This is a genomic window from Rathayibacter sp. PhB186 (genome assembly GCF_003751825.1).
GTDB lineage: Bacteria > Actinomycetota > Actinomycetes > Actinomycetales > Microbacteriaceae > Rathayibacter > Rathayibacter festucae.
Genome location: NZ_RJKO01000004.1, coordinates 57,672 through 115,342, shown reverse-complemented (window position 1 = coordinate 115,342; position 57,671 = coordinate 57,672). Strand labels below are relative to the sequence as shown.

Here is a 57,671-nt window from a genome sequence, read left to right as displayed (position 1 = left end):
GCGCTTAGCCCGCCATCCGAGGAGGCGCTCCGCCTTCGCCGAGCTGAACGCGGGACTCGTACCCACGAGGGGCGCGGCGAGGTCCGACGCGCCGTCGAGATAGCGAGGTACGAGCTGGTCGAGCGATTCCCGGGCGAAGGCGTCGGCTGCCCCGACGAAGAACACCGACCCGTTCGGAGCGTGTTCGGCGCGCTCGATCCATGTGAGCACGAAGTCCGCGGCATCGCGGGCGTCGACGTAGTTGAACAGAGAGACCGCGGCGTACTCCGGCTGGTCCAGGCGCTCGTGCAAGGTGTGTCCTTGCTGCGTCGGCGCACCGTGCCATTCCTCCGGAGCGATCACGAAGCACGGGCGGAAGGCACCGAAACGCACGGCATCCCCCTCTCGGGCGACCGCCATGGCGATCACCTCCTCGATCACCAGTTTCGAGAGCGCGTAGGCGTTCCAGGGAGCGCGCGGGTGCTCCTCGTCGATCGGCAGATACTCGGGGAGCCAGCCCTGCGGCGAGCCGTACCCGATCACGGTGGGCGAGGATGCGGCCAGGACTCGCGAGGCGCCCGCGGCGACGGCACCGTCGACGACGTTCCAGGTCAGGGCCGTGTTGGTACGGAGGATCACATCCTCGGGCGCGCTGAATGGAACGGCGATCGCGGCGAGGTGCACCACGGCATCCGGTTGCGCGGCGACCAAGGCGTCGCGAGTGGCGGCCGTGTCCGTGAGGTCGAGCACCCGTTGCTCGGCCGGCAGTCCGTCGATGCTCTCGCGATCGATCGAGATCACCTCGTGCCCCGCCTGCGCGAGACCGATCACCACGCTGCGGCCGAGTCTCCCTGAGCCGCCAGTGACGATGATGCGGCTCACTCTGCGCCTCCCGAGGGGGGCGCAGTGCCGACCAGGTCGGTACCGAGGTCGAGATCGCGGACGAGCACGGCCTGCCCGGTATCGAGGGAACGATTTCCCGCAATTCCCACGGCAACGGAGCGCACCCCGTCGAGATATCCGGCCGGACGCTTGAGCTCGTCGTCGTCCGGGCCGAGGAAGACGTCGCGGAGCAGGATGACGTCGCCGCCGCCGTGCGCCGAATCGCCGTCGCCCTCGATGATGACCTCGCGCGCCGTCTCCCAGTGCCGCTGCACGATGAGGCGTTCGCTCGGCGGGCGGATGCTCGCCGCCTGGCCGTTCTCAGGAGAGGCGCTCGGATCGATCGTGTCGTGCGCGAGCACGGAGCCCCGCTCGACGACGGTCAGCTCGGCTCGCCCCAGCGTGCCGTTGACGACGACCGTGTAGCCCTCCCACGGGGCGTGGGCGTTCAGCGAGTACGACATCGTCGGGCCGCCGGAGTAGTCGACGACGAGCGCGAGATTGTCCTCGATCGTGATACCCGCGTCGAAGACGTCCTTGTCGCGGCGGTAGCCGTCGAGGTGCTCGTTCTCGAGATAGAGCGCCGCCAGCGTCTCGTCGCTTCGCAGATCGAGCAGGAACGGATCCCGCTCGAAGCCGTCCACCGTACCGCGCTCGGGTCGTTCGCCGAGGCCGCGGGCGACGGCGTTGTCGCGCCCGTAGAAGCGCAGGCCCCCGGACGCGAACACTCGCGACGGCACATCGTCGATCCACCAGTTGACGAGGTCGAAATGGTGGGACGCCTTGTGAATCAGAAGTCCCCCGGAGCTGGCCTTGTCGCGGTGCCAGCGGCGGAAGTAGTCGGCACCGTGGTTCGTGTCGAGCACCCATTCGAAGTGCACGGAGGTGACGGTGCCGATCTCGCCGGAGTGGATCAGCTTCTTCAGCGCAGTGTTGCGCGGCGAGTACCGGTAGTTGAAGGTGACGACGACCGACTTGCCCGTCCCTTCGCTGGAGGCGATGATCGCCCGGGTGCCCTCGGCGTCGATCGTGAGCGGCTTCTCGACCACGACGTCCGCGCCCGCGGCCTGCGCGCGGACAACCATCTCCGCGTGCGTGTAGTCGGGTGAGGCGATGATGACGCGGTCGATGCGCGACTCGCGGATCATTTCTGCAACCGCGTCCGGATGATAGAACGCGGGGCGCGGCGCACCCGCCGCCACGACGGCATCCGCGTGGAACGCCATGCGGCCGTCGTTCACGTCGCACAGCGCGACGAGTTCGGCGACATCGGAGTGCTCTCCCGTGATGGCGCCCACGTACATGCGGGAGCGCATCCCGGCGCCGATGATGCCGTAACGAGTCTTCGTCATTGAGTCCCTCCGAGAAGTCCGTCCGCCGCGCCGGCCCCCGACGGCGTCATCCGTCGGGCCGGCCGCGCCCCGCGGACCTGAAGGACCTGCAGGCTGAGAAATCGATTCCCGACACAGCGTGAAGCCATTAGACCAGGAATAGGAGGGCCCGTCAAACAAGTCCGAAGCGCCTTTCGGGCAATGCGGCGCCGCGTGGACCGGGTCGCGGTAGCCTCCTGTGAAAGGGTTTCCCGATGGCGGGTCGCCCTCCCGGAATCCCAGGAGTCGCACCATGGCCCGCGCAGCACGCACCAAGTCCGCCACCATCAATGCGGTAGCGAAGCACGCGGGCGTCTCCCCCTCGACCGTGTCGCGCGTGATGAACGGCAACGTCACGGTGGATAGGGACATCGCGACCAGGGTGAAAGCCTCCGCACGGGAACTCGATTATTCGCCCAGCCCGCTGGCGCGGTCGCTGGTGCTCGGGCGGACGATGACCGTCGCGGTGCTGGTCCCCGATCTGGCGAACCCGACCTTTCAGAGCATCATGCGCGGCGTCAGCTGGGCCGCAGCGAAGGACGGCTACCGGGTGCTGGTCGCCGACTCGATCGAGACCGCGAGCGAGGAGTCCATCCTCGCGGTGGAAGTGCGGCGGCGGTGCGACGCCCTCGTGCTGTGCGCCCCGCGCATGCCGGAGGCGCAACTCATCGCACTGACCGAGGAGTTGGCCCCCGTGGTGCTGATCAACCGCGACAGTCCGGCCGTCGTGGTGCCCATCGTCACCGCCGACTACGAGGCCGGGATCCGGCCGCTCGCCGAGCACCTCTACGGCCTCGGCCATCGGCGCATCGCCTATCTCGAAGGCAACCCCGAGTCGGCCTCCAATCGATCGCGCGCCGATGGCCTCGCAGCGTTCGCGGCGCTGCGAACGGATGCCGAGATCGTGACCATCCCCTGCGGAGTGACCTTCGAGCACGGCCATTCGAAAGCCGACGCCGTCCTCGCGTCGGAGGCGACCGGTGTGCTCGGATTCAATGACCTCGTCGCGATGGGCCTGCTCTCGGGCCTGCATGAACGCGGGATCGCCGTGCCGCAACAGGTCTCTGTGACGGGCTTCGACGACATCCCGTTCGCGCGGTACACGACTCCGCCGCTGACGACGGCCTCCGTCCCGGTGGTCGAGCTCGGCGAACTCGCTTGGAAACGCCTGCATGCGTTATTGGAAGGCGAGACGCCCGATCACAACATCAACTTCCGGCCGCGGCTGGAGATCCGTGGGAGCACCGGTCCGGTTCCACAGTGACCCGCCCGAACACGGCGCCCGTGAGCGCGGGCGTGCCCGCAGTCGCGCACGCGAACAGTCCGAGCTCGGCTCCGACCCAGTGCCCGGCCGTCACCTCGAACCCCTCGAGTGCGCTCACCCACTCGCCTCCCCCGCGACGGTAGTCCAGTCCGGCGACGGCTTCCGAGCAGAATCGGTCCGCGACCGTCGTGCGGATACGCAGCTCGACGGTCTCCTCCGGCTCTGTGGGGCCGAGATCGACGGTGCGTTCGTCGACGGAACCGGAACCCGTCGAAGGATCCGCCGCGGTGCCGACGCGCAGCGTCGTCCCGCTGAAGGTTCGAACGAGGCCGATCCAGGCATAGCTGCGTCCGAGCAGCACCAGGCCGGCCCGCACCGCACCGTCGGCTGCGGCGCCGTCGAGCCGCACCGACGTGCTGAACACCGACGAGACCCCGGGCAGCTGCTGGCCGAGCACACTCGGAACGGCGCGCAGCGACCCGAGATCGCTTGTCGTCACCTGCATCCGCAGGAAGCCGTCGCCGCGCAACTCCGCCGCGTCCTCCGGTCGGTTCGCCTGCCAGCGCCACTGCAGGCCGAGCGCGGTGCCGCTCCAGTCGTCGGAGCGCGCCGGGGAGGAGGGCACCGCACCGACCGCACCGGCGGGCAACGGATGCTCCAGCACCGGCTCGCCGTCGATGCCCATGACCGGCCAACCCGCGTCGTTCCACCGCATCGGCTGCAAATGCAGCACACGGCCGAAGACGCCGCGATCCTGGAAGTGCAGGAACCAGTCCTCCCCCTCCGGCGTCGTCACCCAGGCACCCTGATGCGGCCCGTTGACCGCGGTGTCGCCCTGCTGCAGCACGATGCGGCCCTCGTACGGCCCCAGGATCGAGCGCGAGCGGAACACGGACTGCCACCCGTCCGTCACTCCGCCCGCCGGCGCGAAGATCCAGAACCAGCCGTCGCGCCAGTAGAGCTTGGGGCCCTCGAGCGTCGAGTACCCCGGAAGTCGATCGGCGTCGATGACCGTCACGGGAGCGCTGAGCACGCGCCGCGCATCCGGACTGATCTCGACGACGCTCAGGCGATTCGCCACACCGCTCCGGCTGCGCGCCCAGCCGAACACCATCCACGCCCGCCCGTCATCGGTCCAGAGCGGGCAGGGGTCGATGACACCGAGACCGGGAAGCAGGGTGTGCGGTGCCGACCACGGCCCCGCCGGGTCCGTGGCGGTGGTGACGAGGATGCCGCGGTCGGGATCCGGTACGAAGAGGAAGAAGACTCCGTCACGGTGGCGAATCGCCGGCGCCCAGACCCCCGCGCCGTGCCGCGGCAGCGCGAAGTGCTCGGCGGGCTCGATTGTCGGCAGCGCGCGAGCGAGCAGGCGCCAGTTCACGAGGTCGCGCGAGTGCAGGACGGGCAGCCCGGGGGCGGTGGAGAAACTCGACGTCACCAGGTAGTAATCCGCTCCTACTCGGATCCCGTCCGGGTCTGGCCAGTCCTCGTTCAACAGCGGATTCGTATAGGTCCCCCGTGCGGCTTCGGCTGCTCCGCCGCCGCCCTCGAACTGCTCGGTCATCGTCGTCCTCCCGGAGTGGTACGCGTCGGCGCCGTTGACGGTGGCTGGCGCGCACGGGTATCGTATCTGAGAAAACGTTTCCTCGTTGGGTACGATCTGCACCCGGTCGGCTGCGAGGGATGAGGGAGACCACGATGACCATGACCGCGCCGATCACCCCGCCCCTTGCCCTACCGCCGACGGCGCCCCCGAGAGAATCCGCCGCACTGCGTTCGCGAGCAGGGGCCGAACATGCCGCGAAACTCGTGGCCGTGCGGCGCATCCTGGCCGATCGTGAGGCCGAGGCCATCGCTCTGACCAGCCCCGGGGCGGTGGGCTGGCTTCTCGCCGGCGCGCGCGTCCAGGTCTCCCTCGCCGGAGATCCGGTGGTTGCAGTGGTCGTCACGGCCGATGAGGAGACCGTGTTCGTCTTCGCGAACGAGGTCGACCGGCTGCAGCAGGAGGAACTGCCTCCCGGCGTCGAGACGGCACTCGTCCGGTGGGACCACTCGCTCCTGCCGCCGCACCGCCGGGCAGGCGCGGCAGGAGTCCTGCACGAGCAGGACATCCTCGCCGCGCTGCGTGCCGCCCGCGCCGCGCTGGTGCCGGACGAGATCGAGCGCTACAGCCGCCTCTGCCGAGACTCCGCCGCTCTCATGACCAAGGTTCTCGCCGACGTGCGCCCGGAGCACAGCGAGCGATCGGTCACCGCACGCCTCGCCCACGCCGTCCAGGACGTCGGCGCCGACGTCCTGGTCGCGCTCGGTGCCGGCAGATCCCGCTTGGGATTCCGGCACCCGCTGCCCACCTCCGCCCCCGTCGGCGACCTCGCGATGTTCGTGCTCTGCGCACGCCGAGACGGCTTGATCGCGAACCTCACCCGCTGGGTGCGGTTCGGGCCCGCGTCCGTCTCCGAGCTCGACGCGCAGAAGCGCATCCTGAGCGTCGAAGCCGACTACTTCGCTGCCACCCGGGCAGGCTCCGTGCTGGCCGACGTGTTCGCGGCCGGTTGCGCCGCCTACTCCCGGCACGGGTTCGCCGCCGACGAGTGGACCCGGCACCATCAGGGCGGCCCTTGCGGCTACAACGGCCGCGATCCGCGAGCGAGCGCCGACGTGCCGGATCTCATCGTCCTCGATCAGGCTTTCGCCTGGAATCCGAGTGCACCCGGCGTGAAGGTCGAGGACACGGTCCTCCTGACCGAAAACGGGATCCGCGTGCTGACGGCTGATCCCGGATGGCCGACGGTCACCGTCGGCGGCATCGCCCGGCCGACGGTATGGGAGCTCTGAGCGCCGTGGTCGGCCTGAAGATCCGCTCTCGAGCGACGATCTCGGAACTCCGGGTCACACCGATCGCCTTCGCGGATCCGCCACTGCTCAACTCCGACGGCGTGCACGAGCCGCACGTCCTGAGAGCCGTGCTGGAGCTCGTCGTCGACGACGGACGCGGTGGCGAGGTCATCGGTCTCGGTGAGTGCACCGGGCATTCCTTCCAGCTCGATTGGCTGAACCTGGTGGGCGCATATCTCGTGGGCCGCAGTGTCTTCGACACCGCCGGTCTGCGCGCATTGGTCGACCGCCTCCTCCTCGGCGAGGACGAGTCCGTCGATGCGAGCCCGAACGCATCCTGGCGCCGCTGGGCCGATCGACCGCGAGCCGAAGGGTCGCCGAGTGCCGAATCACGGGGCGCAGCGCCCCTCCCCGCCGCCCTCTTCGACCGGCGTCGGGTGTACTCCGCTCTGGAGGTCGCGTGTCTCGATGCGCAGGGGCGCCTCCTCGGCGTCCCGGTCGTCGATCTCCTGGGCGGGCGCGTGCGAACCGCCGTTCCCTACAGCGGCTACCTCTTCTACAAATGGGCCGAGCATCCAGCAACCGGTTCCGCCGCCGCGATCGCAGACGAATGGGGAGCCGCTCTCGATCCTGCGGGGATCGTGCGCCAAGCCGAACGGATGATCTCCCTCTACGGATTCGGATCGCTCAAGCTGAAGGGAGGTGTCTTCCCTCCGGACGAGGAGGTCGCCGCCATCCGCGCGCTGAACACCGCCTTCCCCGGTGTGCCGTTGCGTATCGACCCGAACACGGCATGGACTCTGAAGACGTCGCTGCGCGTCGCCCGAGAATTGGAGGGCGTTCTTGAGTATCTAGAGGATCCGGTGCGCGGCTTCGAAGCGATGGGGGTCGTCGCGCGGTCCACCTCCATACCTCTCGCGACCAACATGGTCGTCGTATCGCTGGAGACGATCCGTCCGGCGATCGAGCACGGCTCCGTCCAGATCGTGCTCGCCGACCACCACTACTGGGGCGGTCTGCGCGGAACGACCACCCTGGGCGATGTCTGCATCGCCGCGGGATTCGGGCTCTCGATGCACTCGAACTCGCACCTCGGGATCAGCCTCGCCGCGATGACGCACGCCGCGGCGGCCACCCCCAACCTCGCGTACGCGTGCGACACCCATTACCCGTGGAACGCGGCGAGCGACATCGTGCTGCCCGGCGCGCTGCGCTTCGTCGACGGCGCCGTTCCGGTGCCGGACGAGCCGGGCCTGGGCGTCGAGATCGACGGAGCGCGACTGGCCGAACGGCACGCCGACTACCTCGCGCTCGGCCGCGAGCACCGTAACGACACCGCCTACCTCCGCCGGGTGCAGCCCGGACTGGACCTCGCGCTGCCTCGCTGGTGACGGGTGCGGCCAGCGGCCGCCCGTCGCTGAACTGCGCGTCGATGCGCGAACGGCACAGCGCGTCGGCCCGGATGACCGCCTCGGAGAGGCGACCCTCCGGGCCGACGCGCTGTCGCCGGACGCTACTGCAGCGAAGCCGTGGTCTCGTCGATCAGGCCCTTCGCCGCGTCCGTCGTCGACATCCTGCCGAAAAGCACCTCGGATGTGTAGCGGCGCATGTTCTCCTGGAATGACGCCGAGCCGGGGGGCGAGAGCGGCGTCGACACAACATCGGGGGCGAGTGTGCTGATGAAGGTGACCACCTGCGCGTCGCCTTCGCTCAGCAGCGGGACGACCGCATCACGGACCTCGCTGTTGACGGGCGAACCGCGGCCGACGAGCAGGAGCTTGCCCGCCTCCTCCGAGTTCGTGAGGTAGTCGATGAGCATCTGCGCCTCGGCCGGGTGCTCGGTCCGCGATGCGGCGGACCAGTACTGCGAGGCACCGAACGCCAGTTCCGCCTTCTTGACGTCTCCGGCGACGCTCGGGAAGCGGAGCAGCTTCAGCCCCGACTTCGACACGACCTCCAACGAGGTCAGCTGGTTGGACGCCCAGAATCCCATCGCATAGCGGTTCAGAGCGGTACCGGTCTGCTCCAGGCCGAGACCCGTCTGCTCGGTCGCCTCGTCGGCTCCGGGGGCCGCCCCCTCGTCGACCATCCGCTTGGTGAGGTCGTAGAAGGAGGCGATGGTCTTCGTGCTGACGCCGAACTCGCCGTCCTCGGTGAAGAGCTGTTCGCCGTTCTGGCGGGCCCAGATACCGAGTTGATTGGAATCGGTACCCAGCGCCTGCGAGCCGTAGGTGCCTTCCGGGCTGTTCGCCGAGATCTTCTCGGCGATCTCCTCGTAGTCCTTCCACGTCCATGTGCTGTCGTCGGGCATCTCCACACCGGCTGCGGCGAACAGAGTCGGGTTCGCGACGATCGCGATCGAAGCGATGCCGGTCGGCACGCCCAGCTGCTCGCCATCGATGTTGGTGACCTCGGTCGTCGCCTTGTCGACGTTCGTCACGTCGACATCGGCCAGGTCCAGGAGGGCTCCACGCGAGCCGTATTCGATCACGAAGTCGCTGGTGAGCTGCTGCACATCCGGAGCGTCGTTCGCCGCGACCTGGGTGGAGAGCTTGTCGAAGTAGCCGTCGAACGGCAACGACTCGGTCTCGACGGTGATGTTCGGGTGTTCGGCTTCGAAGGCGTCGACCGCGGCGTTCGTCACGGCGGCTCGATCATCGGAGCCCCACCACACCAACCGGAGGGTGACGGGCTCCGTGCCTTGCGGGTTGGCTCCGGCGTCGTCACCGGAGCCGGAGCAGCCGGCCAGGAGCAGAGCGCTCGCGGCGAGGCCGACGAGGAGGACTCTCGAGCGGCTGATGAAGGAACGGGACACTGCGGATCTCCTTTGATCGTGATCGGCGCGGAGAGCGCCGTCGTCATCCACCGATGCTGGGTCGGCGGGCCTCCCATTCGCGGACGAACTAGAAAGCGATTTCTGCACCGTACAGAAATCGCTTTCTGGTGTCAAGGACGCGGGCCAGGCGGAGATGACGCGGGATGGGACGATGCGCCGTGCCGTCAGTTCGACCCGTCTTTACACCCCTCTTGTTACCAAAGGGCGCCGGCGGGCCTGCGCCGTGTTGACGGCCCAGGGGAATGCTGGTCTAATGGCCGCTGTTCAGGAAACGATTCCCGAGGCAGATTCAAGCCCATGCGGTCTCCGGAACACCCGAGACGAGGAGGTCCCGCCTGTGGCGACCACGATCAATGAGCCGGCGGCCATCTCTACGCCGGCCTCCGAGCGGAGTGCGGCGACATGAGCGCGCTGGGCGAGCTCGGCAAGCTGAGCAAGAAGAAGGGTGGCGCGCCTGCCGCCAGCGAGGGCCGCCACGAGAACAGAGCCGCGTACCTGTTCCTGGCGCCCTGGCTCATCGGGCTCGTCGTCATCACGATCGGTCCGATGCTCGCATCGCTCTACCTGTCGTTCACGGACTACAACCTCATCCAAGCTCCGAAGTTCGTCGGCTTCGACAACATCGTCGAGATGTTCAACGACAAGCGGCTCGCGAACTCGCTCCGGGTGACCTTCACCTACGTGATCGTGTCGGTCCCGTTGCAGCTGATCTTCGCGCTCGCCGTAGCGATGCTGCTGGATCGGGGAATGAAGGGACTGGCCTTCTACCGGTCGATCTTCTACCTGCCATCGCTGCTCGGATCGTCCGTCGCGATCGCGATCCTGTGGCGGAACATCTTCGGCAGCTCGGGCCTGGTCAACGAGATCCTCGCTTGGTTCGGAATCCAGGGACCGGGATGGATATCCAATCCCGATACGGCGCTCTCGACGATCATCATCCTGCACGTCTGGACCTTCGGCGCCCCGATGCTGATCTTCCTGGCCGGCCTGCGGCAGATCCCGACGATGTACTACGAAGCCTCGTCGATGGACGGAGCGACGGCCTGGCAGAGGTTCCGGCTCATCACCCTTCCGCTGCTGAGCCCCATCATCTTCTTCAACCTGGTGCTGCAGATCATCGGCTCCTTCCAGTCCTTCACCCAGGCGTTCATCGTCTCGGGAGGAAGCGGCGGACCCGCCGACTCCACCATGTTCTACACGATGTACCTCTACCAGAAGGGCTTCGCGCAGCTCGATATGGGCTACGCCTCCGCGATCGCGTGGGGCCTCGTCGTCATCATCGGCGCATTCACTGCGGTGAACTTCATCGCCTCGAAGTATTGGGTTTTCTATGACGATTGAGACCGACCGTCTGGAGCAGACGGCAGCAGACGCCCGCCCCGTCCGACCGCGGAACGAAGTCGGGAAGGCCCCTCAGCGGCGTCGGCGCTCCGCCGAGCAGCGCACTCCCCTCTCTTCGATCATCCGGCACGCCGTGATGATCGCAGCCGGCCTCGTGATGATCTACCCGCTGCTCTGGATGATCGCCTCGTCGCTGCGACCCAACGACGAGATCTTCGCCCAGCCGGGAATCCTGCTGCAGGACTTCGAGACGAAGAACTACACCGATGGCTGGAACGCGCTGACGCATCCGTTCGGCCAGTATCTGCTGAACTCGGCGATCCTCGTCCTCGGATCGATCGTCGGCAACCTCGTCTCGTGCGCGGTGACCGCCTACGCGTTCGCGCGGATCAACTTCCGCTTCAAGAAGCCGCTGTTCGCGATCATGCTCATCACGATCATGATCCCCGTGCACGTGGTGATCGTTCCGCAGTACATCATCTTCAGCCAGCTCGGCTGGGTGAACACGTTCATCCCGCTGCTGCTGCCGAAGTTCCTGGCGACGGATGCGTTCTTCATCTTCCTGATGGTGCAGTTCATCCGCGGGATCCCGCGCGACCTCGACGAAGCGGCACGGATCGATGGGCTCGGCCACGTCGGCATCTTCTTCCGGATCATCCTGCCGCTGATGGTGCCCGCGCTGGCCGCGACGGCAGTGTTCACGTTCATCAACAGCTGGAACGACTTCTTCGGCGCGCTGATCTACCTGACTTCGCCGGAGATGTTCACCGTGCCCGTGGCACTGCGCTCCTTCCTCGATTCGACGGGCAGCTCGAACTACGGCGGGATGTTCGCGATGTCCATCGTGTCGCTGCTGCCGGTGTTCCTCGCCTTCCTCTTCGGTCAGAAGTACCTCGTGAAGGGCATCGCGACCACCGGCCTCAAATAAGCGAGTCCGCTGATGCGTCAGCTCGGTGCCGGGACGGTGCTGGCTCGTACGACGAGCTCCGTGGCGATGGTGCGATCCGCCACCGCCACGGAGCTCGCCTCGTCCCGGCCTCCAGCTCGTTCGAGGTGCATCTCCACGGCGGCCTCCCCTGCCCGCATCCGCGGCACCGACACCGTCGTCAGGGCGGGCGTCGCGACCGCGGAGACGAGGATGTCGTCGAAACCGACGACGCTCACGTCCTCCGGTACCCGCACTCCGCGCGCGGCGAAGCGGCTGAGCAGCCCGACGGCGACGAGGTCGTTGAAGGCGATCACGGCGCTCACACCGCTCGCCAGCACGGCATCGGCGCCGGCGAGTCCTCCGCCGAAGTCGGGCGACACGGGGCCCAGTTCGCGCAGTTCGATGCCGAGGTCTTGCGCCGCCGAACGCATCCCCCTCCCCCGTTCCCGTCCGGACCACGACGCGGTCGGCCCGCCGAGATACGCGATGCGGCTGTGCCCCAGCGCGTGCAGGTGCGTGATCGCCTGCCGCATCCCGTCGGCGATGTCCGCCACGACGCTCGCGAATCCTTCCGCCCGCCGGTGCAGCAGGACGGCGCGGTCGGCGATGCCGAGTGCCTGCAGCCCCTCGTCGCTCATCCGCGGGGAGCAGATGAGGAGGCCGTCCACCTGCGGGGACAGGTCGTCGATGGCGGTGCGCTCCAACGACGGGCTCTCGTCGGCATCGCTGACGAACACTGCGAATCCGCGCTCTCGGGCCCGCGTCTGCACGCCCTTGGCGACGTCCGCGAAGAACGGATTCCGCAAGTCCGGCACGATCAGCCCCAGGTTGCGGGTGCGTCCGGTGATCAGGCCCTGCGCGGAGCGGTTGACGCGGTAGCCGAGTCGCTCGGCGGCCTCCGCGACGCGCGCCTTGGTGGCCCTCCCGATCGAGCGGTCGTCGGCGAGGGCCCGCGACACGGTCGACGCGGCGACCCCGCACTCGCGAGCGATGTCGCGGATGGTCACCGCCACGCGATCAACTCCTCGGGGCTCGGCGTTCGATCGCCGCCCGTCCGGCGCTCACGCGAGTCTGACCATAGTCCAGGATCCGCTCGGGAGGTCGATGCTCATCAGGCCGGCCTCGCACTGCGCGGAGTCGTTCGGGCGGGGCACGACCCGGTCCGGTGCCGCCGCGGAATTGCGAGCGTACGGATCGTCATCGTGCAGTGTCAGCGCCTCGACGACCGCGGTGAGCCGGAGGGCCCCCAGGGGGATCTCGACGGTCTGGGCCTGCGTGGTCGAGCGGTTGACGAGGAACACCGCAGCTGTACCGCCCTCCTGGTCCCAGGTCACGACCGCATCGACCATGTCGACGTCGCCGTACTTCGCCGTCGTGACGAGCGGTGTCGAGACGCGGGCGTCGAGGACTGTGCCCCCCGCATAGCGAGCGGTCAGGGCGAAGGGATGGAAGATCGTCTGCGTCCAGGTCCCTCCGCCGCGTTCCGTCATGATCGGCGCGATCACATTGACGAGCTGGGCTTGGCAGGCGACCGTCACTCTGTCGTTGTTGCGCAGCAGGGTCATCAGCATGCTGCCGACCACCACCGCGTCGGTGACCGTGTAGTTGTCCTCCAGGATGGGCGGCGCCACGGGGTAGCCGGGGACCTTCTCCGACGCTGCGCCGCCCAAGTACCAGACGTTCCACTCGTCGTACGAGAGCATGATCTTCTTCGTGCTCTTCCGCTTCGCTCCCGCGGCATCGGCGATGGCGACGACGTCGCGGATGAACTTCTGCATGTCGACGGCGGATGCGAGGAAGCTCGCGCGGTCGCCCGACTCCTGGTAGTAGGAGTGCAGGGAGATGTAGTCGACGAAATCGTACGCCTCGTCGAGAACTGCCTGCTCCCACGCGCCGAACGTCTGCATCTGCGACCCGGAGGAGCCGCACGCCACGAGTTCGATGGAGGCATCGGCGCGACGAAGCGCACGCGCCGTCTCGGCGGCAAGGCGCCCGTATTCTTCGGCGGTCTTGTGTCCCAGCTGCCAGGGTCCGTCCATCTCGTTGCCGAGGCACCACAACCGGATGTCATGGGGATCGCCCGTTGCGCCGAGCGCTCTGGTGTTCGCTACCCGAGCGTCGGCGAGGGTGCTGGAGCCGCTGTGGTTGCTGTACTCGAACAGGTCGATCGCGGCCTCGGTGCCGCGGGTGCCGAGATTGATGGCCATCATCGGCTCGACCTCGGCGACTCGGCACCACTGCATGAACTCGTCCAAGCCGAACTCGTTCGTCTCGGTCGTGGCCCAGGCCAGGTCGACGCGCGTCGGCCGCTGGTCGCGCGATCCGACGCTGTCCTCCCACCGGAAGCCCGAGACGAAATTGCCCCCGGGATAGCGCACGAGGGTGACGCCGAGCTGCTTCGTGAGCTCGAGGACGTCCTGCCTGAAACCGTGCTCATCGGCAGTCGGATGTCCGGGCTCGTAGATCCCGGAGTACATGCACCGTCCGAGGTGCTCGACGAAGGAGCCGAACGTCCGCTTACTGACCGGCGCGACCGAGAACGCCGGGTGCACGGTGACGCTCGTGCGTCCGGGCTCTGTCGCCGCGGTTCCGGTACGGGCGGGGGAAGGGGAGGTCGAGGTCACGGCAAGGCTCCAGTCGAGTATGCAAACGTTTGTGCTTGTTGCGCATTCACCGTAACGCGTCTCGATGCGGGACGCCAGGAAGCGGTGGCGATCAGGGCAGCTGCCGGACCGCGGCGACGACGGCATCGAAGCGTCGGCGGGAGACGAGACCCAGGTGGTAGATGCAGAGTTCGTCGTAGCCGAGGTCGACGAGGCCCGCCCACCGGGTCGCGAGTTCGTCGGGCACGGCGGGCGGCAGAGCGGAGACGTAGACCCCGAGGGCAGCCGAACCGGCTTCCGCACGGGCACGCGCGTACTCCCGCTCGCCACCGGCGGCGACCCCGCCGGGCAGAACGAAGGCGTCGGCCGCCGCCGCCGCCCTGCCGGGCTGATCGAGCAGCGCCGCGAACGGACCGACGGCCCACTCCTCGCACTGGGCGTGGAACGACAACCGCCCCGCGCCTCCGGCTCGGGCGGCGGCCGACACCGCACGTGTCAGCGCCGCTCGCGCCGATGTCCGTGCGGCGAACGCCACCCGCGCCGCGTCGCCGAGCACGTCGTCCACGTCGCCGGGCGCGGGAGAGCGCACGGCTTCGCGGACCCGCGCGGCGAGAGCATCGGGGTCGACACCGGCACCCGTGAGCGCTGCCGCGCAGCGAGCGCAGAAGCAGATGGAGAGCAGTGCCTCCTGGACCTCCGACCACTCAGCACCGGAGGTCTTCTCGTGGTGCCCGAGGTGACCGACGCCGAGCGGACCACTCGCTTCGATCATGAACGCCTGCACCCCGCCCAGCGCGATCGTCTCCTCGACGAGGGTGACCGCGTAGTCGACCACCGACGGGTGCGCTGGACAGAGCGCGTAACGATAGACGTCGCCGAACGCGTTGCGCACGCAGAGCTGTGGCCTGGTTCGACCCAGTTCGCTCGAATGGGTGAGCACCATCCACGCCTCGACGTCGAGGCCGCAGGATCGCACGACCTCGGCCGCGCGACGGAACGAATCGTCTCCCGCCCACGCCGTCGCCTCCTCCGGCACCAGATCCGACCCGCTCCAGACGCTCTCCCGAACCGGGAGGTAGAACGCGGCGTGCCGGGCGTCCACCACCTGATGATGGGGGTGCATCGGTGTCGCCGCCCGGACGGAGTGATACGCGGCCGCGATGGCCACGGACGTCACGCCGGCCCCCCGCAGCCGGGCGAGGCGATCGCGGACACCGGGATCGCCGAGAAGATCCCACGGGTAGGCGCAGACACTCGTCCTGGTCATGCAGCTACCGTAATCTAGCGTCATGAAACGTTTTCTCATCACGGGAGGAAGCGGGTCGATAGCGTCGGCCGTCCGGCCTCTCCTGGCCGAGGCGGGCCACGGCGTCCGCTTGCTCGACCGGGTCGAACCGACCGTCGCGCCGTCCGGGATGGAGGATTTCGTTCAGGCGGATCTCGATGATGCCGTCGCGCTCGGCGCCGCCTGCGCGGACGTCGATCTCGTGATCCACCTCGGCGGGCTCTCGACCGAGCGGAGCTGGGAGGACATCGTCGCCGTCAATGTGACGGGCTCGCGAACGGTTCTCGAGGCCGCGCACCTGGCCGGAGTCCGCCGCGTCCTGCTCGCGAGCTCGATCCACGCCGTCGGAATGGCCACTGCGGGCGACACCCGGAACACTCCCGTGGTGCCGGCTCGTCCCGACACCTTCTACGGCGTCGGGAAGGTCGCGATGGAGGCACTCGGCAGTGTGTACGCGGACCGCCACGGTATGAGCGTCGTATCCGCCCGGATCGCGAACTTCGCCGATCGGCCCGATGGGCACCGTGGGCTCGCCTTCTGGTTCTCCGCCGCCGATATGGTCCGCCTCATCGACGCCTGTGCCGATCTCGACTCCCCCGGCCACCGGATCGTCTGGGGTGTGTCCGCGAATACGCGCGGATGGGTCGATGTCGACGCCGGTCGGGAGATCGGCTTCGAACCCCTCGACGACGCGGAATCCTTCGCCGATGAGATCCTCGGCGCGGCGGGCGACCTCCCCCTCACCGGGGAGTCGCTGCTCGCAGGAGGCTTCCTCGCACCCGGCCGCGAGCTCGGCGTGCCCTGGAAGTGAAGCTCGGGCGAGTTCGTGACCGTCGAACCCCACCAGCGAGACGTCCTCCGGCACCCGCGATCCCGGTTCGTTCACGGACGTTCGGCGGACGCCCCGCCGCCCTCGACGGTCAGCGGAGCCGCCGTGATCCGCGACTCGTCGATGTCGACGCTGCGAGCGACCAGTGCCTGGCGGAACCCCTCGGCGCGCTCGCGCATCGTGGAGACGCGTTCGTCACCGCTGACCATGGCGACGTGCCGGTGGCCGTGGTCGACCAGATGGCGGGCGACGGCCGCCCCCGCGCCGCCGTTGTCGAGCACGACCCGGTCGGTGTCCAGCTCGGCCGCGATCCAGTCGATCGCGACGACCGGGATCCCCTCGTCCTCCGCCTGCCGCAACGCGTCGAGATCGTGCCCGAGCGGGACGGCGATGATGCCGCCGACCGTCTTGCCCCGCAGGAACTCGACCGCGGCACCGGCTGCCGGACCGCTCGTGCAGACGAGGACGCTGACACCGTCGGTCCGCAGCGCCGCCTCGACGCCGCCGATGATCGCCAGGTGGAAGTCGTTGTCGAGGGCGGGCAGGAGCACGCCGACCGTGAGGGATCGCCGGGAACGCGACTGGAGGTCCTTGTGACTCGCCATGCCGCGTGGTCCTCCTTCTCGGCGCAGCGCCGTCGGCGCGGGCCGAGCTGCGAATCGTTTCGCTCGGAATCCACCGCGATGCGGCATCCTCAGAGGCTCCGGGCCGAGGACGATCGTTGACGCGGCCCGCGGGCCGAAATACTCTGCCGACAAGAGAAACGCAACGTTTCGCTTCTCTTCGAGCCAACCGGAAGCGACCGCTCATGACGCACTCCCTGCCCGCCATCGATCCTGAGCGTCTGCCCGCGGCCGTCGATGTCAGCGACAACAGCGGCGCGCTCGCCGCGGTCGATGCCGTGGTCGCGGCCGGTCCGTACGATGCCGACTGGGATACCCTCCGCACGTACACTCCGCCGCAGTGGTACCACGATGCGAAGTTCGGGATCTTCCTGCACTGGGGCGTCTATTCCGTACCGGCCTTCAACAGCGAGTGGTACTCGCGCATGATGTACCGCGAGGGTACCGAGGAGTTCGAACACCATCGGAGCACCTACGGCGAGCACCGGGACTTCGGCTACAAGGACTTCATCCCCTCCTTCACGATGGCCGATTTCGACCCGGATGCGTGGGCTCAGCTGTTCCGCCAGGCCGGTGCTCAGTTCGTCGTACCCGTGGCGGAGCACCACGACGGATTCGCGATGTACAACACCGAGCGTTCGCGGTGGAGCGCTGCTCGAATGGGCCCGGAGCGAGACGTCTTCGGCGACCTCTCGGCGGCGACGGATCGCGCCTGGATGATACGCGGCGCCTCCTCGCACCGGGCGGAGCACTGGTTCTTCATGAACGGCGGATCCCGGTTCGACTCGGACGTGCTGCTGCCCGAGTACCAGGACTTCTACGGGCCGGCCCAGCGGGAGGAGACGGCGCCGAACGAGCGCTTCCTCGAGGACTGGCTTCTGCGCACGGTCGAGATCATCGACCGCTACCGCCCGCAGGTGCTCTGGTTCGACTGGTGGATCGAGCACCCCGCGTTCAAGCCGTACCTCGCGCGACTGGCCGCCTACTACTACAACCGCGCCGCACAGTGGGGGCGCGAGGTCGTCATCAACTACAAGTGGGATGCCTTCGCCGACGGCTCGGCGGTCTACGACATCGAACGCGGCACGATGGGCGGCATCCGCCCGGAGATCTGGCAGAACGACACCTCCGTCTCGAAGACCGCGTGGTCGTGGGTGCGGAACCACCAGTACAAGTCCGTCGACGACCTCATCGCCGAACTGGCGGACGTGGTGTCGAAGAACGGCGTGCTGCTCCTGAACATCGGGCCGAAGCCCGATGGCACGATCCCGGCCGAGGAGCAGGAGATCCTGCGATCGATCGGCTCCTGGCTCGCCATCAACGGCGAAGCGATCTACGGCACCCGTCCGTGGGCGGTCGCCGGCGAAGGGCCCACGCAGGTCGCCGTCGGATCGTTCGTCGACGGTGAGGCCGCCGCCTTCACGGGTGCCGACTTCCGGTTCACGGCGCGTACGCATGTGACGGGCGACTACGTGTATGCGATCCCGCTCGCGAAGCCGGAGGACGACACGCTGCGGATTCGCGCGTTCGGAAGCGGTGCCGGGATGCTCGGCAGCGGGATCAAGAAGGTCACGCTTCTCGGCAGCCCCGAGCCGGTCGAGTGGTCGAGGACCCCGGAAGTGTTGACCGTGTACGGAGCCGGTTCGGGCGTGGTCAAGCTCTGGCTCGAGCCGGATGCCGTTCAGCCTCGGAAGGACTTCCTGCACCAGTGGTGACGGTCGCGCTGTCAGCGATGAGGCCCCCGGCGGCACTGCCCAGGCAGATCGGATGATGTGTGACGATCCGCTGCAGTCGCTGAAACGGGATAAGGACCTCCCGGCTGAGAGTGGAGCTGCGGGTTCGCCGACTTCGACCTGTTCGAGAACATCGGGCAGATCGTGACCGAGCAGGACGGCGTCTTCGTCCGCTGGACCCTGAACTCGATCCTGTACGCGGGTGTGGGCTCGTTCGTCGGGATGATGGCGTCGCTCGCGCTGCGATGCAGCGTTCTGGAAGTCCGGCGTCTCGCTCTGAGCGCTCACACGACGGGCGCGGGCGGACGGGCCCGTCGACGCGTGGACGAGCTCGGGGGCCGAGGCGATGGCGGCCGACGACTCGGTGGCTTCGTCCGCTGAGCGACAGGTGCAAGCTCACGGAGTGCACGCTGGGTCAGCTGTGGTGAGCGAGCCGGCGGGCGATGACGTTGATCTGGCTGCCGGGGACGACGTGCTGGTCGGCGGCGGAACGCCATGCCGCGAAGTGAGGCGCTTTCCGGTGCGCCTCGATCGCGTCCTGGTCGGTGTAGACCTCGTGGAAGACGAAGTGCAGCTCGTCGGAGACGTCCTGGCAGACGTCGAAGTAGAGGCATCCGGGCTCGTCGGTGAAGGTGCGGGTGGCGTTCTCGGTGATCGCGGTGAGGAAGTCGTCGAGGTGGCCGGGGCGGACGTCGAGGGCGACGGTGAGGGTGAGCATGGCGCTGCTTTCGGGGTGTCAGACGAGGGCGGGAGTGGCGTCGATGTGGTGGTGAGGTGTGGAGGAGGCGGCGAGGTCCTGACCGGAGGAGGCGCAGCAGGTGATGGGTGAAGTCCGTCAACGATCCCGCGGCAGGTCGAGGCCGGTCTCGGTGGCGAGCTTCTGCAGGTCCAGCCAGGTGTTCTCCGGCAGCAGGATTCCGGAGGCGCGGTTCGCGATCTCTGCGCGGTCTTCGAGCTCGCCGGGGTAGAAGATCTCGTCGTAGCCGGGGGCCAAGGGGGTCTGCTTCACTTCGTCGACCATCTGGTGCACTCGTCCCGCGAAGTCCTCCGGGTCGCCCATGGCGGCGACGTCGATGGCGATGAAGAGGTGGCCGGCGCCGCTGGGCTTGTCGGCCTCATAAGGCCCGTGGACGCCGCGGCCGACCTGTGATCCGGTGAGCGCTCCGGAGAGCACGTCCATCATGAAGCTGATCGCGTAGCCCTTGTGCCCTGCCATGGGCAGGATGACTCCGTGCACTGCCTGCTCCGCGTCGGTGGTCTCGTGCCCGTCCGGGGTCAGCGCCCATGTCGAAGGGATGGGGACGCCTTCCTGGCGGGCGAGGTAGATCTTGCCTCGTGCGACGGCGGTGTTCGCGATGTCGAGTGCGACGACCTTCTCCCCGTAGGGAGCGGCGATCGACCAGGGGTTGGTGCCGACGCCCTTCTCGCGGCCGCCCCAGGGGGCCATGGCGGGCGAGGCGTTGGTGGTGAGGATCGCTGCGCACCCCTCGGCGGCTGCGCGGCGGGTGAAGTACATCGCCGTCCCGAAGTGGTTGGAGTTGCGCACTCCCACCGCGCCGATCCCGTGCAGGCGCGCGCGGCGAACGGCTTCGGATCGAGCCCTGTCGGTCAGCACCTGACCGATCCCGTCGTGCCCGTCCAGCAGGAGGAGCGAGCCGGTGTCGATCAGGGTCGTCGGCTCGGTGACCGCCTTCATCGCTCCGGTGCGCAGCCGGTCGATGTACCACGGCAGTCGCAGCAGGCCGTGGGACTGGTGACCCCACAGATCGGCCTGGACGAGCGAGTCGGACACCAGTGCGGCGTCGTCAGTGGGGACACCGGAGTACTCGAGTACCTCGCGTCCGAAGTCGCGCAACGGTGCCGGCGCGATGCGGTCGCGCTCGGTGGTGGTCTCAGCCATGTTCGAACCTCTCGGCGGACGTGACCTCGTTGGCCGTCCCCGTCTCTGTATACCTCAGCGTATTCCCGAGGCGCAAGGCCCGGGACGGACCGAGAGGGTCAGTTCGCGAGGTCGACGAGGGCGCTGCTGGCGCGAGTCGAGGAGAGCAGGGTGTTGAAGATCCCCTGGTCGACGTGGAAGAGGTGCTGCGTGCAGGCGACGGCAGCGCGATCGGCGTCGCCGGAGATCACGGCCTGGCACATCTCGAGGTGCTCTCTGACCGATTCGGCGAGGCGCCCGACGTCGGCGTGCGCGATCAGGCGAAGGCGTGCGGTGTGCGGCCGGAGCTCGTCGATCGCACGGGCGAGGTACTCGTTCGGCGTGGTCGCCACGACAGCGTCATCGAACTCGGTCGCCAGCGCAGCGAAGGTCGCGGCGAAGTCGGAGGAGTACTCCACGCCGTTGATGGCCTCGAAGCGCTCGGCCAGGCCGCGGAATGCGGCGGCGACGGCGGGGTCCTGCCCGCTGCGGCGAGCGACCTCGCGCAGTGCCGCCGGCTCGAGGAGGCGACGGTAGTCGAACAGCGCACGAGCTCCCTTCAGGGAGAGCCGTGACACCGTCGGCGCCTTCCTGGGCGCGATGTCGACCAGCTGCTCGGCGGCGAGTCGGCGCAGTGCTTCGCGGACCGGTGTGCGTGAGGCGCCGGTGCGCTCGACGAGCATCACCTCGGGCAGCTGCTCCCCCGGCTGGTACACGCCGCTCTCGATGTCGGCCTTGATCTGCCGGTACACGACCTCCGTCTTGCCGAGCTTGCTGCCGGGGGTGGACGGGTCGGTCACCACCGTCAGCTGCGCGCGTTGGTTCGTCATCTTGTCAGTTTAGTTTGCAGCCAGGTATACCGGCGGGTATAACTAGATCGACCGATCTCCGCCGTCGCCTTCTGCAGCGTGACGGCCACCAACCTAGGGAGCAACGATGCTCGTCATTCTCGGCTTCGGCATGATCGCCGTGTTCTTGTATCTCGTCATGGCCAAGAAGGCGACCCCGATCGCCACCCTCATCCTCGTGCCGCTGATCTTCGGCGCCTTCACCGGTGCCGGTCTGGGCATGGGAGACATGATCGAGGAGTCGATCCTCAAGCTCGCGCCGACGGCGGCACTGCTGTTCTTCGCGATCATCTTCTTCGGCACGATGATCGACGTCGGCCTCTTCGATCCGCTGATCCGGCTGATCCTGCGCTTCGTCGGCGACGACCCCGTGAAGCTCGTCGTCGGAACGGCGCTGCTCACCTCGATCGTCTCCCTCGACGGCGACGGCTCGACCACCTTCATCATCGTCACCTCCGCGTTCCTCCCGCTCTACCTCCGCCTCGGGATGAGTCCCGTCACCCTCACGGTGGTCGCTGCGATGTCCAACGGCGTCCTGAACACCGTGCCCTGGGGCGGATCCACCGCCCGCGCGGCAGCCGCGCTGGGAGTCTCGCCGATCGACATCTTCGTCCCGATGATCCCCGCGATCGCGGCCGGCCTCGTCGCAGTCGTCGTGCTGGCGTACTTCCTCGGCCGTGGCGAGCGGAAGCGCATCGGCGCGCTCGAGCTGCGCCCCTCGCGGGGCTTCCTGAAGCGCCCGGAACTCGCCGACGAGTCGGACGAGACGTTCGTCGACGAGAACGCGGCCGCCCGGTCCCACACCACCGGCGCCGCCCGCCGCGCTGGGCGAGGCGGCGCCGGCGGCTCCTCCCCCGCCAGCGGCTCCAGCGTCGTCATCACGAACGACTTCGCCCCCGACCTGTCCCTCACCGGCGGAATCGCCGTCCGCCCGAACGCGCGCCCGCGACTGATCTGGTTCAACCTCGTCCTCACCCTCGCCGTGATGACGACCCTCGTCATGGACGTCGTCCTTCCCGCCGTGATCTTCATGGCCGCCGCGGCGATCGCCCTGGTCGTGAACTTCCCGAAGATCAAGGAGCAGTCCGCGCAGATCAAAGCCCACGCGGACAGCGTCATCAGCGTCGTCGGCATGGTCTTCGCCGCGACCGTCCTCACCGGCATCCTCAACGGCACCGGCATGGTGGAAGCGATGGCCGAATGGCTCGTCTCCGTGATCCCCAGCGGACTCGGCCCGTTCATGGCCGTCATCGCCGGAATCCTCTCGATCCCGCTGACCTTCGTGATGACCAACGACGCGTTCTACTTCGGAGTCCTGCCGATCCTGTCCGCGACCGCCTCGACCTTCGGTCTTGAACCGGTCGAGATGGCACGCGCCTCCCTCGTCGGCCAGGCTCTGCACCAGTCCAGCCCGCTCGTCGCGTCCTTCTTGCTGCTGATCGGCCTGGCGAACGTGAGCCTCGGAGACCACTTCAAGAAGGTCATCTGGCGCGGCACGATCGTCGCCCTGGTGATGCTCATCGTCGGCGGGCTGACCCTCGCCTACCCCCTCTTCTGACCCTCCCTTCCACTGCGACCCGCAAGGAGAACCACCCATGATCACAGCGATCGACCCGCGCAACGGTCACGAGATCGGCCGGTACGAGGCCCACACCCCCGACCAGGTGCAGACCATCCTCGACGAGTCCGTCGCGGCACAGAAGCTCTGGCGGAGGACCCCCGTCGCCGAGCGCAGCGCACTGCTGCGCCGCACCGCCGCCGTCCTCCGTTCCGGTGCCGAGCAGTACGCACACCTCATGACGAGCGAGATGGGCAAGCCCGTCGTCGAGGCGGAAGCCGAAGTCGAGAAGTGCGCGCTCACCCTCGACTACTACGCCGACCACGCCGCCGAATTCCTCGCCGACACCGTCGTCCCCTCCGGCGCCGCAGACAGCCGCATCGTGTACGAACCGCTGGGCGTCGTGCTGGCGATCATGCCCTGGAACTACCCCTTCTGGCAGTTCTTCCGCTTCGCAGCCCCCGCCCTCGCTGCCGGGAACGGCGCGATCCTCAAGCACGCCAACAACGTCCCCGGATCCGCGCTCGAAGTGGAGAAGATCTTCCTCGAAGCCGGCGCCCCCGAGGGCTTGTTCCGCACGGTCATGATCGACTCCAGTGCGGTCGCCGGGCTCATCGCCGATGACCGCATCGCCGCCGTCACCCTCACCGGCTCCACCGAGGTCGGCGAGATCGTCGCCGCACAGGCCGGAGCGGCCCTGAAGAAGCAGGTCCTCGAACTCGGCGGTTCCGACCCGTTCATCGTCCTCGCGGACGCCGACATCCCCGCCGCCGCGGCCGCCGCCGTCAAGGCCCGATTCACCAACAACGGCCAGAGCTGCGTCAACGCCAAGCGGTTCATCGTCGAGAACAGCATCGCCGACGAGTTCGTTGCGGCCTTCACGGAGAACGTTCGCGCGCTCACCGTCGGCGACCCCTTCGACCGTCGCACCTCCGTCGGGCCGATGGCCCGCGCGAACCTCCGTGCGACCCTCCACGACCAGGTCGAGCGCTCCATCGCCGCAGGTGCCGTCGTCACCATCGGCGGCGACGTGGTCGAGGGTGACGGCTTCTACTACCAGCCCACGATCCTCGACCACGTCACCCCTCAGCACGCCGCGTTCACCGAGGAGACCTTCGGCCCCGTCGCCGCGATCATCCGCGTCGCCGACGTCGACGAAGCGATCGCCCTCGCCAACACCACCGACTTCGGGCTCGGTGCCGCGATCTGGACCAGCGACCTCGGGCGCGCCGACCGGCTCGCCCGCGACGTCGACGCCGGCGCCGTCTTCATCAACAGCATCGTCGCCTCCGATCCGCGACTGCCGTTCGGCGGCATCAAGAAGTCCGGCTACGGCCGCGAGCTCGGGGTCGACGGCATCCGAGAGTTCGTGAACGTGAAGACCCTCTCCATCGGCTACGCCGCCGCCCCCACCACGCTCAGCGCGGCCGACGCCGACACCGAAGCGGATCTCCTCACCGTCGGAGGGAACTGATCATGCCCGACACCTTCGCGATCTCCAGCTCCTCACCGCGCGTCCTCCGTCTCGCCGATCTCCCCTCGAAGGACCGCGGCGCGGGAGCCAGGACCACACCCCTGGTCACCGCCGCGCGCGGCGGAACCAGCTACCTCAACGGCATCACCCAGTTCCAGCCCGGCGCGGCCATCGGCCATCACACCCACAACGTCGCCGAATCGGTGATCGTCATCCAGGGTCATGCGATCGTCGACATCGACGGGGCGGAGACCCCGCTCTCGACCTTCGACACGACCTTCGTTCCCGCGAACATCCCGCACCACTTCACCAACGCCTCCGACACCGAGCCGATGGCGATCTTCTGGACATACGGCTCGCTCGACTCCACACGGACCATGGTCGCCACGGGCGAGCACGGACGCATCGACGGCGAGCACGCCAGAGCGGCCGACGACGTGCGGATCGTGCGGGAGATCGCTCAGATCGACGTCCTCCCCGGCCACGACGAAGCATTCGAGAAAGCCGTCGCCGCCGCCGCCCCGCTGTTCCAGCAAGCCAGAGGTGCCCGCACCCTGCAACTCGAGCGCTCGGACGAATTCCCCCTGCGGTACCGCCTCATCGTGGGATGGGAGACCGTCGAGGACCACATGGTCGGCTTCCGGGGATCCGAGCAGTTCCAGGCCTGGCGCGCCCTCATCGGCGAGCACCTCGCCGGGCCACCACAGGTCGAGCACATGCGCAATGTGCTGACCGCGTTCTGAGCCCGGTCGAGGACCCGTCCACCACCGACGCCTCCGCAGCACTGATCTCGCCGTGGTCGCTCTCAGGTCGGCGCGGTCTTCGGAATCGGCACAGGCCGAGTCCCGTCGGCCGGCTCTAGAAGGCACGCCAGGAGTGCGGTTGCTTAGTGAAGGGCGTCGCTTCTCACTTCGCGGGCCGCGCTGCCGCTCCGAGGCGGTCGGAGAGCTCGCTCGCGGCCTGTGACACGTACATGCCGAGCTTGTCGAGCTGCTCGCCGATGCGCGCTTTCGGGGCGCTGACGTTCACCGCGGCGACGATGCGACCGGAGTAGTCGTGCACGGGTGCGGAGGCCCCCACCACTCCGCGCTCGAGCTCCTCGTCCAGGGTCGCGTAGCCCCGCTCGCGGATGCGCGACAGCTCCTGGAGGAGCGACTCGAAGTCGGAGACGATCGCCTTCTCGGCCGGGGGCTCCTCGAGCACCGAGAAACCCGCTGCCGCCATCATCGGATCGACCGGGCCGACGACCGGTCGGTCGTGGCCGTGCTCGTCGTACCAGGCGCTGAGGGAGGCGCGGTCCCAGTCGCTGATCAGCACCCGGCCCGACGGCGTGCGCCAGGCAGCGGTGATGACGCCTTCCCAGCCGGTGGTCCGCACCTCGTGGGGACTCAGCTCGCTGAGGACGGTGAGCACGTTGCCGCCGCGGAGCACGCAGAGGTGCGTGGTCTCCCGGGTCGACCGGGCGATGCGCCGCAGGAGCGGCCGGGACTCGGCGATGAGCGCCGCCTCCAGCGTGCGGGCGGCGAGGGAGAAGATCCGGCTGCCGAGGCGGTAGTTCAGTGTCGCCGGGTCGCGATCGAGCAGGCCTGCGTCGGCGAGAGTGGCGAGGCTCCTCGAGATCACGGCTTTGTCGCGTCCGGTGAGCTGGGCGATCCGCATCACACCCAGGCCGCCGGCCTGCTCGGCCTCCGCACCGCCGAGGAGCTCGAGGATCTCGACGTCTCTCGCGAGGCCCGAGGAGTTGCGCCGAGGTGCTGTCGAATCTGCATCCATCAGGCCACGCTAAACCCCCTGTTGTCATATCGACAACTGCCATTGTGTTTATGGCACCACCGTTCGTACTCTTTCGGTGTCGCCACCCCGGCGGCCCCACTCGATGAAGAGAAAGGGAGTCCGCTGTGCCTGGACCCGACGTCTCCGGATTGATCGTCTTCCTCGGCCGCCGCTGGGACGACATCGCCGAGCTGCTCGTCGAGCACGTCCTCGTCGTGGCGATCTCGCTGGCGATCGCGCTCGTGCTGGGGGTGCTGATCGGCCTCCTGGTCTGGGACCGGCCGATCGCCCGCTCGCTCTCGATCACCGCCGCCGGGATCGCGATCACCATCCCGTCGCTCGCCCTGCTGGCGATCCTGAGCCCGGTGCTCGGCCTCGGCTGGGCACCGACGGTCGTCGCGCTGGTCTTCTACTCGCTGCTGCCGATCATCCGGAACACGGTCGTCGGCCTGCGCGAGGTGCCGCCGCACGTGCTGGAGGCGGCTCGCGGCATGGGGATGGGACGGGTGCGGGTGCTGCTGACGACGCAGCTGCCGATCGCCTGGCCGATCATCCTCACCGGGGTGCGGGTCGCCGCGCAGCTCACGATCGGGATCGCGGCGATCGCGGCCTACGTGGCCGGTCCGGGGCTCGGCCAGTACATCTTCAAGGGACTCTCCTCCCTGGGCTCGAAGAACGCCCTCAACTACGCCCTGACCGGGACCGTCACGGTCGTGATCCTCGCCCTGCTGGTCGACGGCGCCTTCATCCTGATCACCCGCTCCACCACCTCGAGAGGACTGCGTGCCTGACATGAGCACCCCCGAACCCACCGACACCGGCTTCCTCTCGGCCATCTCGCAGCAGCAGGGCGGTGTCGCCATCGAGCTCGAAGGCGTCACCAAGACCTACCCCGGGCAGAGCGTCTCCGCGGTCGAGGACTTCTCGATGCGGATCGAGCCCGGCGAGCTGGTGATGTTCGTCGGCCCCAGCGGCTGCGGCAAGACGACCACCATGAAGATGGTCAACCGCATCATCGAGCCGACCAGCGGTGTGATCCGCATCGACGGCAAGAACGTGCTGAGCCTCGACCCCGATCAGCTGCGCCGGCACATCGGCTACGTGATCCAGCAGATCGGGCTCTTCCCGCACCTGACGATCGCCGAGAACATCGCCGTCGTGCCCAAGCTCCTCGGCTGGACGAAGAAGCGGACGGCCGAGCGCGTCGACGAGCTCCTGCGCACGGTGCAGCTCGATCCGGGGCAGTTCGCGCAGCGCTACCCCAAGCAGCTCTCGGGTGGGCAGCAGCAGCGCGCCGGAGTCGCCCGGGCGCTCGCGGCCGACCCGCCGGTGATGCTGATGGACGAGCCGTTCGGCGCGACCGACCCGATCACCCGCGAGAAGCTGCAGGCGGAGTTCCTGCGGCTGCAGAGCGAGATCGGCAAGACGATCGTCTTCGTCACCCACGACTTCGACGAGGCGATCCGGCTCGGCGACAGGATCGCGGTGATGAGCGAGCGCTCGCGGATCGAGCAGTTCGACACTCCCGCGAACATCCTCGCGGCGCCCGCGAACGACTACGTCGCCTCCTTCATCGGAAGCGGAGCGGCGCTCAAGCGGCTGGCGCTCATCCCGGTCCGCAGCGCCCGCCTGGCCGGCGCCGGCCCCTCCGGCTCGCCCCGCGTCGGGCTGTCGGCGACGCTCCGCGACGCGCTGGATCTGCTGGTGCTCACCGGCGCTCCCTCGGTCGACGTGGTCGACGGGGGCGGTGCGGTGCGCGGCTCGCTCGACCACGCGGCGATCTCGGCTGTGCTGACCGGCGACGGCGACGCGCTGCCGGTCGCGGGCGCCTCCGGACGGGTGCTCTGAGATGGCCGCCACCGACACGGCCGTGCTCGCCCCCGTCGCCGCCGACCCTCTGGTGCGGAGCGGTCGTCCCGGCCGGGTGCTCCGCCGCGTCGCCGCACCCGTCGCGGTCGCGGTCGTCCTCGCCGTCACGGTGCTCTGGCTGAGCAGCATCGCGCTCGACTCGATCGAGCAGCGGACGCTGAACCCGAGCTACATCCTCGCCCGCGTCGGCGAGCACGTGCTGCTCACGGTGACCGCCTCGGCCCTCGTCGCGGTGCTCGCCATCCCGGCCGGCATCCTCGTCTACCGCGCGAAGTCGCGAGTGTTCCACGGAGTCGTCCTCGGGCTCGCGAACATCGGCCAGGCCACGCCGGCCGTCGGCGTGGTCATCCTGCTCGCGATCGTCTGGCAGACCGGCTTCACCACGGCGCTCGTCGCGCTCGTCGCCTACTCCTTCCTTCCCGTGCTGCGGAACACGCTGACCGGCCTGGAGCAGGTGGATGCCGGAGTGCGCGAGTCGGCGCGCGGCATGGGCATGACGCCGAACCAGGTGCTGCGGCGGATCGAGCTGCCGCTGGCCTCGCCGGTCATCCTCGCCGGGCTGCGCACCTCGCTCGTGTTCTGCGTGGGGGTCGCGACCATCGCGACCTTCATCAACGCCGGCGGTCTCGGCGACATGATCATCAACGGCCTGAAGCTGCAGCGCTACCCGGTGCTGCTCGTGGGCGCCGTACTGGTGGCGTGCATCGCGATCCTCATCGACTGGGCCGCCGGTCTCGTGGAGGACGCCGTCCGACCGCGCGGGCTCTGACCCGCCGCACCACCGTGCTCTCCGCTCCGTCCCGCCTTGCTCGACCTCCCTCGACTCAGCCCGCTCCGACCCGCCCACCACAGAAGGAACACTCATGAAGAAACGCACCGTCGTCATCGTCGCCGCGGCCGTCTCCGCCCTCACCGTCCTCAGCGGCTGCTCCGGCGGCGGCGGAGGCGCCGCCTCGGGAGGCGCCGGGAACGAGCTCGAGGGCCTGACCGGCCAGATCGGCTCGAAGGACTTCTCGGAGCAGTACATCCTCGCCCACATCACCACCGACCTCCTCAACGCCCACGGCGCCGACCTCGAGGCGAACACCAAGCTCGTCGGCTCGGCCAACGTCCGCCAGGCGCTCGAGAACAAGGACTTCGTCGGCTACTGGGAGTACACCGGCACCTCCTGGATCACCTACAACGGCAACACCGCGCCGATCCCCGGTGCCGAAGCCCAGTTCGACGCGGTGAAGGAGGCCGACGCCGCCAAGGGCATCGCCTGGCTCGACCCGGCGCCGCTGAACAACACCTACGCCTTCGCGATCCGCTCCTCCGAGGCGGAGAAGCTCGGCGTGAAGACGCTCAGCGACGTCGCGAAGCTGCCCGCCGACGACCAGACCTTCTGCATCGAGAGCGAGTTCTCCACGCGCGACGACGGCTGGCCCGGCCTCAAGGCGGCCTACGGACTCGACGTCCCGGACTCGAACGTCACCCTGCTCGACACCGGCGTCATCTACACCGCGACGCAGAAGGGTGACGACTGCAACTTCGGCGAGGTGTTCCAGACCGACGGCCGCATCTCGGCCCTCGACCTCACCGTGATGGAGGACGACGAGCAGTTCTTCCCCGTCTACCAGGGCGGCTTCACGCTGCAGCAGTCGGTGCTCGACGAGTACCCGGCGATCGCCGACGTGATGGCCGAGGTCTCCCCGCTGCTCACCACCGAGGAGATGCAGAAGCTGAACGCGCAGGTCGACGTCGACGGCGAGGACCCCGAGGACGTCGCGAGCGAGTGGCTCGAGGACCAGGGGCTCCTCGGATGACCGCCGCTCCGCCCGTCCTGCAGCTCGGCGAGAGCTTCGTCGGCGACGGCGTCGACGCCGCCCACATCAACACGGTCTACGGCGCCCGCTCCGGACCGGCCGGCACATCGTGGGCCACGGCGCTCGCCTCGCCCAGCGCCGGGCACGTGCCCTTCGTCGCCGTGCTGCGCCCGTCGCTGCCCGTCAAGCCGCTCACTCTCTTCGTCACCAAGGCGGCACCGGCGAGCGACGCGCACGGCCTGATGATCTGGGGACCCGCCCAGGCCGGCGTCGCCGCAGGAGTCGCGGACGCCGTCGCCGAGGGCTCGATCGATCCGTCGCTCGTCGACGAGTCGGTCGTCATCGCGGCGGTCTGGGTGAACTCCGGCGCCGCCGACGCGGACGCCGTGTACCGGAACAACCGCACGGCCACCGCCACCGCACTGCGGAACGGGGCACAGAGCCTGCCCGCGCTGGACGACGTCCTCGCGGCCCGCTCCGCTCCCGCGAATCCCTTCTACACGGCACCCGCCGCATCCTGACAGGAGAACCGATCACCATGGCCCCAGGCACCACCGGGAAACGAGGCACCACCCCGACCGTCGGCTTCGTCGGCCTCGGCAACATGGGCTCCGGCATGACCCGGAACCTGCAGCAGGCCGGCTTCCCGCTCGTCGTCACCGACATCCGGCGCGAGTCCGCTGACGAGCTGGTGGCCGGCGGCGCGATCTGGGCCGGCTCGGCCGCGGAGGTCGCGGCCGCCAGCGACCTGGTCATCACCATGCTGCCGACCCCGCGGCACGTCTCCGACGTCGTCCACGGCTCCGCCGGCATCCTCGCCGGGATCGCCGACGGCGGCACCTGGATCGACATGTCCACCTCGGTGCCGGAGGTCGCCGACCGGGTCCGTGCCGAGGAGGCGGACCGCGGACTGCGGATCCTGGACGCCCCGGTCAGCGGCATGGCCGTCGGAGCGGCGAGCGGCATGCTGCAGATCTTCGTCGGCGGCGACGCGGACGACGTCGCTCGCGTGCGGCCCGTACTCGAGGCGATGGGCGATCCGGAGCGGATCCTGCACGTCGGCGGGCACGGCACCGGCTACGCGGTGAAGCTGATGATCAACCAGCTCTGGTTCTCGCACCTGGTCGCCACCGCCGAGGTGCTCGCGATCGGGACGCGAGCGGGCGTCGACCTGGGCGTGCTGCGGGACTCGCTGATCGCGAGCCCGGCCAACAGCAGCTTCGTAGAGCGCGACGTGCTCTCGATCCTGACCGCCGGAGACTACGACGAGGGCTTCGCGATCGCCCTCGCCTGCAAGGATCTCGGCCTCTCGATCGACCTCGCCCGCTCGGTCGGCGTCCCTGCCGAGCTGAGCGGGCTGGTCGAGCAGATCTACCGCCGCGCTCGGGCCTCCTACGGCGACCGGGCCGGCGAGATGACGCCCTTCCGTCTCTACGAAGACCTCATCGGGCAGGAGCTGCGGCTGTGATCCCGGCCGAGAGCACCCCGAGTCCCGCCACGACCACCACGACCACGACCACCCAGGAGATCCGCATGACCACCGCCGCCGACGAGGCCGGGCTGCTCGCCCGAGTCCCCACGCAGCTCCTGCTCGGCTCCGGCTGGAGCGATTCCGCCGACCGCTCCGTCTTCGCGGTGCAGGACCCGGCGACGGGCCGCACGCTCGTCGAGGTCGCCGACGCCCGGCCCGAGGACGCAGTCCGTGCGCTGGACGCGGCCCACGCCGCCCAGCGCGACTGGGCCGCGACCGCACCGAGGCAGCGGGCGGAGATCCTCCGCCGCGCCTTCGAGCTGGTCACCGAGCGCACCGAGGACTTCGCGCTGCTGATGACGCTCGAGATGGGCAAGCCGCTCGCGGAGTCGCGCGGGGAGGTCGCCTACGGGGCGGAGTTCCTGCGCTGGTTCTCCGAGGAGGCCCCGCGCATCTCCGGCCGCTACGCGACGGCGCCCGACGGTGTGAACCGGCTGCTCGTGCTCAAGCGGCCCGTCGGACCGTGCCTGTTCATCACCCCGTGGAACTTCCCGCTGGCGATGGCGACGCGCAAGATCGCCCCGGCGATCGCGGCGGGCTGCACGATGATCCTCAAGCCCGCGGCGCTGACTCCGCTCACCGCGCTGCTGCTGGCCGAGGTGCTCCGCGAGGCGGGGCTGCCGGACGGCGTGCTGAGCGTGCTGCCGACCACGAGCGCCGGAGCGGTGACCGGACCGCTGCTGCGCGACCCGCGGCTGCGCAAGCTCTCCTTCACCGGCTCGACCGAGGTGGGCCGGCGCCTGATCGCCGATTCGGCGGAGCAGGTGCTCCGGGTGTCGATGGAGCTCGGCGGCAATGCGCCGTTCCTGGTCTTCGACGACGCGGACCTCGACGCCGCGGTCGCCGGGGCGGTACTGGCGAAGATGCGCAACGGCGGCGAGGCCTGCGTGGCCGCCAACCGCTTCCTGGTGCAGCGCGGCATCGCCGAGCGCTTCACCGCGGCCTTCGTCGAGCGGATGCGCGGCTTCGTCGTCGCCCGCGGCACCGAGCCCGGCTCCACCCTCGGCCCGCTGGTCGACGCCTCGACACGGGACAAGGTGGCCGGGCTGGTCGCCGGCGCGCTCGAGGACGGCGCCACCCTCGCCCTCGGTGGCCGCGCCGTCCCCGGGGCGGGCTACTTCTACGAGCCGACCGTGCTCACCGACGTGCCGGCCGACGCCCGGATCCTGGACGAGGAGATCTTCGGCCCCGTCGCTCCGCTCGTCGTCTTCGACACCGAGGAGGAGGCGGTGGCCCTCGCCAACGCCACGCCGTTCGGCCTGGTCGCCTTCGCCTTCACCCAGGACCTCGACCGCGGGCTGCGGCTGGCGGAGGAGCTGGAGACCGGGATGCTCGGGCTCAACGCCGGCGTCGTCTCGAACCCCGCGGCGCCCTTCGGCGGCGTGAAGCAGTCGGGGCTCGGCCGCGAGGGCGGTGCCGAGGGGATCGAGGAGTACCTCGAGACGCGGTACGTCGGCATCGCCGATCCGCACCGCGCCCATCCGACCTCGCCGGTCGCCGCCTGACCCCGCCCGTATCCGGAAAGGAACTCCGATGGAGATCACCGACTTCTCGACCGACTGGTTCTCGCTCGCCGGCCGCACCGCGGTGGTGACGGGGGGCAACACCGGCCTCGGCCGCGCGTTCACGCTCGCTCTCGCCACGGCCGGTGCCGACGTGCTGGTGCCCGGCCTCGCCGACGACGACGGCACCACCCGGCGCCTCGTCGAGGCGACCGGGGCGCGCTACGAGTTCCTCGAGGCCGACATCACCGCCCGCGGCACCCCCGCCCGGATCGTCGAGACCTGCGTGGAGCGCTTCGGCGCACTCGACGTCCTGGTCAACTCCGCGGGCATCTGCCTGCTCGCGGACGTGGACGACTTCGGCCGCGAGCAGTGGGACCCCATGCTCGCCGTGAACCTCACCGCCCCGTTCGAGCTCGCCCATGAGGCGTCACAGCGGATGCGCGAGCAGGGCGGCGGGAAGATCATCAACATCGCCTCGCTGTTCTCGTTCCTCGGCGGCAAGGGCTCGCCGGCCTACGCCGCCACCAAGGCCGGCATCGTCGGCTTCACCAAGGCCTACTGCGACGAGCTGGGCCGCGACGGCATCCAGGTCAACGCCCTCGCGCCGGGCTACTTCGCCACCGCGATCACCGCCGCCACGCGCGCCGACCCGGACGCGGACCGCCGGGTGCTCGAGCACATCCCCGCCGAGCGCTGGGGCGACCCCGCCGACCTGATGGGTGCGGTCGTCTTCCTCGCCTCCCGCGCCTCCGACTACGTCAACGGCCACGTCCTGGTCGTCGACGGCGGCTACCTCGTCCGCTGATGACCGCTCGCACACCTCTCTTGCCCGGCACGACCCTCCCGAAAGCGCAGGCCATGACCGCCTCCCGTTCCTCCCTCGACCGCGCCGCGATCGTCGACGCCGTCACCGCGCTGCTCGGCGCCGAATCGGTCGACACCGACCCGCGCGAGCTCGAGCTCGCCTCCGTCGACCGCTTCAAGAAGTACCAGTCGGTGCACGGCATCTTCGACGGCCCCATCCCCGCCCTGATCGCCTACCCGCGCGACGCCGAGCAGGTGGCCGCCGTGCTCCGCTTCGCGAACGAGAACCTCGTCAACGTCGTTCCGCGGACCGGCCGCACAGCGACCGAGGGCGGCCTCGAGACGGTGATCGAGGACACGATCGTGCTCGACGGCTCCCGGATGGACGCGATCCTCTCGATCGACCCGGTCGACATGATGGCGACCGTGCAGTGCGGAGTGCCGCTGCAGCGCCTCGAGGACGATCTGCGGAAGCAGGGCCTGACCACCGGGCACTCGCCGCAGTCGAAGCCGCTCGCCCAGTACGGCGGCCTGGTCGCCACGCGCTCGATCGGCCAGTTCTCGACGCTCTACGGTGCGATCGAGGACATGGTCGTCGGGCTCGAAGCCGTGTTTCCGGACGGGACGGTCGCCCGGATCAAGAACGTGCCCCGTCGTGCCGCCGGCCCGGACCTCCGCCACATCGTGATCGGCAACGAGGGCGCGCTCTGCGTGATCACCGAGGTCACGATCAAGGTGTTCCGCCATCAGCCCGAGAACAACCGCTTCTTCGGCTTCCTCGTCGACGACTTCGCCGACGGCGTCGACGCCCTGCGCGAGCTGGTCACGGCCGGCTACCGCCCGTCCGTCTGCCGTGCCTACTCCCCCGAGGACGCGAACCAGCACTTCGCGCACTTCGCCGGCGGGAAGAGCGTCGTGATCCTCGTCGCCGAGGGCCCGAAGCGGATCGCCGACGCCACCGCCGAGGCGATCGAGGAGCTGTTCGCCTCGCGCCCGCACGAGCGCGTCGAGACGGCGCTGATCGAGCGCTGGTTCGACGGCCTGAACTGGGGCCAGGACAAGATCGACGCCGAGAAGGAGACGATGCTCCGCGAGGCGCACCTCGGCTACACCACCGAGGTCTCGATCGACTGGTCCCGCGTACGCGACCTCTACGACGCGATCATGACGCGGATCCGCACCGAGTTCCCCCGCGCGGACGACCTCACCATGCTCGGAGCGCACTCGTCGCACAGCTACCAGACCGGCACGAACCTCTACTTCGTCTACGACTACGCGATCCAGGTGCCCCCGCGGGAGGAGATCGTCGAGTACCACGTCCCGCTCAACGCGATCATCGTCGAGGAGTCGCTGCGCCTGGGCGGCTCGATGGTGCACCACCACGGGATCGGCAAGTACCGCACGCCGTGGACGCAGCAGGAGCACGGATCCGCCTTCGGGATGCTGACCACGCTCAAGGCCGCCTTCGACCCGCGCGGAGTGATGAACGCGGGCACGCTGATCGCCCTCGACTCGTGAGCGACGCGGACAGGACGCGCTACGTCGTCGCGGTGGACAACGGCTCGCAGAGCACGAAGGTGCTGGTCATCGACCAGGACGGGGTGGTGCACGCCTCGGCGCAGCGCCGACTGCTCCCCTACCGGACACCCGAGCCGGGCCGCGTCGTGCATCCCGGCGACGACGTGTGGGAGTCGATCGTCGAGGCCTGCGCGGAGGCGATGGCCGCGTTCCGCGGGGACCCGGCTCAGGTCGTGGGGCTGGGATTGTGCACGATCCGGTTCTGCCGCGCGCTGCTCGACGCCGACGGGCGCCTGGCCGAGCCGATGCTGAGCTGGATGGACGAGCGCGTCTCGCGTCCGCACGTCCAGAGGCCCGGGGTCGCCTTCGTCACCACCTCCTCCGGCTACATCACCCACCGCCTCACCGGTGAGCGCCGGGATGCGGCGGCCAATCACCAGGGCGTCTGGCCGATCGACCAGCGGACGCGGCGCTGGTCCGAGGATCGCGCCGCCTACGAGGCGACCGGCATCCGGCCCGAGCAGCTGTTCGAGCTCGTCGATCCCGGCGAGCTCCTCGGGCAGGTCAGTGCGGAGGCGGCCGAGGCGCTGGGACTGCCCGCCGGACTCCCGGTGTTCGCGACCGCGAACGACAAGGCCGTCGAAGCTCTGGGCAGCGGTCTGCGCACCGACGACCAGCTGCTGCTCTCGCTCGGCACCTACATCGCCGCGATGTCGACCGGGCCGTTCGCTCCCTCCTCCGAGGCGTACTGGGTGAACTTCGGCAGCGAACCGGGCCGCTACCTCTACGAGAGCGGCGGGATCCGCCGCGGGATGTGGACGGTGAGCTGGTGGCGCGAGCTGCTGGCGGGCGGGCTGACGGACGAGGAGCTGAACGCGGGCGCAGCGCTCGTCGCTCCGGGCTCGGACGGTCTGATCGCGCTGCTCGACTGGCTGGCCCCGGACGACGCCGCGCACCGGCGCGGGGCGCTGCTCGGCTTCGACGGACGACAGGGCCGCTTCCACGTGCACCGCAGCATCCTCGAGGGCATCGCGATGACGATGCGCGGACACGTCGACCGGATGGAGCAGGCGCTCGGCCGGCGGTTCCGCGAGATCGTCATCTCCGGAGGCGGCTCCCGCTCCGACCTGATGATGAGCATCGTCGCCGACGTCTTCGACCGGCCGGCGCGCCGCGTCCAGGTGAACGACGCCGCCGGGATGGGCGCCGCGATCTGCGCACTCGTCGGCGCCGGTGTCCACGACGGTTTCGACACGGCGATCGACGCGACCGTCCGCGAGCGGGACACCTTCCCGCCGCGCTCGGAACCCGCCTCGACCTACCGGAGGCTCACCGCACGGTACGCAGGTGTCTCCGAGTTCGCCGACCCGCTCTTCCGCCACCTGCTCGACGAGGACAGGTAGAGACCCGTCCTGGGCCTCTTCTTCGACGCTGACGACATGCCCGATCTGCAGGTGGCCCTGAACGGCGACACCGACCATCCCGCCATGCCCCGCACGGCGGAGGAGATCGCCGAGGACGCCGCAGCCTGCGTCGCCGCCGGAGCGACGCTCCTGCACCTGCACGCCTTCGACGACGACGGCCAGGAGTCGCTGGCGGCCGGGCCGGTCGGGAGAATGCTGAGCGCGGTGCGCCGGACCTGCCCGGGCATCGCTCTGAACGTGACGACCTTCGCCGAGATCGTCCCCGATCCGCGGCAGCGCCTCCGGCTCATCGAGGGGTGGACGGAGCTGCCGGACCTCATCGCCGCCAACCAGGGCGAGGCGGGCATCGACGACGTGACCGCCCTGCTCGCGCGCCGCGGAGTGGGAGTGGAGGCCTGCGTCCTCGCACCGTCCGACGTCGAGAAGCTCGTGCGGGCGGGAGCGCCGTCGCGATTCGTGCGTCTCGTGATCGAGCCTCTCGAGGCCGATGCCGACGACGCCGTCGCACTCGATGCCGAGATGGAGGCGATGGTCGCGGCGGCGGGCATCACTCTGCCGCAGCTGCACCACGGCATCGGCCGCGCCTCCTGGCGGGTGAGCCGTCGCGCGATCGCGCGAGGACACAGCATCCGCACCGGGCTCGAGGACACCTCGGTGCTGGAGGACGGCACGCGGGTCTCCTCGAACGCCGAGCTGGCAGCAGCGGCAGCGGCCCTGATCGGCGCCGGCGGCTAGGACCCGAGTGGCTGGGTATCGCCGACGAGCAACGGAGCACACGACCGCACCGCGGGTCGCCCGCACCTCGTCGCGGACGGCGCCCGCGATCCGCGGATCATCGTCTCGTCACTACGCACCTCGTGCCCGGCACCGAGCGCACGCGAGCCACTCCCTCGACCACGATCGCGCTGCCGTGGCCGGTCGAGCCGTACGACATCGTCGCCGGCATCGGAATAGTGGGCGAGCGCACCCTCGAGATCGACATCGCGGTGCAGAGCGTCACCCTCACGCTGGTTCGTCGAGACGATCACGACGCTGGAGCGCTTCGACCTGGTAGCGGTCGATGTCGAGCTGCCCCGAGACCGAACGTGACTGCCATCACGGCACCGCGACTCCGCAGTCGCCCTGGTCTGGTCACCGAACCAGCGGTCCGCTCGTCGCTCGGGCGACGGCAGGGCAGGCGGGGTGAGGTTGTCGTCGGGGCGCACCGAGTCTCATCCCTCCCCCGACCGAGTCTTCGGGACGGCCCGCCGATGTCGTCGCCGTGAACGGGACGGTGCCGCCTCCGGTCCGGTGGTCGGAGGGCGGCACCGATGCACCGCGTCCGTGGCCCTACTGCACCGTGACAGTCATCTCCCGCGTCGAGGTGGAGCCGGCCACATTCGCCAACTCGGCCTGGTAGACATACCTGCCGGCGGGTTTTCCGGAGATCGTCGTGACCACCTTCTGCGCTCCCGGCGTCGCGGCCGTCAGCGTCCGGGTGTCCACGGGCGACCCGTTCTCGAACAGGGTGTAGTCGGTCCCGTTCGTGCCCCACCAGAGGTCGAACGTCACCGCGTAACCGCCGTCACCGTCCCAGTTGTCGTTCGAGAGCACGCCGATGCCGGGCGAGGCGTCCTGCACCGTCACGGTCGTCGACGACGTCGCGGTCGAGCCGAACCGGTTGCTCAGCACACCGGTATAAACGTAGGTGCCGTTCGGTCTGCCCGAGATCGGCACGACCACCTTCTGGGCGGACGGCGTCGCGGCGGTGAGGCGCTCGGTGTGCACCAGAGTCCCGTTCTCGAACAACTCGTACGTCGTGGCGTTCTGGCCCCACCACAGATTCATGTCGACGGAGTAGTTCCCGTCGCTGAGTCCCGTCTCGTGACCACTGGTGTTCGAGAGCGTGCCGATCCCGGGGGCCGCTGTCGCGGACCCGTCCGGTGCGTTCCAGCCCGCATCGGAGGCGCGGAGGGCGACGGCGCTGCCGGCCGGGACCGCGCCGCTGAGGCTCGATCCGTCGGCGCTGACGCCGCCGGCGGCATCCAGCCACTCGTCGCCGCTGCGGTACTGCAGCCGCACGTCCGACACCTCTGCCCCGGTCGCGGTGTAGGGCACCTTGACGGTGATCTCGGCGTCGGCCGAGTACTGCAGTCCGTCATCGGTGGCCTCCAGGCCCGCCGCGACCGTGGCACCGGACCCGGCGCGGATGCCGTAGGAGCCCGAGGCCAGCTGAGTGCCGGAACCGAGGTAGAGCGAGACGAAGCCCGGGGCGTTCTCGGTCGCCACACCGTACTTCCCCTGGAAGAGCACGCCGTCGGCCGGGGTGTGCTCGGCATCGTCGGCGGAGGAGAGCACGGTGTCGGTCCGTCCGTCGAGCCCACCCTCGCCGTCGCTGCTGACCTTCAGGCCGACGAAGGCGCCGTCGCTGCCGAAGTCGGCGATGTCCTGCACGGCGTTCTCACCCTCCTCGTAGGCCTCGAAGACGGAGGCGAACGGAGCGGACTCCGCGTTGTTGCCCTCCTGGCGCACGATCACCGTGGGTGTCGTGTCGGGAGCAGTGTTCACCCCTCCCGGGGTGAGGCTGCTGAGGATCGTGGTCGGCAGGCCCTCCGCCGTGTACACGGTGCGACCGTCCTGCGCGAGCATCCACATGTCCGTGACCAGATCCGGCTGATCGGCGTCGCCGTCGATCGTCCATCGAGCGCGGACATCATCGGTCACCGCCGCGGACTCGGTGTCGGTGAAGTACGTGTAGGCCGGATCGTTCGCCGTGCCGAGCGACTCCGTCGGGGTCGTGGCGATCGGCTCCCCCTCCGCGTCGAGCAGCTGCACCCCGTCGCCCAGGTTGTGCCAGAGGTAGTCGTTGTCCTCCTGGTCGGAACGAAAGACGTCGACGTAGAAGCCGGTCGTCGGCGAGGTGCGCACGAGCGCGAGCTGGCGCCGCTTCTCCGCCGCTGAGACGTCGGAGAACTGCTGCGAGGCGGAGATCGCCGAGTCGTTGGTGAACCCGCCTTTCGCAGGGGCCGGCTCCATCGCGTTCACCGTCACCGGTCCGGTGGTGTATCCGGGCACGACGGTGTTCGCGCCGGCGGGACCGCTCGAGTACGCGTAGTCGTCCGTCCAGTACGACTCGTACGACTTGGCGTTGGGGGCGATCGCCCAGCCCTTCGCGTAGATCTGCGCGGCGAGCCCGTTCGCGTTCAGGTGATCGCCCGTGACGCCGCCGTAGAGCGTCGCCATCATGCCGTCGGCCGGATCGTTGCCGTTCTTCATCGTGATGTGCTGGTGGTGCTCGGAGTACGCCGTCCGGGTGTCGTCTGCGCCGGAATCCGACGCGGCGAGGGGGGCGTTGTCGAGGATGTCCAGCCAGCCGAGGGTCGAGCGCGAGTACTGTCCCGCGTCCACGGCGTTGCGCACGACCTGCGAGACGCGCGCGGCGTTGGCGGTGTCGCCCTGCTCCTCGTAGTAGGAGTTCAGCCGTTCGAACGTCGTGTAGCTGATCGGTCCGCCGCGGCCGTCACCGAAGACGACCGTGTTGCCGCGGGCATCCAGCCACGGGATCTGCGCGAGCGCGGCCTTCTGCAGGATCGGACTGTCCGCGATGGTGTCGAACCCCGCCCGGCCCACGGGCACCGAGTAGTCGAGGAGGATGTTGACCGTCCCGAACGCGTACCCGGGGGACTCGTGCCACAGCCCCGTCACCTCGTCGTAGCCCGACAGGATGTCCGGGAGCGACTGATGGTACTGCGTCGTCTTCGAGGTGTAGAGCTTGAGGTAGTGCTCCTTCCCCTTGCCGTCAGGGTAGTAGTCGTTCGATTCGAGCGCGACGATCGCGGGCAGGATGCACCCCCAGCCGTTCACGTTCCAGTTGCCCTCGAATCCGCCGCGGACGATGCCGATGTCGATGAAGCGCTTGAGCACCTCGCTCGAGACGGCGTTGAGGTCCTTGCCGGTGTCCGCGATCCGCGGGTCCTGGTGCTCGTTGAGGTAGTCGTAGAGGAAGTCGAACACCGTGCCGGCGATCCCGCCCATCGGGTCGTGGATGACCTCGTAGTCGTAGTAGCCGCCGATGCCGCCCGGGGCGTAGCCGCCCGGGCCTCCGAGGGACTCGTCGGGGTCGAGCGCCGGGTTCATGTAGTACACGCCGAGCAGCCACTGCTGGTAGATGTCGCTGGCGAACTTCGCGTACTTCTGATCGTCGGTGACGTGGTAGAGGAACGCCGCCTTCTGCGCGAGCGTGAGGATCTCCTCGTTGTTCAGGCGCACCATGTGCCCGGTCTCGGTGTACGGGACGACGACTCCGTTCTGGTTCATCATGGAGCCGTCCTCGCTGTAGGGGATGCGGTCCTCCAGCGGGGCGTTCTTGTTGTCGTTCCAGATGCGCATGGCGGGGTAGCGCAGCGTCGGCACCGGGGCATCGCCCTCTGCTCGGTCGAATCTCTCTGCCGTGATGTAGACCTGGGTGTAGTGCTCGCCGTCCTTCCAGAACATGCCCATGCGGGACAGGATCCAGTCCGGATCCGTGACGTGTCGGTCGGCGAGCGGGTCGATCGCGGCTTCGAGGTTGGCGAGTGATTCCTGCGCCCAGCTCTCGCTTGCGATCTTCGAGAGCAGCGCCGGCTTCTCGGCGTCGGACGTGTAGGACTGCGGATGCGAGGGGGTCACCTCGTACGTTCCGCGCACCGTCACCGGGAACTCCCTCGTCCGGACGGAGTCGCCAGCGGTGATCGTCGCGGTCAGGACGGCGGTCGCATCGGTCGCGGTGCTCGGACGGGTGATGACGCCGGCCGCGGTGACGACCGCCTCATCGCTGGAGGTCCAGGTGATGCCCGAGCCGTGGCTGCCCTCCGAGGGCAGGCTCAGATCAGTGTAGAGCGGATCCTCGGCGAGCCCGTCGAGCTCGTCGTAGTCCGCGGCGACGACATCGGCGACGTCGAAGCTGGTCACGGTGAGCTTCGGCTGCTTCGTCGCATCCGGCCCGCGCGAGGAGAAGAATTCGCTCGCGTTCTGAGCGGCGGAGCGGGTGAGGTGCAGAGACAGGTCAGCCCGGTCCGCGGCGGCCTTCCGTACGGCGGCCGCGAGGTCGAAGGAATACCAGCTGCCGGCCCCGCCGACCGAGGCTCGTGTGAGCTCCGCTCTGCGGGCGGGCATCGTTGAGGAGGTGACGGAGCTGGTCCAGGTCTCCTCGATCTCGCTGACGACGATCACCGTCGACGGACCGGAGGTCTTGTAGAGGTCCAGCGTGGCGCCGGCCACGACGGAGTCCTCGGGCAGGGAGTCGAGGTCGAAACGGAGGACCGCGTCGCGACCTCCGCCGACGACGAGCTTGTCAGTGACGAAGCTGCGCGTCGCGTTCGAGCCGCCCGCCTGCACGTACTGGTCGCCGCTCGGTGCGATCGTCGTCGTCGTCCCGTGAGGTTCCGTCGGGGATTCCGCGGCCGTAGCGAGGCTCGGTACGGCAGAGAGCAGCAGCGCGGCGATCACCCCCGTCGCCAGTGTCCGCGTCGGTCTCATCGTCGATCCTCCAGCTGTGTGAACGGTCATCGAGGCGACGGTGGTTCCACACTGCCGGCGGCCATGCTCGCCGAACTGGGACGCCGTCGTCTCACCGGAATCGGGTCGACCCGACCGGCGGGGCCGACGCTAGCAGCGTGGCCTCGGACGGGCAATCGTTTTCCGCAAGAAAGGTTAGCGCGCGCATATCAAGGGATAACGGAATGCGCGCGAAGTGCCATCTGGCGGTCGACGTGGTAGGTTAGCGCGCGCTGACCGATGTCACCCGGAGCGTCGCGCCTAGCACTGCCGAGGGGAGACCGGATGAGAGCGGCGTTCGCGATGCGGGAGGGACTGCAGTTCCAGCTCTTCGCTCCGCAGGATCTCGCACGCCTCGATCGCGCTGTCGAGATCGACGTGACGCAGACCGTCACTTCGTTCGCCGGCGCCGACCTCGCTGACTGCGAGATACTCGTCACCGGATGGGGATGCCCCTCGATCGACGAGGTCGTCCTCGAGGGACTGCCGGCGCTGCGGGCGGTCGTGCACGCCGCCGGCTCGGTGAAGCACCACCTGCACCCTGCCGTCTGGGAACGAGGGATCACCGTCACCTCCGCGGTCGCCGCCAACGCTCGGCCCGTTGCCGAGATGACACTCGCGCTGGTCCTCCTGGCCGGCAAGAAGGCCGTTCCGGTCGCGCGCGAGTTCGCCCGCTCGCAGGAGTTCATCGATCTGCCGATCGCGTACCCGACCATCGGCAACTTCCGCACGCGGATCGGCATCATCGGCGCCTCCACGATCGGCCGCCTGGTCATCGAGATGCTCCGGGGCTTCGACGTCTTCGTCGACGTCTTCGACCCCTTCCTCACCCCTGACGACGCGGCGAGGCTCGGCGTCCGATCGCGGCCACTCCGCGAGCTGCTGACAGACGCCGATGTCGTCAGCGTGCATGCACCCGCGCTACCGGAGACGCATCACCTGCTCGGTGCCGCCGAGCTGGCGCTCCTGCGCGACGGAGCGACCGTCATCAACACGGCCCGCGGTTCGCTGATCGATCACGACGCGCTCCTGCCGCAGCTGCGTTCGGGGCGGCTCGACGCGATGCTGGACGTCACCGAACCGGAGCCCCTCCCCCGCGGCCACGAGCTCTTCCGCCTGCCGAACGTGCTGCTCACCCCCCACCTCGCGGGAGCCCAGGGCACCGAGCTGCTCCGCCTGGGCGCGAGCGCGACCGACGAGGTCGTCGCGCTCGCGACTGGCGGAGCCGCACGCCACCCCGTGCCGGCATCCTCGCTGAACTCCATCGCCTGAACCGGCCCACCCCGGCGCGGCCCGGGCCGGGCCGGTCACGCAGCAGGCCGGGTCGAACGGGCAGCCGCCTCCACCTGCCCGCCCGACCCGGCCCAGCCGTCCTGCGCGCCTATTCGGTGACGTCGATACCTGACGAGGTGAGGTCGTCGACGATCCACTCCTGCAGCTGGGGCGCGATGTCGGCGACCTTCATCTGCCCGTCGAGCGCCTTGCCCCAGAGATCGGCGAGCACCGTGAACGCAGCCGAGGCGTTCGGTCCGTAGGTCCAGTCGCCCTTCTGCGCCTGCACCGCATCGGTGACCGTGGGCTCCCACTCCGGTGCGTACTCACCGATGAGCTGGGTCGGCTCCGAGATGCTGATGTACGGGGCGGGGTCGGCGACGGCCGGGAACCAGGAGGTGCCGTCGATGGGGTCGGCGAGCTTGGCGACCGAGGCGTCATCGGTGGCGAGCCAGTTCGCCGCGAACGCGGCGGCGTCGGCGTTCTTCGTCTTCGAGTTGACGGCGAACGCGCGCGTGAACGACACGTTCGCTGCGTCCTCACCGGAGTAGGAGGGGTACGGGGCCGGCTCCCACTGGCCGAGTCCGGTGGTCAGGTTGGCCTGCATGCCCTTGGTCTGCCAGGTGGAGAGCTGACGCGAGGCGATCTTGCCGTCGTTGAAGTCCTGCATCAGCGCCGCGTACTCGGCGAAGGACACCTTCGAGACGATGTCGTCATCGATCATCTGCTGCAGGATGTCGGCACCCTTCGCGGTTTCGGGGCTGTCGACATCGACCGTCCAGCTGTCGCCGTCGAGGTGCCACCACTGCGCTCCGGCCTGCCAGGCCATGTAGACGTAGTTCGTGTAGTCCTCGCCCGCGAGGTTGGTGATCTTGGAACCGCGCTCCTTCAGCACCAGGCCGTCCGCGATGAAGTCGTCCCACGTTTCCGGGTACTCGGTGATCCCCGCGTCCGCGAACACCTTCGCGTTGTAGATCGAGAACTGCGGGATGCTCGAGGCCGGAACCGCGAAGACGCGACCGTCGGTCGTCACGGCGTCCCACGCGACCGGCGAGTACTTCGATTCCTCGCCCCCGATGAGATCCGTCAGCTCGAGGGCGATCCCGTCGGAGGCCAGGCTGTTAATCCCTTCTGTCTGAGTGTCGAAGATGTCGGGGCCGCCGCCGGCGGCGAAGGCGTTACGCAGGTTGGTAGCGAGGGTGCCTGCACCTGCCTGCTCCGTGAAGTTCACCGTGATGGTCGACTGGCTCTCGTTGAAGAGATCGACGGCGTTCTTCAGGTTGGGGGTCGAGCCCCACATCTCGAGAGTCACCGGGTCGCCGGTGTACTCCGTCGGCAGCGGGGTGGCTTCGTCCTGACCGGCCGTCGATCCGCCGGAACAGGCGGTGAGGGCGATCGCGAGACCGGCCGCGAGGCCCGCCGTCATCCAACGCTTCTTTGCGTTCAGCATCAGTGCTCCTTCGGTGATGTGCTGCAGGGTGCCCTCGGCGTTCGGTGATCGAACTGGGAAGACGGTTTCCATCCTGAAGGGTGCGCGCTAACATGTCAACGCGCACATCATGCGGCAGGGAGTGTTCCGGCCCTGCGAAACCGAGCGAAGGAGGTCGGCAATGGTCCCAGGTGGATGGTCGGCGACAACACTGCATCCGTGTCACCGGACGAAGGATCGCCGCGGCGCTCTCGCGCAGACGGGCGGCGCCCATGGCCATCGCTGAGTCCCCGCGCTCCGTCCGCGGGAAGCGCCCGGCCGTGACCTGGGCCAGGCTGCGCAGCGTGAAGGGCTTCCTCTTCACACTGCCGTTCGTCATCGGGTTCGTCGGCGTCTTCGTGATTCCGTTTCTCTATGCACTCGTGCAGAGTGTGCTCATCGAGCGCAAATCCGGCTCCGGTTTCGGCGGCGCGGTCACCGAGTTCGCGGGCCTCGACAACTTCGTGCGCGGTCTCGGCGACGAGGTGTTCTGGGCCGGCGTCCTGCGCGTCACCGTGTTCGCCGCGGTGCAGATCCCGATCATGCTCGTTCTCAGCCTGGTGATGGCTCTGCTGCTGGATGCGATGACCGGACGCTCCGCGCGCTTCTTCCGGCTCGGCCTGCTCATCCCGCACATGATCCCGGGCATCGTCGCCGCACTGATCTGGCTCTACCTGTACTCGCCGCGGCTGGGGCCCCTGACCGCCTTCGGGGAGAGCCTCGGGCTCAGCTGGAACTTCTTCGGCTCCGAGCTCCTCCTGCTCTCGATCGGCAACCTGCTCACCTGGGGCGCGATCGGCTTCAACATGCTGATCCTCTACTCGTCCCTGCGTGCTGTGCCGCGCGATCTCTTCGAGGCCGCGCGCATCGACGGCGCATCGGAGGCGCGCATCGCCTGGTCGATCAAGATCCCGTACGTCCGGGGCACCCTCGTGCTCACCGGGATGCTCTCGATCATCGGCATGCTGCAGATCTTCAACGAGCCCCTGGTGTTCCGCACCTCCTCCCCCGAGACGATCACCGCGAACTTCACCCCCATCATGCGGATCTTCAACGAGGCCTTCGTCTCCGGCAACTACAACTACGCCGCGGCGCTCTCGGTGATCCTCGCCCTCCTGGTCGGACTCGTCTCGGCCATCTTCTACAAGCTGACGAACAGGCCACAGGCATGACAACGACAGATCAGATCACGTCTCGGACGGCGCCGGTCGCCACCGAGCCGACCCTCCTCTCGCGCGCGAAGAGGCGTCGCGACTCCGACGACGAAGGCGCCGACCGGATCGGAGTCGGCAAGCGCCGCAAGATGCTCGTCGCCGCAGGCCTCACCCTCTTCCTGCTCTACTCCGTCGCGCCGGTCTGGTGGCTGGTGGTCAATGCGACGAAGAACCAGCGCGACCTCATCACCACGAGCGGCCTCTGGTTCGCCGACTTCAACCTGTTCGAGAACATCGAGCAGATCGTGACCTACCAGGACGGCATCTTCGTCCGCTGGACCCTGAACTCGATCCTGTACGCGGGTGTGGGCTCGTTCGCCGGGATGGTGGTGTCGCTCGCCTGCGGCTACGGCCTCGCCCGGTTCGAGTTCCGCGGCAAGAAGCTCATCCTCGGTGCCGTGATCGCGGCCTTCCTCGTGCCCTACGCGATGCTGACGCTCCCTCTCTACCTGCTGTTCTCGCAGGTCGGCCTCGTCGACACGGTCTGGTCGGTCCTCATCCCGACCGCGATCTCGCCGTTCAGCGTCTACCTCTCGAAGGTGTACGTCGAGGGCGCGATCCCTCCGGAATTGCTGGAGGCCGCTCGGATCGACGGCGCGGGTGAGTTCCGCATCTTCGTCACCATCGTCGTCCGCATGCTCGGCACCGGCGCCGCCACGGTGTTCCTGCTGGCGTTCATCGCCTCGTGGAACGGCTTCTTCCTGCCGCTGACCATGCTGCAGGGCTCGGACAAGTGGACGATGACGCTCGGGCTCTACAACTGGCTCGTGCAGAGTCAGGCCAACAATTCGTCGGGCTTCGACTACACCTCGCTCGTGATCACCGGCGCACTGCTCTCGGTCATCCCGCTCGCGGCGATCATGCTCGCGATGCAGCGGTTCTGGAAGTCCGGCGTCTCGCTCGGAGCGCTCAAGTAAGGTGCGCGAGCGGGTTCGGCGCGGCGTCGGCTAGGCCGATGCCGCGCCGACCGGGCCCGTCGACGCGCGGACGACGAGCTCGGGGTCGAGGACGACGCGCGGGGTGGAGCCCGCGCCTCCGAGCATGTCGAGCAGCGCCTGGAAGGCGCGGTAGCCCTCGCCCTCGAAGTCCTGCCGCAGACTCGTCAGAGGCGGATGGAAGTGCGCGGCTCCGTCGATGTCGTCGTAGCCGATCACGCTCACCTCGTCGGGCACGCCGATCGAGTGCTCGTCGAAGGCGTGCAGCACGCCGAGGGCCATCTGGTCGTTGCCGGTGAAGACCGCCGTGAAGTCTCGCTGCGCCGCGAGCTCGCTGCCGAGTTCGTAGCCCGAGAGCGCTGTCCACTGCCCCTGCAGCACGCGCGGCTCGACGCCGACGCGGGCGAACCCGGCACGGAAGCCGAGTTCGCGCTGCGCCGCCTCGAAGCTGTTGGCCGCCCCGCGGACGTGAATGACGCGACGATGACCCAGTGCTATCAGGTGCTCCGCGGCGATTTCGCCGCCGCGGAAGGAATCGATGACGGTCAGGCCCAGCCCGGGGGTCTCAGGGCTGGACAAGAGCATCACCGGAAGGGTCGCCCCGTGCGCGATCACCACGTCGAGCACGCGAGTGAAACCGGACAGCACGATCAGGCCGTCGATGCCCGCCGAGAGCATGTTCTCGAGCGCCGCCGCAACGGAGATCTCTGCGGCCGGCGCGTCGGGATCCACCTCGAGGTTGACGATCGTCACCGAGTAGCCGGCCTCCGTGGCCGCACGCCCGATGCCGTGCACGATGTCCTCGAAGATGCCGTTTCCCGGTCCGCGCACCGCGAGGAGACCGACCGCGTCGGACTTGTCCAGCGCGAGGGAGCGGGCTATGCGGTTCTGGCGGTAGCCGAGCTGCTTGATCGCGTCCTCGATGCGGGCGCGGGTCTCCTCCTTGACGTAGCCCTTGTCGTTCAGGAAGCGCGAGACCGTCTGGTGAGTGACGCCGGCGAGCCTGCCGACGTCATCCATGTTCGGCCTGGTCTTCGCTCGAGCCACGTCGACGCCTCCTCAAGGATCCGGTCCGACCTCCCGGCGGGAGATGTCCGGGTTCACAGTAGCCGCAGTGCTGCAGAACGCGGCCCCCGGCGCGATCGGCGGACGGATCACAGCCGGCCGTCGGGGATGCGCGCGCTAACGGACACGTCGAGCAATTGACGATGCACCCGTTCGCAGCTACTTTAAGTGCGCGCGCACATATTCTTTCGCTTCGCGCCGTCACCATCGAAGGAGTTCCCATGACCCTCGAGACCCTGCGATCGCCGGCGGGCCGCGAGGCCAGCCCCCTGGCGACCCGCGCGGACGCATCGGGAGTGCCGCTCCGGCACTTCTGGAACGTCGTCGTCGGAGCTGGTCGGGCCAACGAAGGTCTCCGCGCCGACTGGCAGGGGCAGCTGCAGGAGGTCGTCGACGTGATGGGCTTCCGGTACGTGCGCTTCCACGGCCTCTTCCACGACGACATGTTCGTCTACCGGGAGGTGGGCGGCCGCGTCGAGCCGTACTTCCAGTACGTCGATCAGCTGGTGGACCGCCTCCTCGAGATGGGCATCCGCCCGTTCGTCGAGTTCGCCTTCATGCCGACCGAGCTGGCCCGCGAGACGGGCACAGTGTTCTGGTGGGGTGCGAACGGCGCGCCGCCGACGGATTACGACAAGTGGGAGCAGCTGGTCCGCGCGACGACCGAGCACTGGGCGCAGCGCTACGGGTTGGACGAGATCCGAACGTGGTACTTCGAGGTATGGAACGAGCCGAACCTGGAGCCGTTCTTCCGTGGCACGCGGTCGGAGTACTTCGAGCTCTACCGACGCACCGTTCGCGCCGTGCGCGCCATCGACCCCGCGTTGCGCGTGGGCGGACCGGCGACGAGCAACTTCGTTCCCGATGCGCGGTTCGCCGGCGAGACCGAGGACATCTCGCTGCACACCGTCGGCCTCGATTCCGAGCAGCTCGATCGCCTGGACTGGCAGCCGGTCTGGCTCCAGGAGTTCCTGGAGTACGCCGCGGCGGAGTCGCTGCCGGTGGACTTCGTCTCCGTGCACCCCTATCCGACCGACTGGGCCCTCGACGAGCACGGCCGAGGCGCGCGACTCACCCGCGGCGTCGATGCCACCGCCACCGACCTCGCGACCGTGCGCGGGATCGTCGACGCCTCCGCGTTCCCGACGGCGGAGATCCATTTGACCGAGTGGAGCTCGAGCTCGAGCCCGCGGGACTACACGCACGACCATCTGCAGGCCGCGACTTTCATCGTGAAGACGAACCTCGACTCGATCGGAACCGTCGACTCGCTCGCCTACTGGACCTTCACGGACATCTTCGAGGAGAACGGAGGCGGACAAGAGCCCTTCCACGGCGGCTTCGGGATGCTGACGCAGCACGGCATCCCCAAGCCCAGCTATCACGCCTACCGCTTCCTGTCCTCCCTCGGCGACGAGGTGCTCACCCTCGGGTCCCACGGCGTCGTGACGCGCGACTCGGCTACGGGCCGGCTCACGGCGCTCCTGCACCACTACCCCGACGACGTGACCCAGTCGGTGCCCGCCTCGTTCGATTCGCGCGATGTCGCGGAGGCGACCCTCCGCCTGGGGAGCGTCACCATGCTCCCGTTGCGACTGGAGGGACTGGAGCCGGGCTCGCGGTTCGTGATCGAGATCGTCGACGAGGTCTCGGGCAACGCGATGCACGAGTGGCGCCGCATCGGCTCGCCGCTCAACCTCTCGAGGACGGAGGCCGCCGCCATCGACGCGTTCGCGCGCGCCACTCGCCGACTCGAGATCGAGGTCGACGCCTCCGGCGTGCTCGAGCTGTCGCTCGCGGTCGAGCCGTGGTCGATCGTGCTGGTGCAGCAGGAGTCGTGAGCGCGATCGACTTCGGTTACGTCGAATCGCGCGCTCCGGGCGCCGGCGTCCTCCCGCCGCGGACGGATGCGAGCTCCGACGCGGCACGAGTGAGCCTCGACGGCGAGTGGCGCTTCCGGTTGGCCTCCGGGCCCGCGGCCTGCACCGCTGGTTTCGAGGCACCCGGATTCGACGACGCCGACTGGGACGTCATCGCCGTGCCCGGGCACTGGCAGTTCGCGGGCCTGCCCGGTGAGCCGCGCTACGGGGGACCTGCCTACACGAACGTGCAGTACCCGTTCCCGCTGGACGCCCCGCCCGTTCCCGACGACAATCCGACCGGCGAGTACCGTCGACGGTTCGAGCTGACGGATCACCCCGGCCGCGTGCTGCTGCGTTTCGACGGGGTCGACTCGGCGTTCGCCGTCTTCGTCAACGGTATCCGGATCGGGGACGCCCAGGGCAGCAGGCTGCGGCACGAGTTCGACATCTCTGACGCCGTCGCCGCCGGCTCCAACGTGATCGCCGTGCGCGTGCACCAGTTCTCGGCGGGCAGCTACCTCGAGGACCAGGACATGTGGTGGCTCTCCGGTCTCTTCCGCAGCGTCTCGGTGGAACTGCGTCCGATCGGCGGGATCGAGGATCACACGATCGTCGCGGACGTCGACCCCGAGACCGGTCGTGGATCGCTGACGATCTCGACGCGCTCCGACGCCACCTTCTCCCTCCCTGAGCTCGGTCTTCACGACCGCCCCGTCGGCACGCCCGTCGACGACCTCGTGATCGAACCGTGGAGCGCGGAGAGCCCGCGTCTGTACCGAGGCGAGCTGAGCACCACGACCGAGTCCATCGCGCTCACGATCGGCTTCCGCCGCGTCGCCGTCGAGGACGGACTGATCAGCGTGAACGGCCGGCCGCTTTTCTTCCGCGGTGTCAACCGGCACGAGTGGAACCCTCACTCCGGCCGCGCCCTGACCGAGGAGGATCACCTCGCCGACATCCTGCTGATGAAGCAGGCGAACATCAACGCGGTCCGCACCAGCCACTACCCGCCCTCGACCCGCTTCCTGGAACTCTGCGACGAGCACGGACTCTGGGTCATCGACGAGTGCGACGTCGAGACCCACGGCTACTACGACCTCGGCTGGGCCGGCAATCCCATCGACGATCCGGCCTGGACTCCGACGCTGCTGGACAGGATCACCCGCACCGTGGTGCGCGACCGCGCGCACCCGTCAGTGATCATGTGGTCCCTCGGCAACGAGGCCGGCTCGGGGCTGAGCATCGGGCTGATGGCGGCGCGCGCGCGGGAGATCGACCCGACGCGCCTGATCCACTACGAGGGCGATCCCGACAGCGCCTCGGTGGACGCCTGGACGCCGATGTACCCGACCGTCGAGCAGGTCGAGCGCATGGGCCGCGGCGAGGAGCCGCCGGCATCGACGCCCGAACACGACGAGCGGCGGCGCACCCTGCCGGTGTTCCTCTGCGAGTACGCGCACGCGATGGGTACCGGGCCGGGGGGTCTTGAGGAGTACGACCGCGCCTTCGAGGGGTCCCGCCGGCTGCAGGGCGGTTTCGTCTGGCACTTCATCGATCAGGCCATCGAGCGGAGGACCCCGGACGGCTCCGGGACCTTCTGGGCCTACGGCGGCGACTTCGGCGAGGCGCACCACGACGGCAACTACGTCGCCGACGGGCTGGTGTTCGCCGATCGCACGCCGCAGCCCGCGCTGGCCACGGTGGCCGCGGTCTTCTCTCCGCTCCGAGTGAGCCGCAATGCCGAGGGCTCCCTCGTGATCCGCAGTCGCTACGACTCGATCCCGACTCCTGCGGCGACCATCCGCCTTCGCGCGCAGACCGACGGCGAGCAGTCGGCGACCCTCGACCTCCCCCTCCCGCGGATCGCGCCCGGCGAGACAGCCGTCCTCGGCCTACCCTCCGGCTTCGGCCCCGAGGCGGAGGCCGCGAGCGACGGCCGCGCCTGGCTCCTGGTCGACATCCGTCTCGACGAGGCGACCAGCTGGGCTCCGGCCGGACACCGGATCGCGGCCTGCGCCCTGCCGCTCGGCCCCGCGCCGGCGCCGAGCACTCCCCCGGTCTCGAAGAGATCGACCGGACCGACCGGATCGCTCGAGACCGCGCCGAACGGACCGGTCCGCTTCGGCTCTGCCCGGGTCGAGCTCTGGCGCGCGCCCACCGACAACGATCGCGGCTTTCTGGGTTCCGGCGTCGTGCGGGAATGGCGCGAACTCGCCCTCGACCGGCTGGCACACCGCACCGAGACCATCACGACCGACAGCGGCGAGGTCACACGGGACACGGCGATCGGCACCGGACGCAGCAGTGGATACCGGGCGGACTTCGGCGTGAGCGGGACGGAGTCGGACACGTGCCTCCGCATCGACTTCGAGCCCCTCGGCCCCTGGAGCGTCGGGCCTCCCGTCCAGGACGAGGTCGTCGCGGTCCCGCCGCCGCTGGTCGGCGTGCGGATCCCCGTCGACCCGCAGATCCGGCACGTCGACTGGCTCGGCCTGGGGCCTGGGGAGTCGTACGCCGACACCGCAGCCGCCGCCCGGTTCGGACGCTACGCATCCGACGTCGACCAGCTCGTAGTGCCGAACGTGCGCCCGCAGGAGAGCGGTCGCCGCGGCGGCTGCGTGATGCTGCAGCTCATCCGCGAGGACGGCACCGGCGTGCGCATGGACTTCGACGCGCCCGTCGGCTTCACACTCGGGCGGTGGACACCGGCCGAGCTCGACGCCGCCGCCCACCCGTTCGAGCTGCCCCCGTCCGATCTCCTCTGGCTGACCGTGGATGCGTTCCACCACGGCATCGGTTCCAACTCCGGCGGCCCGGGGGTCCTGCCTTCGTACCGCGCCACGGCACGGTCCGCCACGATGTCCTTCACAATCCGTCGGCTGGGTTGACCGGTGACTGAAGCAGGGTGGCTCTCACCTCTCAGCGGCTACGGTGAGCGGGTGGCTGATCCTCGGTGCGCGCTCCTCACCGGGACGGGCCGCTACAGCGACCCGTGGCACCCCTTCGCCGCGACGACACCCGCGGTCGAGGACGCCCTCCGCGACGGGGGGTACCGCGTCGACGTCGCCGACGACGTGGATGCCGCCCTGGCCGCCCTCGCGACCGGGCCGCTCCCCGACCTCCTGGCGATCAACGTGGGACTGCCCCGCGACGGAGCCGACGTGCCCGCACGCGACGCCGCCGTCGGTCTGCGCCGCTACCTCGGCAGCCGGCGACCGCTGCTGGCCGTCCACGTCTCCTCGACGAGCTTCACAGGACTCGACGAGTGGGAGTCCGCACTCGGCGGTCGATGGCTGCGCGGCGTCTCGATGCATCCCGACCAGAGCCTCGCGTCGGTGCGCGTTCGGCCGCATGCGCTGACCGAGGGCATCGACGACTTCACGGTGGACGACGAGCGCTACTCCTACCTGCGCGTCTCACCGGATGTGCAGGTGCTCGCCGCGCACGAGCACGGAGGGATCGAGCATCCGCTCGTGTGGGTCCGCGAGGCCGACGCACAGTTCGGACGCGCCGCGTACGACGCGCTGGGGCACGACGCGCAGTCCTACGCATCCCCGGAGCACCGGCGCCTGCTCCGCCGGCTCGTGCGCTGGCTGCGCGACGGCGCGCGGTCGAGCGTCTCGGCATGAGAGTCGCCCGTCGCTCGACAGCGGCCGCCGGGCGGGATCGAGTGCTGACTGCGCGCCGTCATCGCACCGGGAGGACGACGCCCCGCCTCAGAGCGAGCGACGGCCCTCGATCCACGGTTCGCGCCGGGGCAGCGCGCATTTCTCGAGGCGGCCCGGATTCACGAGGCTGCGACCCACGAGAGTTCTGCAGAGCTGTGCTGAGGTCGATGCTCAGCACACCGGACTCCGGCTCGTCAGCCGAGGCCGAAGGGCTCACAGTGCCGACGCCGTCACCGTCGTGACACCTGCTCGGTGGCGGATCGTCGAGCGCTTCGGAGTGACCGGGAGGCGTCTGCTGGCGCAGAACGGGCCGTCGGCACGGTACCTGGTCGCGATCGAGGGCAACAGGGGCGGTCATGGCGATGCGAGTAGCGTGGCTGGTCCCGACGACGCGGACCGAGTGGCAGGGCTGGATGAAGGAACGGGCCGGAGAGGCTTCGACGCCCTGGGCCGCGGCGGGCACCGTCTCGAGGTCGTATGGTTCTGCTTTGAGGGAAGTGGGTGGCGCATGGCTCCGGTCACTGTCGCGCGGCGGCGCCCGACCATCTACGACGTGGCCGATCGCGCGGGGGTCTCGCACCAGTCGGTGTCGCGCTATGTCAAGGGCACGACCATTCGGGACGCGACCCGCGCCGCCATCGAGGCGGCGATCGAGGAGCTCGGCTTCCGTCCCAATCAGACGGCCCGTGCCCTCGCCACCAACCGCTCCTATCGTCTGGGCGCCCTCGTCTACCAGCTGCACGAGCTCGGGCCGAACCGCATCGTCACCGGAGCCGCGCGGGCGGCGCGCGAGGCGGGGTACCTCCTCGACATCATCAGCCTCGACCCCGAGGACGACGTCGAGATCGCCCATGCCATCGACCTCCTCGAGGACCAGCAGCTCGCCGGAGTGTTCGCGATGGCGCCCACGCGCCGCCTGCGCGATGCGCTCGCCGGCCTCGAGCACCGCGTTCCGTTCCTCCCAGACACCGAGCCGCTCTACGACGGCACTGCCGCGACCGAGAGCCTGAACACCCGCGGCGCGCGGCTCGCGATGGAGCACCTGCTGGGGCTCGGGCACCGCCGCATCCTGCACGTCTCGGGCCCGCGCGACTGGATCTCGGCGATCAACCGCGAGGCCCTCTACCGCGAGGCACTGGAGTCGGCCGGCCTCCCCCTAATGCCGGTGGTGGAGGGGAACTGGACGGCGGAGTCGGGGTACGAGGCGGTCCGCGGCCTCTCCGATCCACTCGAGGCCACGGCGATCTTCGCGGCGAACGACCAGATGGCGATGGGCGTGTTCCGCGCGCTGTGGGAGCGGGGCGTCGACGTCCCCGGCGAGGTCAGCGTGGTCGGCTTCGACGATGTGCCCGAGTCGGCGTTCACGGTGCCGCCGCTGACGACGGTGCGGCTCGACTTCGCCGAGCGCGGCCGATCGGCGGTCGAGCAGCTGATCGGGATGATCGAGGGCCGGGGCGATGCCGAGCACAGCCCGGGGGCTCCCGACGAGGTCGCGCTCGTCGTCCGATCCTCGACCGCCTCCCGGTAGCGGACCACTCCCGCCCTTGCGCTCGATGGCGGGTGCGCCTACTCTCGCAGTTGCGGTTACCGGTAACAGCAACTGTTACCGGTAACCGATCTCACCGACGAGGCGACGTCCGTCGGTCACCCGCCGCCGGCTCCGACAGGGGACCGACGGCCGATCGAAAGCAGTGAACATGCGCTCTCCCTCCCGCCGCGCAGCGACGATGCTGGCGGCTGCAGCTCTCGGCTCCGTCCTGGTGCTGACCGGATGCTCGACGCCGTCGGCCGCACCGGCGGCTGCGGACGTGTCGCAGGACGACATCGACACCGCGATGACGACTCCGACCACCATCACCTTCTGGACCTGGAACGACCTCTCCGCCGAGGTCGCCATGTTCGAGGAGGAGTACCCCGACATCACTGTCGACCTGGTCAACGTGGGCTCGGGCAGCGACTACTACACGAAGCTGCGCAGCGCACTGAAGGCGGGTAAGGGCGCCCCCGACGTCGCGCAGATCGAGTACCACAACATGCCCTCGTTCATCCTCGAGAAGCAGTTCGCCGACCTCACCCCCTACCTCGACACCGACCTCTCGTCGCAGTTCCAGGACTTCGCCTGGGACCAGGTCGCCACCGAGGACGGCATCTGGGGCGTCCCGCAGGACACCGGCCCCCTCGGCCTGCTCTACCGCAACGACATCTTCTCGGCCAACGGCATCACGACCTCGCCCGCCACCTGGGACGAGTTCGCGACCGACGCCGCCACGATCCACGCGGCCGACCCGTCGACGTACATCGCCAACATCTCGCCGAGCAATGCGACCGCGACGCTCGGTCTGTTCTGGCAGGGCGGCGCCACGCCGTTCAGCTACGACGGCGAGCAGACCGTCGGGATCGACCTGACCAGCCCGGAGATGGAGAACGTCGCCGAGTACTGGCAGGGGCTCGTCGACTCCGACCTCGTCTCGACCGACCCCGACTTCACCGACCAGTGGTACCAGGGCCTCGCGAGCGGCAAGTATGCCTCCTGGGTCGCCGCCGCCTGGGGCCCGCAGTTCCTGCAGGGCACCGCGGCCGACACGGCCGGCAAGTGGTCGGCGTCGAAGCTCCCGCAGTGGGAGGAGGGTCAGGACGTCTCCGGCAGCGTCGGCGGATCCGCCAACACGGTCATCGGCACCAGCCAGAACCCGATCCCGGCCGCGAAGTTCGCCGAGTTCATCAACAGCGACCACGACTCCGCGCTCGCCATGGGCAACGACCTGTCCCTGTTCCCCGCGGCCACCTCGGCCCTCGAGGACCCGGCGTTCACCGACGCGCCGGTCGAGTTCTTCGGCGGCCAGAAGACCAACGAGCTCTACTCCGAGATCTCGCCGACGGTCAGCGCCGACTTCCAGTGGCTCCCGTTCATGGACCCGGTGGCCGAGGCCTACCAGGACACCTTCGGCAAGGCGCTCACCGACAAGACCAGCCTGACCGACGCCCTCCAGGCGTGGGACGACCAGGTGACGGAGTACGCGACCAGCCAGGGCTTCACCGTCAAGTAAGAGAGGAGGGCCCCGGGGCGCGAGCTCCGGGGCCCTCTCATCGACCTCCAGCAGGAAGAGCACCATGACCGCACACGCCACCGCTCCGGCGCCGGCCCGCCGCGCGCCCGAGCGCCGGCGCGCGTCGCCCGCGACCCGCCAGAAGACGCTCGCCGCCTACGGCTTCGTCGCACCGTTCATGATCGTGTTCGCGCTCATGCTCGTCGTCCCCCTCGTCTACGCGTTCTGGCTCAGCCTCTACCGCGTGCAGCTCGTCGGCGGGCAGAGCTTCGTCGGCCTCGCCAACTACGCCCGCGCGCTCACCGACCCCGACTTCCTCGGCGGACTCGGACGCGTCGCGCTGTTCCTCGTGCTCCAGGTGCCGGTGATGCTCGCCCTGGCGCTGGTCTTCGCGCTGATCCTCGACACCGGGCGCCTGCGCCTCTCGGGGTTCGTCCGGCTCAGCATCTTCCTGCCGTACGCCATCCCCGGCGTCATCGCGGCGCTGATGTGGGGCTACCTCTACGGGCAGGACTTCGGTCCGTTCGCGCAGATCGCCCGCAGCATCGGGCTGCCGGCGCCCGCGTTCCTCTCGAGCGAGTGGGTGCTCGGCTCGATCGCCAACATCGTGACGTGGTCGTTCGTGGGCTACAACATGATCGTCATCTACGCGGCGCTCCGCTCGATCCCCGAGGAGCTCTACGACGCGGCGAGGATGGACGGCGCCGGAGCGATCCGCGTCGCCTGGAGCATCAAGATCCCGGCGGTCCGCCCCGCCCTGATCCTCTCGGCGATCTTCTCGGTGATCGGCTCGTTCCAGCTCTTCACCGAGCCGCAGCTGCTCAAGGCCATCGCGCCGACCGTGATCGACGGCTCCTTCACCCCCAACCTCTACGCCTACACGTTGGCCTTCGGTCGCAACGAGCTCAACTACGCCGCCGCGGTCTCGTTCCTCCTCGGCTTCGTGATCATGGTCGTCTCGTACGTCGTGCAGCTCAGCACCACCAGGAAGGAGCGGTCGCGATGACTGCCACACTCCCGCCTCCCGCCGCGGTCGCGACAGCAGCGGCCCCGGCCCGCCGGAAGTCCCGCCGACCCCGGTTCGACCGCCC

The 57,671-nt window shown here is 69.1% G+C and carries 47 protein-coding genes (2 of these 47 cut by a window edge); 32 read left to right on the top strand and 15 right to left on the bottom strand.

Annotation, left to right across the window (positions count from 1 at the left end; genetic code table 11):
• Together EDF45_RS12325 and EDF45_RS12320 are read right to left on the bottom strand one after the other, a co-directional pair.
• Nucleotides 1-861, bottom strand: partial view of an NAD(P)-dependent oxidoreductase gene (locus EDF45_RS12325; RefSeq protein ID WP_123736471.1) — the 5' portion only. It extends 108 nt beyond the left edge of the window; only the first 861 of its 969 coding nucleotides appear in the window; its start codon is at nucleotides 859-861; its stop codon lies off the left edge, out of view.
• Nucleotides 858-2,213, bottom strand: a complete 1,356-nt coding sequence (locus EDF45_RS12320; protein ID WP_123736472.1) for a Gfo/Idh/MocA family protein — start codon at nucleotides 2,211-2,213, stop codon at nucleotides 858-860. Before EDF45_RS12320 ends, EDF45_RS12325 begins: the two co-directional genes overlap by 4 nt.
• A 271-nt stretch (nucleotides 2,214-2,484) precedes the next feature.
• Here EDF45_RS12320 and EDF45_RS12315 point away from each other — a divergent pair, with 271 nt between their 5' ends.
• A complete protein-coding gene (locus EDF45_RS12315) occupies nucleotides 2,485-3,495 on the top strand; it encodes a LacI family DNA-binding transcriptional regulator (RefSeq protein ID WP_123736473.1) in 1,011 nt (336 codons plus the stop codon).
• Here the strand turns inward: EDF45_RS12315 and EDF45_RS12310 are convergent.
• A complete protein-coding gene (locus EDF45_RS12310) occupies nucleotides 3,440-5,161 on the bottom strand; it encodes a glycoside hydrolase 43 family protein (RefSeq protein WP_221181122.1) in 1,722 nt (573 codons plus the stop codon). The genes EDF45_RS12315 and EDF45_RS12310 overlap by 56 nt on opposite strands.
• A gap of 149 nt (nucleotides 5,162-5,310) precedes the next feature.
• Between EDF45_RS12310 and EDF45_RS12305 the strand changes: the two genes are divergently transcribed.
• Together EDF45_RS12305 and EDF45_RS12300 are read left to right on the top strand one after the other, a co-directional pair.
• Entirely contained in the window at nucleotides 5,311-6,330 is a 1,020-nt protein-coding gene (locus EDF45_RS12305; protein WP_260312187.1) for a Xaa-Pro peptidase family protein, read from the top strand.
• Nucleotides 6,276-7,721 (top strand): enolase C-terminal domain-like protein, encoded by a 1,446-nt coding sequence (locus EDF45_RS12300; RefSeq protein WP_260312367.1) that lies wholly within the window; start codon nucleotides 6,276-6,278, stop codon nucleotides 7,719-7,721. The genes EDF45_RS12305 and EDF45_RS12300 overlap by 55 nt, the downstream gene beginning before the upstream one ends.
• Before the next feature lie 122 nt (nucleotides 7,722-7,843).
• Here the strand turns inward: EDF45_RS12300 and EDF45_RS12295 are convergent, their stop codons facing one another.
• Nucleotides 7,844-9,280 carry an ABC transporter substrate-binding protein gene (locus EDF45_RS12295; RefSeq protein ID WP_185020169.1) on the bottom strand — a complete coding sequence of 479 codons (1,437 nt, stop codon included), beginning with the start codon at nucleotides 9,278-9,280 and terminating at the stop codon, nucleotides 7,844-7,846.
• Between the two features lie 288 nt (nucleotides 9,281-9,568).
• Here EDF45_RS12295 and EDF45_RS12290 point away from each other — a divergent pair, with 288 nt between their 5' ends.
• Nucleotides 9,569-10,507 carry a carbohydrate ABC transporter permease gene (locus EDF45_RS12290; protein WP_123736477.1) on the top strand — a complete coding sequence of 313 codons (939 nt, stop codon included), beginning with the start codon at nucleotides 9,569-9,571 and terminating at the stop codon, nucleotides 10,505-10,507.
• A complete protein-coding gene (locus EDF45_RS12285) occupies nucleotides 10,497-11,435 on the top strand; it encodes a carbohydrate ABC transporter permease (protein ID WP_123736478.1) in 939 nt (312 codons plus the stop codon). Before EDF45_RS12290 ends, EDF45_RS12285 begins: the two co-directional genes overlap by 11 nt.
• A gap of 17 nt (nucleotides 11,436-11,452) precedes the next feature.
• On the opposite strand, the gene EDF45_RS12280 is transcribed toward EDF45_RS12285, so the two are convergent.
• The 3 genes from EDF45_RS12280 to EDF45_RS12270 all read right to left on the bottom strand — a co-directional run bounded on the left by EDF45_RS12280 (nucleotide 11,453) and on the right by EDF45_RS12270 (nucleotide 15,344).
• Complete coding sequence (locus EDF45_RS12280) at nucleotides 11,453-12,448, bottom strand: LacI family DNA-binding transcriptional regulator (protein ID WP_123736479.1); 996 nt, start codon at nucleotides 12,446-12,448, stop codon at nucleotides 11,453-11,455.
• A 48-nt stretch (nucleotides 12,449-12,496) separates the two neighbouring features.
• Nucleotides 12,497-14,059: an alpha-N-arabinofuranosidase gene (locus EDF45_RS12275; RefSeq protein WP_260312189.1), complete on the bottom strand. Its 1,563-nt coding sequence runs from the start codon at nucleotides 14,057-14,059 to the stop codon at nucleotides 12,497-12,499.
• A 91-nt stretch (nucleotides 14,060-14,150) separates the two neighbouring features.
• Nucleotides 14,151-15,344: a hypothetical protein gene (locus tag EDF45_RS12270; RefSeq protein ID WP_260312190.1), complete on the bottom strand. Its 1,194-nt coding sequence runs from the start codon at nucleotides 15,342-15,344 to the stop codon at nucleotides 14,151-14,153.
• Between EDF45_RS12270 and EDF45_RS12265 the strand changes: the two genes are divergently transcribed.
• The gene (locus EDF45_RS12265) at nucleotides 15,328-16,134 is read left to right on the top strand and encodes an NAD(P)-dependent oxidoreductase (protein ID WP_123736481.1); all 807 of its coding nucleotides are present in this window, start codon (nucleotides 15,328-15,330) and stop codon (nucleotides 16,132-16,134) included. The genes EDF45_RS12270 and EDF45_RS12265 overlap by 17 nt on opposite strands.
• Before the next feature lie 71 nt (nucleotides 16,135-16,205).
• On the opposite strand, the gene EDF45_RS12260 is transcribed toward EDF45_RS12265, so the two are convergent.
• Nucleotides 16,206-16,757, bottom strand: coding sequence for a LacI family DNA-binding transcriptional regulator (locus EDF45_RS12260; RefSeq protein WP_185020168.1), 552 nt, complete (start codon nucleotides 16,755-16,757; stop codon nucleotides 16,206-16,208).
• Between the two features lie 5 nt (nucleotides 16,758-16,762).
• Between EDF45_RS12260 and EDF45_RS12255 the strand changes: the two genes are divergently transcribed.
• Both EDF45_RS12255 and EDF45_RS12250 read left to right on the top strand, forming a co-directional pair.
• Nucleotides 16,763-18,490 (top strand): alpha-L-fucosidase, encoded by a 1,728-nt coding sequence (locus EDF45_RS12255; protein ID WP_260312191.1) that lies wholly within the window; start codon nucleotides 16,763-16,765, stop codon nucleotides 18,488-18,490.
• 162 nt (nucleotides 18,491-18,652) lie between these two features.
• On the top strand, nucleotides 18,653-18,889 hold the full coding sequence (locus tag EDF45_RS12250; protein ID WP_123736484.1) for a hypothetical protein: 237 nt from the start codon (nucleotides 18,653-18,655) through the stop codon (nucleotides 18,887-18,889).
• 34 nt (nucleotides 18,890-18,923) lie between these two features.
• Here EDF45_RS12250 and EDF45_RS12245 read toward each other — a convergent pair whose 3' ends face one another.
• The 3 genes from EDF45_RS12245 to EDF45_RS12235 all read right to left on the bottom strand — a co-directional run bounded on the left by EDF45_RS12245 (nucleotide 18,924) and on the right by EDF45_RS12235 (nucleotide 21,256).
• The gene (locus EDF45_RS12245) at nucleotides 18,924-19,226 is read right to left on the bottom strand and encodes a putative quinol monooxygenase (protein ID WP_123736485.1); all 303 of its coding nucleotides are present in this window, start codon (nucleotides 19,224-19,226) and stop codon (nucleotides 18,924-18,926) included.
• A gap of 117 nt (nucleotides 19,227-19,343) precedes the next feature.
• Nucleotides 19,344-20,408: an Ldh family oxidoreductase gene (locus EDF45_RS12240; protein WP_123736486.1), complete on the bottom strand. Its 1,065-nt coding sequence runs from the start codon at nucleotides 20,406-20,408 to the stop codon at nucleotides 19,344-19,346.
• A gap of 98 nt (nucleotides 20,409-20,506) precedes the next feature.
• The gene (locus EDF45_RS12235; RefSeq protein ID WP_123736487.1) at nucleotides 20,507-21,256 is read right to left on the bottom strand and encodes a GntR family transcriptional regulator; all 750 of its coding nucleotides are present in this window, start codon (nucleotides 21,254-21,256) and stop codon (nucleotides 20,507-20,509) included.
• 106 nt (nucleotides 21,257-21,362) lie between these two features.
• On the opposite strand from EDF45_RS12235, the gene EDF45_RS12230 reads away from it, so the two are divergent.
• From EDF45_RS12230 to EDF45_RS21775, 3 genes are read left to right on the top strand one after another with little or no spacing between them, the layout of a single operon-like run.
• A complete protein-coding gene (locus EDF45_RS12230; RefSeq protein ID WP_123736488.1) occupies nucleotides 21,363-22,832 on the top strand; it encodes a CitMHS family transporter in 1,470 nt (489 codons plus the stop codon).
• A 37-nt stretch (nucleotides 22,833-22,869) separates the two neighbouring features.
• Nucleotides 22,870-24,306 carry an NAD-dependent succinate-semialdehyde dehydrogenase gene (locus tag EDF45_RS12225; RefSeq protein WP_123736489.1) on the top strand — a complete coding sequence of 479 codons (1,437 nt, stop codon included), beginning with the start codon at nucleotides 22,870-22,872 and terminating at the stop codon, nucleotides 24,304-24,306.
• Between the two features lie 2 nt (nucleotides 24,307-24,308).
• The gene (locus EDF45_RS21775; RefSeq protein WP_260312192.1) at nucleotides 24,309-25,049 is read left to right on the top strand and encodes a cupin domain-containing protein; all 741 of its coding nucleotides are present in this window, start codon (nucleotides 24,309-24,311) and stop codon (nucleotides 25,047-25,049) included.
• Between the two features lie 163 nt (nucleotides 25,050-25,212).
• On the opposite strand, the gene EDF45_RS12210 is transcribed toward EDF45_RS21775, so the two are convergent.
• Entirely contained in the window at nucleotides 25,213-26,079 is an 867-nt protein-coding gene (locus EDF45_RS12210; RefSeq protein ID WP_123736490.1) for an IclR family transcriptional regulator, read from the bottom strand.
• Between the two features lie 149 nt (nucleotides 26,080-26,228).
• On the opposite strand from EDF45_RS12210, the gene EDF45_RS12205 reads away from it, so the two are divergent.
• The 11 genes from EDF45_RS12205 to EDF45_RS12155 all read left to right on the top strand — a co-directional run bounded on the left by EDF45_RS12205 (nucleotide 26,229) and on the right by EDF45_RS12155 (nucleotide 37,270).
• Nucleotides 26,229-26,870, top strand: coding sequence for an ABC transporter permease (locus tag EDF45_RS12205; protein WP_167306074.1), 642 nt, complete (start codon nucleotides 26,229-26,231; stop codon nucleotides 26,868-26,870).
• A gap of 1 nt (nucleotide 26,871) precedes the next feature.
• A complete protein-coding gene (locus EDF45_RS12200; protein WP_123736492.1) occupies nucleotides 26,872-27,927 on the top strand; it encodes an ABC transporter ATP-binding protein in 1,056 nt (351 codons plus the stop codon).
• Between the two features lies 1 nt (nucleotide 27,928).
• Nucleotides 27,929-28,717, top strand: a complete 789-nt coding sequence (locus tag EDF45_RS12195) for an ABC transporter permease (protein ID WP_123736493.1) — start codon at nucleotides 27,929-27,931, stop codon at nucleotides 28,715-28,717.
• Between the two features lie 94 nt (nucleotides 28,718-28,811).
• A complete protein-coding gene (locus EDF45_RS12190; RefSeq protein WP_123736494.1) occupies nucleotides 28,812-29,753 on the top strand; it encodes a glycine betaine ABC transporter substrate-binding protein in 942 nt (313 codons plus the stop codon).
• Nucleotides 29,750-30,274 (top strand): formaldehyde-activating enzyme, encoded by a 525-nt coding sequence (fae, locus tag EDF45_RS12185; RefSeq protein ID WP_123736495.1) that lies wholly within the window; start codon nucleotides 29,750-29,752, stop codon nucleotides 30,272-30,274. The genes EDF45_RS12190 and fae overlap by 4 nt, the downstream gene beginning before the upstream one ends.
• A gap of 17 nt (nucleotides 30,275-30,291) precedes the next feature.
• Nucleotides 30,292-31,221 (top strand): NAD(P)-dependent oxidoreductase, encoded by a 930-nt coding sequence (locus EDF45_RS12180; RefSeq protein WP_123736496.1) that lies wholly within the window; start codon nucleotides 30,292-30,294, stop codon nucleotides 31,219-31,221.
• 65 nt (nucleotides 31,222-31,286) lie between these two features.
• Nucleotides 31,287-32,789 carry an NAD-dependent succinate-semialdehyde dehydrogenase gene (locus EDF45_RS12175; protein WP_123736575.1) on the top strand — a complete coding sequence of 501 codons (1,503 nt, stop codon included), beginning with the start codon at nucleotides 31,287-31,289 and terminating at the stop codon, nucleotides 32,787-32,789.
• Nucleotides 32,790-32,817: 28 nt separating this feature from the next.
• Nucleotides 32,818-33,594 (top strand): SDR family oxidoreductase, encoded by a 777-nt coding sequence (locus EDF45_RS12170; RefSeq protein WP_123736497.1) that lies wholly within the window; start codon nucleotides 32,818-32,820, stop codon nucleotides 33,592-33,594.
• A 53-nt stretch (nucleotides 33,595-33,647) separates the two neighbouring features.
• Nucleotides 33,648-35,111 carry an FAD-binding oxidoreductase gene (locus tag EDF45_RS12165; protein WP_123736498.1) on the top strand — a complete coding sequence of 488 codons (1,464 nt, stop codon included), beginning with the start codon at nucleotides 33,648-33,650 and terminating at the stop codon, nucleotides 35,109-35,111.
• Nucleotides 35,108-36,514: an FGGY-family carbohydrate kinase gene (locus EDF45_RS12160; protein WP_123736499.1), complete on the top strand. Its 1,407-nt coding sequence runs from the start codon at nucleotides 35,108-35,110 to the stop codon at nucleotides 36,512-36,514. Before EDF45_RS12165 ends, EDF45_RS12160 begins: the two co-directional genes overlap by 4 nt.
• A 36-nt stretch (nucleotides 36,515-36,550) precedes the next feature.
• Nucleotides 36,551-37,270, top strand: a complete 720-nt coding sequence (locus EDF45_RS12155; protein WP_123736500.1) for a 3-keto-5-aminohexanoate cleavage protein — start codon at nucleotides 36,551-36,553, stop codon at nucleotides 37,268-37,270.
• 594 nt (nucleotides 37,271-37,864) lie between these two features.
• On the opposite strand, the gene EDF45_RS12150 is transcribed toward EDF45_RS12155, so the two are convergent.
• A complete protein-coding gene (locus tag EDF45_RS12150; protein ID WP_185020167.1) occupies nucleotides 37,865-42,031 on the bottom strand; it encodes an immunoglobulin-like domain-containing protein in 4,167 nt (1,388 codons plus the stop codon).
• Between the two features lie 303 nt (nucleotides 42,032-42,334).
• On the opposite strand from EDF45_RS12150, the gene EDF45_RS12145 reads away from it, so the two are divergent.
• Entirely contained in the window at nucleotides 42,335-43,321 is a 987-nt protein-coding gene (locus EDF45_RS12145; protein WP_123736502.1) for a hydroxyacid dehydrogenase, read from the top strand.
• Between the two features lie 109 nt (nucleotides 43,322-43,430).
• Here EDF45_RS12145 and EDF45_RS12140 read toward each other — a convergent pair whose 3' ends face one another.
• Nucleotides 43,431-44,747 (bottom strand): ABC transporter substrate-binding protein, encoded by a 1,317-nt coding sequence (locus EDF45_RS12140; RefSeq protein WP_123736503.1) that lies wholly within the window; start codon nucleotides 44,745-44,747, stop codon nucleotides 43,431-43,433.
• A 275-nt stretch (nucleotides 44,748-45,022) separates the two neighbouring features.
• Between EDF45_RS12140 and EDF45_RS12135 the strand changes: the two genes are divergently transcribed.
• Nucleotides 45,023-45,961: a carbohydrate ABC transporter permease gene (locus EDF45_RS12135; RefSeq protein WP_123736504.1), complete on the top strand. Its 939-nt coding sequence runs from the start codon at nucleotides 45,023-45,025 to the stop codon at nucleotides 45,959-45,961.
• Entirely contained in the window at nucleotides 45,958-46,920 is a 963-nt protein-coding gene (locus tag EDF45_RS12130; protein WP_185020166.1) for a carbohydrate ABC transporter permease, read from the top strand. The genes EDF45_RS12135 and EDF45_RS12130 overlap by 4 nt, the downstream gene beginning before the upstream one ends.
• 30 nt (nucleotides 46,921-46,950) lie before the next feature.
• Here the strand turns inward: EDF45_RS12130 and EDF45_RS12125 are convergent, their stop codons facing one another.
• Nucleotides 46,951-47,958 (bottom strand): LacI family DNA-binding transcriptional regulator, encoded by a 1,008-nt coding sequence (locus tag EDF45_RS12125; protein ID WP_123736505.1) that lies wholly within the window; start codon nucleotides 47,956-47,958, stop codon nucleotides 46,951-46,953.
• A 266-nt stretch (nucleotides 47,959-48,224) separates the two neighbouring features.
• On the opposite strand from EDF45_RS12125, the gene EDF45_RS12120 reads away from it, so the two are divergent.
• The 7 genes from EDF45_RS12120 to EDF45_RS12090 all read left to right on the top strand — a co-directional run.
• Nucleotides 48,225-49,844: a GH39 family glycosyl hydrolase gene (locus tag EDF45_RS12120; RefSeq protein WP_123736506.1), complete on the top strand. Its 1,620-nt coding sequence runs from the start codon at nucleotides 48,225-48,227 to the stop codon at nucleotides 49,842-49,844.
• Complete coding sequence (locus tag EDF45_RS12115) at nucleotides 49,841-52,753, top strand: glycoside hydrolase family 2 TIM barrel-domain containing protein (RefSeq protein ID WP_123736507.1); 2,913 nt, start codon at nucleotides 49,841-49,843, stop codon at nucleotides 52,751-52,753. Before EDF45_RS12120 ends, EDF45_RS12115 begins: the two co-directional genes overlap by 4 nt.
• A gap of 51 nt (nucleotides 52,754-52,804) precedes the next feature.
• A complete protein-coding gene (locus EDF45_RS12110; protein WP_123736508.1) occupies nucleotides 52,805-53,494 on the top strand; it encodes a ThuA domain-containing protein in 690 nt (229 codons plus the stop codon).
• A gap of 547 nt (nucleotides 53,495-54,041) precedes the next feature.
• Nucleotides 54,042-55,061 (top strand): substrate-binding domain-containing protein, encoded by a 1,020-nt coding sequence (locus EDF45_RS12105; RefSeq protein WP_123736509.1) that lies wholly within the window; start codon nucleotides 54,042-54,044, stop codon nucleotides 55,059-55,061.
• Nucleotides 55,062-55,230: 169 nt separating this feature from the next.
• Nucleotides 55,231-56,580, top strand: coding sequence for an ABC transporter substrate-binding protein (locus EDF45_RS12100; protein ID WP_123736577.1), 1,350 nt, complete (start codon nucleotides 55,231-55,233; stop codon nucleotides 56,578-56,580).
• Between the two features lie 64 nt (nucleotides 56,581-56,644).
• On the top strand, nucleotides 56,645-57,586 hold the full coding sequence (locus tag EDF45_RS12095; protein ID WP_123736510.1) for a carbohydrate ABC transporter permease: 942 nt from the start codon (nucleotides 56,645-56,647) through the stop codon (nucleotides 57,584-57,586).
• Nucleotides 57,583-57,671 carry the 5' end (the start) of a carbohydrate ABC transporter permease gene (locus EDF45_RS12090; protein WP_123736511.1) on the top strand. Its footprint extends 835 nt past the window's final position, so 89 of the gene's 924 nt are visible here — the first part of the coding sequence; its start codon is at nucleotides 57,583-57,585; the stop codon falls past the right edge of the window. Before EDF45_RS12095 ends, EDF45_RS12090 begins: the two co-directional genes overlap by 4 nt.

Coding starts and splice junctions, on each gene's coding strand:
- EDF45_RS12320 (WP_123736472.1), bottom strand. CDS start 2,213: ATGACGAAGACTCGTTACGGCATCATCGGCGCCGGGATGCGCTCCCGC.
- EDF45_RS12315 (WP_123736473.1), top strand. CDS start 2,485: ATGGCCCGCGCAGCACGCACCAAGTCCGCCACCATCAATGCGGTAGCG.
- EDF45_RS12300 (WP_260312367.1), top strand. CDS start 6,276: ATGGCCGACGGTCACCGTCGGCGGCATCGCCCGGCCGACGGTATGGGA.
- EDF45_RS12290 (WP_123736477.1), top strand. CDS start 9,569: ATGAGCGCGCTGGGCGAGCTCGGCAAGCTGAGCAAGAAGAAGGGTGGC.
- EDF45_RS12285 (WP_123736478.1), top strand. CDS start 10,497: ATGACGATTGAGACCGACCGTCTGGAGCAGACGGCAGCAGACGCCCGC.
- EDF45_RS12265 (WP_123736481.1), top strand. CDS start 15,328: ATGAAACGTTTTCTCATCACGGGAGGAAGCGGGTCGATAGCGTCGGCC.
- EDF45_RS12270 (WP_260312190.1), bottom strand. CDS start 15,344: ATGAGAAAACGTTTCATGACGCTAGATTACGGTAGCTGCATGACCAGG.
- EDF45_RS12260 (WP_185020168.1), bottom strand. CDS start 16,757: ATGGCGAGTCACAAGGACCTCCAGTCGCGTTCCCGGCGATCCCTCACG.
- EDF45_RS12245 (WP_123736485.1), bottom strand. CDS start 19,226: ATGCTCACCCTCACCGTCGCCCTCGACGTCCGCCCCGGCCACCTCGAC.
- EDF45_RS12240 (WP_123736486.1), bottom strand. CDS start 20,408: ATGGCTGAGACCACCACCGAGCGCGACCGCATCGCGCCGGCACCGTTG.
- EDF45_RS12235 (WP_123736487.1), bottom strand. CDS start 21,256: ATGACGAACCAACGCGCGCAGCTGACGGTGGTGACCGACCCGTCCACC.
- EDF45_RS12230 (WP_123736488.1), top strand. CDS start 21,363: ATGCTCGTCATTCTCGGCTTCGGCATGATCGCCGTGTTCTTGTATCTC.
- EDF45_RS12225 (WP_123736489.1), top strand. CDS start 22,870: ATGATCACAGCGATCGACCCGCGCAACGGTCACGAGATCGGCCGGTAC.
- EDF45_RS21775 (WP_260312192.1), top strand. CDS start 24,309: ATGCCCGACACCTTCGCGATCTCCAGCTCCTCACCGCGCGTCCTCCGT.
- EDF45_RS12210 (WP_123736490.1), bottom strand. CDS start 26,079: ATGGATGCAGATTCGACAGCACCTCGGCGCAACTCCTCGGGCCTCGCG.
- EDF45_RS12200 (WP_123736492.1), top strand. CDS start 26,872: ATGAGCACCCCCGAACCCACCGACACCGGCTTCCTCTCGGCCATCTCG.
- EDF45_RS12195 (WP_123736493.1), top strand. CDS start 27,929: ATGGCCGCCACCGACACGGCCGTGCTCGCCCCCGTCGCCGCCGACCCT.
- EDF45_RS12190 (WP_123736494.1), top strand. CDS start 28,812: ATGAAGAAACGCACCGTCGTCATCGTCGCCGCGGCCGTCTCCGCCCTC.
- fae (WP_123736495.1), top strand. CDS start 29,750: ATGACCGCCGCTCCGCCCGTCCTGCAGCTCGGCGAGAGCTTCGTCGGC.
- EDF45_RS12180 (WP_123736496.1), top strand. CDS start 30,292: ATGGCCCCAGGCACCACCGGGAAACGAGGCACCACCCCGACCGTCGGC.
- EDF45_RS12175 (WP_123736575.1), top strand. CDS start 31,287: ATGACCACCGCCGCCGACGAGGCCGGGCTGCTCGCCCGAGTCCCCACG.
- EDF45_RS12170 (WP_123736497.1), top strand. CDS start 32,818: ATGGAGATCACCGACTTCTCGACCGACTGGTTCTCGCTCGCCGGCCGC.
- EDF45_RS12165 (WP_123736498.1), top strand. CDS start 33,648: ATGACCGCCTCCCGTTCCTCCCTCGACCGCGCCGCGATCGTCGACGCC.
- EDF45_RS12155 (WP_123736500.1), top strand. CDS start 36,551: ATGCCCGATCTGCAGGTGGCCCTGAACGGCGACACCGACCATCCCGCC.
- EDF45_RS12150 (WP_185020167.1), bottom strand. CDS start 42,031: ATGAGACCGACGCGGACACTGGCGACGGGGGTGATCGCCGCGCTGCTG.
- EDF45_RS12145 (WP_123736502.1), top strand. CDS start 42,335: ATGAGAGCGGCGTTCGCGATGCGGGAGGGACTGCAGTTCCAGCTCTTC.
- EDF45_RS12140 (WP_123736503.1), bottom strand. CDS start 44,747: ATGACGGCGGGCCTCGCGGCCGGTCTCGCGATCGCCCTCACCGCCTGT.
- EDF45_RS12135 (WP_123736504.1), top strand. CDS start 45,023: ATGGCCATCGCTGAGTCCCCGCGCTCCGTCCGCGGGAAGCGCCCGGCC.
- EDF45_RS12130 (WP_185020166.1), top strand. CDS start 45,958: ATGACAACGACAGATCAGATCACGTCTCGGACGGCGCCGGTCGCCACC.
- EDF45_RS12125 (WP_123736505.1), bottom strand. CDS start 47,958: ATGGATGACGTCGGCAGGCTCGCCGGCGTCACTCACCAGACGGTCTCG.
- EDF45_RS12120 (WP_123736506.1), top strand. CDS start 48,225: ATGACCCTCGAGACCCTGCGATCGCCGGCGGGCCGCGAGGCCAGCCCC.
- EDF45_RS12105 (WP_123736509.1), top strand. CDS start 54,042: ATGGCTCCGGTCACTGTCGCGCGGCGGCGCCCGACCATCTACGACGTG.
- EDF45_RS12100 (WP_123736577.1), top strand. CDS start 55,231: ATGCGCTCTCCCTCCCGCCGCGCAGCGACGATGCTGGCGGCTGCAGCT.
- EDF45_RS12095 (WP_123736510.1), top strand. CDS start 56,645: ATGACCGCACACGCCACCGCTCCGGCGCCGGCCCGCCGCGCGCCCGAG.